At 65.1% G+C, this 57,671-nt stretch carries 42 protein-coding genes and 2 rRNA genes (1 of these 44 only partly in view); 21 read left to right on the top strand and 23 right to left on the bottom strand.

Annotated elements, in window-relative coordinates; all coding sequences use genetic code 11:
• The 9 genes from THSYN_RS08315 to THSYN_RS08355 all read left to right on the top strand — a co-directional run.
• A 23S ribosomal RNA gene (locus tag THSYN_RS08315) occupies positions 1-2,117 on the top strand; it begins 770 nt to the left of the window's first position.
• A 95-nt stretch (positions 2,118-2,212) separates the two neighbouring features.
• Positions 2,213-2,328 (top strand): 5S ribosomal RNA (gene rrf, locus THSYN_RS08320).
• 180 nt (positions 2,329-2,508) lie between these two features.
• A complete protein-coding gene (locus THSYN_RS08325; protein ID WP_100918718.1) occupies positions 2,509-3,447 on the top strand; it encodes an ABC transporter ATP-binding protein in 939 nt (312 codons plus the stop codon).
• Between the two features lie 32 nt (positions 3,448-3,479).
• A complete protein-coding gene (locus THSYN_RS08330) occupies positions 3,480-4,232 on the top strand; it encodes an ABC transporter permease (protein ID WP_236848826.1) in 753 nt (250 codons plus the stop codon).
• A gap of 186 nt (positions 4,233-4,418) precedes the next feature.
• Complete coding sequence (gene mrcB, locus THSYN_RS08335) at positions 4,419-6,857, top strand: penicillin-binding protein 1B (protein WP_100918720.1); 2,439 nt, start codon at positions 4,419-4,421, stop codon at positions 6,855-6,857.
• A gap of 69 nt (positions 6,858-6,926) precedes the next feature.
• Positions 6,927-7,979: a hypothetical protein gene (locus tag THSYN_RS08340; protein WP_236848827.1), complete on the top strand. Its 1,053-nt coding sequence runs from the start codon at positions 6,927-6,929 to the stop codon at positions 7,977-7,979.
• 41 nt (positions 7,980-8,020) lie between these two features.
• A complete protein-coding gene (locus THSYN_RS08345) occupies positions 8,021-9,967 on the top strand; it encodes an ATP-dependent DNA helicase (RefSeq protein WP_100918722.1) in 1,947 nt (648 codons plus the stop codon).
• A complete protein-coding gene (locus THSYN_RS08350) occupies positions 9,964-10,875 on the top strand; it encodes a hypothetical protein (RefSeq protein ID WP_100918723.1) in 912 nt (303 codons plus the stop codon). The genes THSYN_RS08345 and THSYN_RS08350 overlap by 4 nt, the downstream gene beginning before the upstream one ends.
• 162 nt (positions 10,876-11,037) lie before the next feature.
• Positions 11,038-11,985, top strand: coding sequence for a hypothetical protein (locus tag THSYN_RS08355; RefSeq protein ID WP_100918724.1), 948 nt, complete (start codon positions 11,038-11,040; stop codon positions 11,983-11,985).
• Positions 11,986-12,134: 149 nt separating this feature from the next.
• Here the strand turns inward: THSYN_RS08355 and nadB are convergent, their stop codons facing one another.
• Positions 12,135-13,793, bottom strand: a complete 1,659-nt coding sequence (gene nadB, locus THSYN_RS08360; protein ID WP_100918725.1) for an L-aspartate oxidase — start codon at positions 13,791-13,793, stop codon at positions 12,135-12,137.
• A 234-nt stretch (positions 13,794-14,027) separates the two neighbouring features.
• On the opposite strand from nadB, the gene rpoE reads away from it, so the two are divergent.
• The 3 genes from rpoE to THSYN_RS08375 all read left to right on the top strand — a co-directional run bounded on the left by rpoE (position 14,028) and on the right by THSYN_RS08375 (position 16,265).
• Complete coding sequence (gene rpoE, locus THSYN_RS08365) at positions 14,028-14,606, top strand: RNA polymerase sigma factor RpoE (protein ID WP_100918726.1); 579 nt, start codon at positions 14,028-14,030, stop codon at positions 14,604-14,606.
• 92 nt (positions 14,607-14,698) lie between these two features.
• Positions 14,699-15,250, top strand: coding sequence for a sigma-E factor negative regulatory protein (locus tag THSYN_RS08370; RefSeq protein ID WP_157817528.1), 552 nt, complete (start codon positions 14,699-14,701; stop codon positions 15,248-15,250).
• A complete protein-coding gene (locus THSYN_RS08375) occupies positions 15,234-16,265 on the top strand; it encodes a MucB/RseB C-terminal domain-containing protein (RefSeq protein WP_100918728.1) in 1,032 nt (343 codons plus the stop codon). The genes THSYN_RS08370 and THSYN_RS08375 overlap by 17 nt, the downstream gene beginning before the upstream one ends.
• A 41-nt stretch (positions 16,266-16,306) precedes the next feature.
• Here the strand turns inward: THSYN_RS08375 and THSYN_RS08380 are convergent, their stop codons facing one another.
• Entirely contained in the window at positions 16,307-17,035 is a 729-nt protein-coding gene (locus THSYN_RS08380; RefSeq protein WP_216644713.1) for a response regulator transcription factor, read from the bottom strand.
• 497 nt (positions 17,036-17,532) lie between these two features.
• On the opposite strand from THSYN_RS08380, the gene THSYN_RS08385 reads away from it, so the two are divergent.
• Positions 17,533-22,401 carry a beta strand repeat-containing protein gene (locus THSYN_RS08385; protein WP_100918730.1) on the top strand — a complete coding sequence of 1,623 codons (4,869 nt, stop codon included), beginning with the start codon at positions 17,533-17,535 and terminating at the stop codon, positions 22,399-22,401.
• Positions 22,402-22,436: 35 nt separating this feature from the next.
• Here the strand turns inward: THSYN_RS08385 and THSYN_RS08390 are convergent, their stop codons facing one another.
• Entirely contained in the window at positions 22,437-24,152 is a 1,716-nt protein-coding gene (locus THSYN_RS08390) for a hypothetical protein (protein WP_100918731.1), read from the bottom strand.
• A gap of 194 nt (positions 24,153-24,346) precedes the next feature.
• On the opposite strand from THSYN_RS08390, the gene THSYN_RS08395 reads away from it, so the two are divergent.
• The 4 genes from THSYN_RS08395 (at position 24,347) to THSYN_RS08410 (ending at position 31,359) form a co-directional block, all read left to right on the top strand.
• Entirely contained in the window at positions 24,347-28,279 is a 3,933-nt protein-coding gene (locus THSYN_RS08395) for an SdrD B-like domain-containing protein (RefSeq protein WP_100918732.1), read from the top strand.
• Positions 28,280-28,434: 155 nt separating this feature from the next.
• Positions 28,435-29,202, top strand: coding sequence for a PEP-CTERM sorting domain-containing protein (locus THSYN_RS35240; RefSeq protein ID WP_100918733.1), 768 nt, complete (start codon positions 28,435-28,437; stop codon positions 29,200-29,202).
• 8 nt (positions 29,203-29,210) lie between these two features.
• Positions 29,211-29,558: an MYXO-CTERM sorting domain-containing protein gene (locus tag THSYN_RS08405; protein WP_100918734.1), complete on the top strand. Its 348-nt coding sequence runs from the start codon at positions 29,211-29,213 to the stop codon at positions 29,556-29,558.
• Between the two features lie 355 nt (positions 29,559-29,913).
• A complete protein-coding gene (locus THSYN_RS08410; protein ID WP_100918735.1) occupies positions 29,914-31,359 on the top strand; it encodes a DegQ family serine endoprotease in 1,446 nt (481 codons plus the stop codon).
• A 176-nt stretch (positions 31,360-31,535) separates the two neighbouring features.
• Here THSYN_RS08410 and THSYN_RS08415 read toward each other — a convergent pair whose 3' ends face one another.
• Positions 31,536-34,484, bottom strand: coding sequence for a response regulator (locus THSYN_RS08415; RefSeq protein ID WP_100918736.1), 2,949 nt, complete (start codon positions 34,482-34,484; stop codon positions 31,536-31,538).
• A gap of 496 nt (positions 34,485-34,980) precedes the next feature.
• On the opposite strand from THSYN_RS08415, the gene malZ reads away from it, so the two are divergent.
• Positions 34,981-36,855 (top strand): maltodextrin glucosidase, encoded by a 1,875-nt coding sequence (gene malZ, locus THSYN_RS08420; RefSeq protein ID WP_100918737.1) that lies wholly within the window; start codon positions 34,981-34,983, stop codon positions 36,853-36,855.
• Positions 36,856-37,099: 244 nt separating this feature from the next.
• On the opposite strand, the gene THSYN_RS33555 is transcribed toward malZ, so the two are convergent.
• The 16 genes from THSYN_RS33555 to THSYN_RS08495 all read right to left on the bottom strand — a co-directional run bounded on the left by THSYN_RS33555 (position 37,100) and on the right by THSYN_RS08495 (position 53,063).
• On the bottom strand, positions 37,100-37,480 hold the full coding sequence (locus THSYN_RS33555; protein WP_157817529.1) for a hypothetical protein: 381 nt from the start codon (positions 37,478-37,480) through the stop codon (positions 37,100-37,102).
• 199 nt (positions 37,481-37,679) lie between these two features.
• On the bottom strand, positions 37,680-38,159 hold the full coding sequence (locus THSYN_RS35245) for a ParE family toxin-like protein (RefSeq protein ID WP_216644714.1): 480 nt from the start codon (positions 38,157-38,159) through the stop codon (positions 37,680-37,682).
• Entirely contained in the window at positions 38,156-38,356 is a 201-nt protein-coding gene (locus THSYN_RS08430; RefSeq protein WP_100918738.1) for a hypothetical protein, read from the bottom strand. The genes THSYN_RS35245 and THSYN_RS08430 overlap by 4 nt, the downstream gene beginning before the upstream one ends.
• A gap of 117 nt (positions 38,357-38,473) precedes the next feature.
• Complete coding sequence (locus THSYN_RS08435) at positions 38,474-38,671, bottom strand: type II toxin-antitoxin system HicB family antitoxin (protein ID WP_100918739.1); 198 nt, start codon at positions 38,669-38,671, stop codon at positions 38,474-38,476.
• 94 nt (positions 38,672-38,765) lie between these two features.
• Positions 38,766-39,956, bottom strand: a complete 1,191-nt coding sequence (locus THSYN_RS08440) for an IS4 family transposase (protein WP_100918740.1) — start codon at positions 39,954-39,956, stop codon at positions 38,766-38,768.
• A 193-nt stretch (positions 39,957-40,149) separates the two neighbouring features.
• Positions 40,150-40,383 (bottom strand): hypothetical protein, encoded by a 234-nt coding sequence (locus tag THSYN_RS08445; protein WP_100918741.1) that lies wholly within the window; start codon positions 40,381-40,383, stop codon positions 40,150-40,152.
• Positions 40,370-40,696, bottom strand: coding sequence for a PIN domain-containing protein (locus THSYN_RS08450; protein ID WP_216644715.1), 327 nt, complete (start codon positions 40,694-40,696; stop codon positions 40,370-40,372). The genes THSYN_RS08445 and THSYN_RS08450 overlap by 14 nt, the downstream gene beginning before the upstream one ends.
• Positions 40,697-41,045: 349 nt before the next feature.
• Positions 41,046-41,651 (bottom strand): hypothetical protein, encoded by a 606-nt coding sequence (locus THSYN_RS33560; RefSeq protein WP_157817530.1) that lies wholly within the window; start codon positions 41,649-41,651, stop codon positions 41,046-41,048.
• A gap of 1,128 nt (positions 41,652-42,779) precedes the next feature.
• Positions 42,780-43,469 (bottom strand): two-component system response regulator KdpE, encoded by a 690-nt coding sequence (gene kdpE, locus THSYN_RS08460; protein WP_100918742.1) that lies wholly within the window; start codon positions 43,467-43,469, stop codon positions 42,780-42,782.
• A 171-nt stretch (positions 43,470-43,640) separates the two neighbouring features.
• Positions 43,641-46,349: a two-component system sensor histidine kinase KdpD gene (kdpD, locus tag THSYN_RS08465; RefSeq protein ID WP_100918743.1), complete on the bottom strand. Its 2,709-nt coding sequence runs from the start codon at positions 46,347-46,349 to the stop codon at positions 43,641-43,643.
• Positions 46,349-46,924 (bottom strand): potassium-transporting ATPase subunit KdpC, encoded by a 576-nt coding sequence (kdpC, locus tag THSYN_RS08470; RefSeq protein ID WP_100918744.1) that lies wholly within the window; start codon positions 46,922-46,924, stop codon positions 46,349-46,351. The genes kdpD and kdpC overlap by 1 nt, the downstream gene beginning before the upstream one ends.
• Positions 46,925-46,940: 16 nt before the next feature.
• Complete coding sequence (gene kdpB / locus THSYN_RS08475) at positions 46,941-49,037, bottom strand: potassium-transporting ATPase subunit KdpB (RefSeq protein ID WP_100918745.1); 2,097 nt, start codon at positions 49,035-49,037, stop codon at positions 46,941-46,943.
• 386 nt (positions 49,038-49,423) lie between these two features.
• On the bottom strand, positions 49,424-51,229 hold the full coding sequence (gene kdpA / locus THSYN_RS08480) for a potassium-transporting ATPase subunit KdpA (RefSeq protein WP_100918746.1): 1,806 nt from the start codon (positions 51,227-51,229) through the stop codon (positions 49,424-49,426).
• Positions 51,226-51,318, bottom strand: coding sequence for a K(+)-transporting ATPase subunit F (gene kdpF / locus THSYN_RS08485; RefSeq protein WP_100918747.1), 93 nt, complete (start codon positions 51,316-51,318; stop codon positions 51,226-51,228). The genes kdpA and kdpF overlap by 4 nt, the downstream gene beginning before the upstream one ends.
• A 394-nt stretch (positions 51,319-51,712) precedes the next feature.
• Positions 51,713-52,414, bottom strand: a complete 702-nt coding sequence (locus THSYN_RS08490; RefSeq protein ID WP_100918748.1) for a hypothetical protein — start codon at positions 52,412-52,414, stop codon at positions 51,713-51,715.
• Positions 52,415-52,691: 277 nt separating this feature from the next.
• On the bottom strand, positions 52,692-53,063 hold the full coding sequence (locus THSYN_RS08495) for an Mth938-like domain-containing protein (protein ID WP_100918749.1): 372 nt from the start codon (positions 53,061-53,063) through the stop codon (positions 52,692-52,694).
• A gap of 142 nt (positions 53,064-53,205) precedes the next feature.
• Between THSYN_RS08495 and THSYN_RS08500 the strand changes: the two genes are divergently transcribed.
• Positions 53,206-53,595: a hypothetical protein gene (locus THSYN_RS08500; protein ID WP_157817531.1), complete on the top strand. Its 390-nt coding sequence runs from the start codon at positions 53,206-53,208 to the stop codon at positions 53,593-53,595.
• 45 nt (positions 53,596-53,640) lie between these two features.
• Here THSYN_RS08500 and THSYN_RS08505 read toward each other — a convergent pair whose 3' ends face one another.
• Entirely contained in the window at positions 53,641-54,150 is a 510-nt protein-coding gene (locus tag THSYN_RS08505; RefSeq protein WP_100918751.1) for an MEKHLA domain-containing protein, read from the bottom strand.
• A 322-nt stretch (positions 54,151-54,472) separates the two neighbouring features.
• Here THSYN_RS08505 and THSYN_RS08510 point away from each other — a divergent pair, with 322 nt between their 5' ends.
• Both THSYN_RS08510 and THSYN_RS08515 read left to right on the top strand, forming a co-directional pair.
• Positions 54,473-55,213, top strand: a complete 741-nt coding sequence (locus THSYN_RS08510; RefSeq protein ID WP_100918752.1) for a metal-dependent hydrolase — start codon at positions 54,473-54,475, stop codon at positions 55,211-55,213.
• Between the two features lie 202 nt (positions 55,214-55,415).
• Positions 55,416-56,672, top strand: coding sequence for a lytic murein transglycosylase (locus THSYN_RS08515; protein WP_172965250.1), 1,257 nt, complete (start codon positions 55,416-55,418; stop codon positions 56,670-56,672).
• Positions 56,673-56,787: 115 nt separating this feature from the next.
• Here THSYN_RS08515 and THSYN_RS08520 read toward each other — a convergent pair whose 3' ends face one another.
• Together THSYN_RS08520 and THSYN_RS08525 are read right to left on the bottom strand one after the other, a co-directional pair.
• Positions 56,788-56,970, bottom strand: coding sequence for a PIN domain-containing protein (locus THSYN_RS08520; RefSeq protein ID WP_100918754.1), 183 nt, complete (start codon positions 56,968-56,970; stop codon positions 56,788-56,790).
• Positions 56,967-57,203 carry a DUF2281 domain-containing protein gene (locus THSYN_RS08525; RefSeq protein ID WP_100918755.1) on the bottom strand — a complete coding sequence of 79 codons (237 nt, stop codon included), beginning with the start codon at positions 57,201-57,203 and terminating at the stop codon, positions 56,967-56,969. Before THSYN_RS08525 ends, THSYN_RS08520 begins: the two co-directional genes overlap by 4 nt.
• Between the last annotated feature and the right edge of the window lie 468 nt (positions 57,204-57,671).

Consider the following 57,671-nt stretch of genomic DNA (forward strand, 5'->3'; position numbering starts at 1 on the left):
AAAGGCTAATCAAGCTCGGAGATAGCTGGTTCTCCTCGAAAGCTATTTAGGTAGCGCCTCGTGTCTCACTCTTGGGGGTAGAGCACTGTTTCGGCTAGGGGGCCATCCCGGCTTACCAAACCGATGCAAACTCCGAATACCGAGAAGTGCAATCACGGGAGACAGACGGCGGGTGCTAACGTCCGTCGTCAAAAGGGCAACAACCCAGACCGCCAGCTAAGGTCCCTAAATCATGGCTCAGTGGGAAACGATGTGGGAAGGCCCAGACAGCCAGGAGGTTGGCTTAGAAGCAGCCACCCTTTAAAGAAAGCGTAATAGCTCACTGGTCAAGTCGGCCTGCGCGGAAGATGTAACGGGGCTTAAGCCATGTACCGAAGCTGCGGATGCCTGTAAAGGCATGGTAGGGGAGCGTTCCGTAAGCCTGCGAAGGTGGATTGTAAAGTCTGCTGGAGGTATCGGAAGTGCGAATGCTGACATAAGTAACGACAACGGGGGTGAGAAACCCCCGCGCCGAAAGCCCAAGGTTTCCTGCGCAACGTTAATCGGCGCAGGGTGAGTCGGCCCCTAAGGCGAGGCTGAAAAGCGTAGTCGATGGGAAGCAGGTTAATATTCCTGCACCGTGCATGACTGCGATGGGGGGACGGAGAAGGCTAGGTCAGCCGGCTGATGGTTGCCGGTTTAAGCATGTAGGCAGTCACCTTAGGCAAATCCGGGGTGGCAATGCTGAGATGTGATGACGAGCCCCCACGGGGGCGAAGTGATTGATGCCCTGCTTCCAGGAAAAGCCTCTAAGCTTCAGGTCATGTGTGACCGTACCCCAAACCGACACAGGTGGGCAGGGTGAGAATCCCCAGGCGCTTGAGAGAACTCTGGTGAAGGAACTAGGCAAAATAGTACCGTAACTTCGGGAGAAGGTACGCCCCTGGTAGGTGAGGCTCCTTGCGGGCTGAGCTGACGGGGGTTGCAGTGACCAGGCCGCTGCGACTGTTTATTAAAAACACAGCACTCTGCAAACTCGCAAGAGGACGTATAGGGTGTGACGCCTGCCCGGTGCCGGAAGGTTAAGTGATGGGGTCAGCCGCAAGGTGAAGCTCTTGATCGAAGCCCCGGTAAACGGCGGCCGTAACTATAACGGTCCTAAGGTAGCGAAATTCCTTGTCGGGTAAGTTCCGACCTGCACGAATGGCGTAACGATGGCGGCACTGTCTCCACCAGAGACTCAGTGAAATTGAAATCTCGGTCAAGATGCCGAGTACCCGCGGCTAGACGGAAAGACCCCGTGAACCTTTACTATAGCTTTGCACTGGACTTTGAACCTACTTGTGTAGGATAGGTGGGAGGCTGTGAAGCGGCGACGCCAGTTGTCGTGGAGCCATCCTTGAAATACCACCCTGGTATGTTCGGAGTTCTAACCTCGACCCGTGATCCGGGTCAGGGACAGTGCATGGTGGGTAGTTTGACTGGGGCGGTCTCCTCCTAAAGTGTAACGGAGGAGCACGAAGGTACCCTCAGCGCGGTCGGAAATCGCGCGATGAGTGCAAAGGCATAAGGGTGCTTGACTGCGAGACAGACAAGTCGAGCAGGTACGAAAGTAGGTCTTAGTGATCCGGTGGTTCTGTATGGAAGGGCCATCGCTCAACGGATAAAAGGTACTCCGGGGATAACAGGCTGATACCGCCCAAGAGTTCATATCGACGGCGGTGTTTGGCACCTCGATGTCGGCTCATCACATCCTGGGGCTGAAGTCGGTCCCAAGGGTATGGCTGTTCGCCATTTAAAGTGGTACGCGAGCTGGGTTTAGAACGTCGTGAGACAGTTCGGTCCCTATCTGCCGTGGGCGTTGGAGACTTGAGGGAAGCTGCTCCTAGTACGAGAGGACCGGAGTGGACGTACCCCTGGTGTTCCGGTTGTCACGCCAGTGGCATTGCCGGGTAGCTATGTACGGACGGGATAACCGCTGAAAGCATCTAAGCGGGAAGCCCCTCCCAAGATGAGGTCTCCCTGGACCCTTGAGGTCCCTGAAGGTCCGTCGAAGACCACGACGTTGATAGGCGGGGTGTGGAAGCGCGGTAACGCGTGGAGCTAACCCGTACTAATTGACCGTGCGGCTTGACCATATAACACCCAAGTGCTTTGGGTGACAGCGCAACGCGCCATTTACGATCACACGAAATTGGGTCATGCCGCCGGCGGCGGGGTGACTGACGTTTTTCCTGGCGGCCATAGAGCACTGGAACCACCTGATCCCATCCCGAACTCAGAAGTGAAACGGTGTATCGCCGATGATAGTGTGGGGTCTCCCCATGCGAAAGTAGGTCACCGCTAGGGCCTTTTCCTGACAACCCCCGCGCCTCACGGCCCGGGGGTTTTCTTTTGGCGGCGCCGCAGCGCGCGCGGTTGCACGGGTTGCAAGGGCGGCGGTTCACCAATACCTTAGACCAGTCGATCGGGGAATGCTGGTCGCGTTACCTACACTTTTATGTTACATGCCGACCCGCTATCCTCCTCATGACCTCAGCTCTCGACGTTGCTCATCTCGTCAAGACCTATAAGGGCGGGCTACAGGCCCTGAACGGCGTTGACTTGACGGTTGCGGAGGGCGATTTTTTCGCGCTCTTGGGTCCTAATGGCGCGGGCAAGTCGACCTTGATCGGCATCATTGCCTCGCTGGTGAACAAGACGACCGGTACCGTGCGGGTTTTCGATCATGACCTGGACCTTGACCCGGAAGGCGTGAAGGCCTGCATCGGGCTGGTTCCCCAGGAGTTTAACTTCAATCTGTTCCTGCCGGCGGTTGAGGTGGTCGTGAATCAGGCCGGCTATTACGGAATCCCCCGGCACGAGGCGCGGGTGCGGGCCGAGCGCTATCTGCGGGAACTGGACCTTTGGGATCGCCGCGACACCGAGATGCGCCGCCTCTCGGGCGGCATGAAGCGGCGGCTGATGATCGCCCGTGCCCTCGTTCACGAGCCGCGCCTGCTGATCCTGGACGAGCCGACCGCCGGGGTCGATATCGAGATCCGCCGCTCCATGTGGGCCTTCCTGAAGGACTTGAATGCCCAAGGTACGACCATCATTCTCACTACCCATTACCTGGAAGAGGCGGAGAGCCTGTGCCGCACGATCGCCATCATCAATCACGGCGAAATCACTGAACGCTCCACCATCGCGGCCCTGCTCGCGCGCTTGCGCACCGAGACCTTTGTGCTCAACCTGAAGGGGCGGGTGGCGGAATTGCCGCAATTGGGCGGATTCGTGCTCAACCATGTAGATGACTGCACCCTGGAGGTTGAGATGGACCGCGAACACACCATCAATGGTCTGTTCGATGCGCTGTCGCGCAACGGCATTGAGGTCATCAGCCTGCGCAACAAGCAAAATCGCCTGGAGCGGCTGTTTCTGGACATGGTGGGGCGCGCGCGGACGGAGCGGGGGTTACTGCCGTGAGGCGGGATGCGCGGGCCTGGCGGCGCTATTGGGTGACCTTTGAGACCATCGTCTCCAAGGAGATTCTCCGCTTTACGCGGATCTGGGTGCAGACGGTCTTGCCCTCGGTGATCACCACGACCCTCTACTTCGTGATCTTCGGTCAACTCATCGGTGGCCGGATCGGCCCCATGGACGGCTTGGCATACCTCGATTTCATCGTTCCGGGGCTGGTGTTGATGGCAGTGATCACCAATTCCTATTCCAATGTCGTGTCCTCCTTTTACAGCAGCAAGTTTTCCCGCTACGTGGAGGAACTGCTGGTCTCGCCGGCACCGAACTGGGTGATCCTGGCCGGTTACGTGGCCGGTGGTGTGGTGCGCGGTCTCACCGTGGGGGCGGTGGTGATGTTGGTTGCCGCACTGTTTACGCAGGTCCAGGTCTACAGTCCGGCCATTACAGTTCTGGTGCTGCTCATGACCGCGGTCCTGTTCGCCCTGGGCGGTTTCATCAATGCGGTTTTCGCCAACAGCTTCGATGATATCTCGATCATCCCCACCTTTGTCCTGACGCCCCTGACTTACCTGGGCGGTGTCTTCTACTCAATCGACTTGCTGCCGCAGTTTTGGCAGGGTATGTCATTGGCGAATCCGGTCCTGTATATGGTCAATGGTTTCCGCTACGGTCTTCATGGGGTCAGTGACATCCCTCTCGGAGTGGCTTTTGGGATTATCCTCGCGTTCATCCTGTTCTTCGCCCTGTTTGCCCTGGAGTTGCTGCGTCGCGGGGTGGGCGTCAAGTCCTGATGAGGCCAGGCCCGGCCCGGCGAAGTGGCCGGCGCTTGTAACCGTCTACTGCACATGGGACTATAAGCAGATGAAGCCTTCAGGAAATGCGCCGACCCGTTGCGGTCCGCCCGGGAACCCTGTTATGACCGCCGGGCGGCCCACGTGGCGCCGGTGCCGTGATCGGACTGGAACCTATCCGTGACGATGCCCAACACTTATTCTTCCGATCATTCCGGGCGCCATCCGCCCCCGCGTCCGCGCCGCCGCATCAGCGGATTTCTGCTGCGGTGGGCCTTGCTGGTCGGCGTCGCCGTCGGCCTGGCGGGTGCCCTCTACGGTGTCCATCTCGACCGGGTGGTGCGCGCGAAATTCGAGGGCAAACGCTGGGCCTTGCCGGCCCGGGTGTTCGCGCGCCCGCTGGAGATCTACGTCGATCGGCCCTTGACACCCGAGCAGCTGGACGCTGAACTCGCGCGGCTGAATTATCGGCAGGTGACCGACCCGACGGCCGATGGGACCTACAGCCGGGACGGCGGGCGCTTCGTGGTGCACACCCGCAGTTTTCGTTTTTGGGACGGCGAGGAGCCGGGACGCTTGCTGGAACTGGATCTTAAGGATGCCAAGGTGGCGGCCCTGCGTGATGCAGGCGACGGGTCCGCGCCGGCCCTGGTGCGACTCGAGGCTGCGCTGATCGCGAGCATTTACCCGACCCACAACGAGGACCGGGTGTTGGTGAAGCGCAAGGACCTGCCGGACCTGCTGGTAAGAACCCTGCTGGCCGTCGAGGATCGGAGCTTCTTCAGCCACAGCGGGATCGATCCGCGCGGAATCATCCGTGCCGGCTATCACAACCTCCGTGCCGGTAGTGTCGTGGAGGGCGCCAGTACCCTGACCCAGCAACTGGTCAAGAACTTCTATCTGACTGCCGATCGCACGATGACGCGCAAGCTCAACGAGGCCTATATGGCCCTGCTGCTGGAGTGGCGTTACAACAAGGACGACATCCTGGAGGCCTACGCCAACGAAATCTACTTGGGCCAGGACGGTAGCCGCGGCATCCACGGATTTGGCCTTGCGAGCAGCTTCTTCTTTAACCGCGACCTCGACGAGCTGGGCATTGCGGAGGCCGCGCTGCTGGTCGGTCTGGTGCAGGCCCCCTCCAGTCTGGATCCACGGCGGTTTGCGGAGGCGGCGCTGAAGCGGCGCAACCTGGTGATCGACGTGATGGTGCGCGACGGGGTCATCGGCGCCGCCGACGGTGACCTGGCCAAGTCCGCGCCGCTCGGGCTGCGCGACGGGGGCGGGCGGCCGACCGGCGAGTACCCCGACTATATCCAACTGGTGCGCCGCCAACTGCAACGTGACTATCGCGACGAGGACCTGCGCTCCGAGGGTCTGCGCGTCTTCACCACGCTCGACCCGCTGATTCAGTCTGCGGTGGAGGCCGCGCTGCCGAAACGGCTGCGCGAATTGGAGAAGTCACACGGGATGCGCGTCGGCACCCTGGAGACCGCGGCGGTCGTCACCTCGGTCACCAACGGTGAGGTGCTGGCCCTGGCGGGCGGGCGCCAGGCGGGCTACGCGGGGTTCAATCGCGCCCTGGACACCGTACGCTCGATCGGCTCCCTGGTGAAGCCGGCGGTCTATCTGGCGGCCCTGTCCAATCCCAAGCGCTATACGCTGACGACCAACATCCCGGATCAGCCTTACAGTTTGCGGATCGGGGGTGATCTCTGGTCGCCTCAGAACTACGATCACTCGGTCCACGGCTCCGTGCCGCTGTATCAGGCCCTTGCGCATTCCTGGAATTTGGCGACCGTCAATCTGGGGATGAGTATCGGGGTCAAGGAGGTGGCCGAAACACTCTATCGCCTGGGTGCCCAACGGCGGATTGTCGCGGTACCGGCCATGATGTTGGGGTCCGTCTCCCTGTCACCCTTGGAGGTGGCCCAGATCTACCAGACGATTGGCGCGGGCGGTTACCGCGCCCCCCTGCGCGCGATCCGCGAGGTGATGGACGTGAACGGTCGCCCGCTCAACCGCTATCCCCTGGCGGTGGAGGCGGTGGTCGACCCGCGGGCGGCCTATCTGACCGGCTGGGCGATGCAGCAGGTGGTCCGCCAGGGAACCGCCAAGTGGCTCGGCAATCGCCTGCCCAGCGGCCTGACCATGGCCGGCAAGACCGGTACGACCGACGACGGGCGCGACAGTTGGTTTGCCGGTTTCAGCGGCGATAAGGTCGCCGTCGTGTGGATGGGGCGTGATGACTACAAGCCCACGGGGTTTGCCGGCGGTACCGGGGCGCTGCGCGTCTGGGCCGAGTTCATGCTGGCGATCCCGAACGAGCCACTCACGCAGTCGCCCCCGGAGGGCGTCGTGCTGTCGGGTGCCTGCGGCCAATCCGGCATACCCTATATCGTGGGTAGTGGGCCGGCGGGCGGCGGGTGTGCGGACAAGGCGGACACCCGGTCCGCCGCGAAACGCTCGGATGCGCCCAAAGGCCGTGCCGATGAGCCGCCGCAAGCGCCCGCGGCGGCCCGTCCCGCGGCGGTCCCCGCGCCGACCTCCGCTCCCAAGCCGAAGCCGCAGCCGCAGCCGAAGCCGCAGCCACCGACTGAAAATCTCTTCTTGAGCAATTCGTAGCCGATGTTCAACGCCCCTCGAATCCTTGTCTGCATCTGTCTCCCGGTCTGCGGATTGGCGGCCTGCGCGATGGGCCCGCGCGAAGGCCCGCCGGCGCCGGTGGTGACCCTCTCACCGCGGATGGACTCGCCACCGCCGGCGATGCCGACGCCGGCCGAAGTCGCCCCCGTGGCACCCGTGGTGGTCGCAGCGGTGGCCAAGGCGCCGCCGAAGCCCGCGGCATCCAAGAAGCAGGCGACTGCGGTCTATGCCTACCGCGAGCCGGGGTCTGAGCCGGAACCGGAACCGGAACCGGAACCGGAACCGCCGTCGGCAGTGGCCGCTGCCCCCGCACCGCAGGCGCCGGCGGCCCCGGCCGTCGCCCAAGCGTCGCGGCCGGCGGCCGCCGCTCCCGTCGTCAAGGTCCTGGTGCCGACCCAGCCTGCGGTGAAACCGCCGACGGTCGCGGCAGCGACCGCCAAGTCGGTACCCGTCGCCGCCCCCAAATCGCCCACTGCAGTGACCGCACTGAAGCAGACTGCCGCAGCCGCGCCGCCAAAGGTCGCGGTCCCCGCGGTGCAGGCCGCGCCGCCCAAGGCCGCAGCGCTCCCGCGGCCAGTCCCGGCCGCACCGGCAAGGCCAGCCGTCGCGGTTGCCGCCGCACCACCCCCGGCGCCGCGGGCAGTGGCCGCCGCCGCGCCCCCCCCGGCGGCCCGGCCGCCGGTGAACCCTGCCCCGGCACCGATCAAACCGGCGACCCGGGTCGCGGAGGCGCCGCCGGTCGCGCGGGCACCCGCCGCGCCCGCCGAGCCGGCCACCGGTCTGGCGCCGGCCGCCGACAGTCTGGCGCGGCAGGCCGAGCAGCAGCGCTCAAGCGGTGACTATGCGGGTGCCGCAGCGACCCTGGAGCGGTCCTTACGGATTGCGCCGCGCGAGGCCTATCTGTGGAATCGACTGGCGCGGGTGCGGATGGAGCAGGGGCTGTCCGCCCAGGCGGGCCAACTCGCTGCCCGTTCAAACGACTATGCCGGCGGGCAGGCTACGGTCAAGAAGGATAACTGGCGCATCATCGCCGAGGCGAAACGGCGCACCGGCGACGCCGTCGGTGCCGGTGAGGCGGAGCAACGGGCCGGGGGCGACTAAGCCCCTGCGGTTGTACTGCGCCGACTCAGGTTCAGACGCAAGTGACCACCCTCGCCCAGGTCTTCGGTTCCGCTGGGTTGCTGACGCAGCGACTCGCGGGCTTCAGTCACCGCGCCTCCCAGCAGGCCATGGCGCAGGCCATCGCGCGGGCGATCGAGTCGCGTGAAACCTTGGTCTGTGAGGCCGGAACCGGTACCGGCAAGACCTTTGCCTACCTGGTCCCGGCCATCTTGTCCGGACGCAAGGTGTTGATCTCCACCGGGACGCGCAACCTGCAGGATCAGCTCTTTCACCGGGACCTGCCGCAGGTGCGCGACGCGCTGGGGGTCCCAGTGCGCGCCGCGCTGCTCAAGGGGCGCGCAAATTATCTCTGTCGCCATCGTCTTGCCCTGGCGCTGGAGGACCCCGCCCGCCATGATCCGCAACTGCGTGCCCAGTTGCGTCAGGTCCAGGACTGGTCCAAGACCACCAGGCGCGGGGATGTCGCGGAACTGGCGCTGCCTGAGGATGCCCAGGTGTGGCCCGCGGTAACCTCGACCAGTGACAACTGCCTGGGCCAGACCTGTGGGCAGTGGCAGGACTGCCACCTGGCCGCGGCGCGTCGGGAGGCCCAGGCGGCGGACCTGGTAGTGGTGAATCACCACCTGTTCTGCGCCGATCTCGCGCTCAAAGACGAAGGATTCGGGGAGATCCTGCCAGGCGCGGACTGCTTCATCCTGGACGAGGCGCACCAACTCCCGGAGGTCGCCGCCGGCTTTTTCGGCGTGCTGGTCAGCGCTCGTCAAGTGCTCGATCTGGCGCGGGACACGGAGCTTGAGTATCGCCATGAGGCCGGCGACGCACCCGAATTGCCCGAGCGCGCAGCAGGTCTGCGGCGTGCCGCGCAGGATCTCCGGCTGTGCCTGGGTGAGGGCGATCGCCGGGGTCCCTGGCAGGACCTGATCTGCGACCCGGAGCCGGTGCGGGCCCTGGACGCGCTCGTGCGGCGGGTGCAGTCCCTGGCCCAGGGGCTCCAGGCCCTGCAGGGGCGGGGCAAGGGCCTGGATGCCTGCCTGGGCCGCGCGCACGAACTGGCGACGCGCCTGGCGTTGCTCACCGCTCCCGTCGCCGCTGACCAAGTCCGCTGGTTCGAGGTCCAGGGTCGCGGCCTGCGCCTGCATCAGACACCGCTGGAGGTGGCCGCGGTCTTTCGCCAACAGTTCGAGCGGCAGCGTTGCGCCTGGGTGTTCACCTCGGCGACGCTCGCGGTCGGCGACAGTTTCGCGCACTTCGCCAGTCAACTCGGTATCGAGGGCGCGACGACCGCCCGCTGGGACAGCCCCTTCGACTATGCCCGCCAGGCCCTCTGGTTCGTGCCGCGGGGGTTGCCGGAGCCCGCCGACCCAGGCTACAACGCCGCGGTGCTCGACTTGGCGTGTGAACTGGTCGGTTACAGCCAGGGGCGCGCCTTCCTGCTCTTCACCAGTCATCGGGCGCTGCGCGAGGTGGCGGACGGCTTGGCGGGGCGCATCCCCTTCCCGATCCTGGTGCAGGGCAGCGCCCCCCGGGGCGAACTCCTGCGCCGGTTCCGTGACCTGGGCAATGCGGTCCTGCTCGGCACCGCGAGTTTTTGGGAAGGGGTGGATGTTCCCGGTGAGGCCCTGTCGTGTGTCATCATCGACCGCTTGCCCTTCGCCTCGCCGGGCGATCCGGTCCTGGCGGCGCGCATCGAGGCGTTGCGGCGCCGGGGCGGCAATCCCTTTGCTGAATTTCAGTTGCCGCAGGCGGTGATCGCGCTCAAACAGGGGGCAGGGCGCCTGATCCGGGGAGGCAGCGACCGTGGGGTTCTGGTGGTCTGCGACCCCCGGCTGCTGCGGCGCTCCTATGGACATACCTTCCTGGCCAGTCTGCCGCCGATGGCGCGCACCCGGGAGCGCGAACGGGTGCGCGCCTTTTTCGGGGTGGCGTCGGCGCCGCCGCCGGGCCCGACGGCGGCTGCCGACCAATGAACGCCAGCCGTCATCCGGCCGTCGGCAGCGAGCGGAGGTCCCGCGAGTTCGCCTCTCCGGCCTTCGAGGCATGGCTGGGGCGGCTCTGCACCCAGGGACTTTGTCCGATCCTGGTCGGGCTGATACTCAAGCTGGAGCGGCTGGCGCGGGTCCCGCTGGGCGGGCCGCGGCGGGTCGAGATTCTGCGTGCCGTGATGACCATGATCCGTGACATTGCCGATGATCTGCCGACGCCAGCGGCGGCGCGCCGGGGCGCGCAGGGGCCGGCCGCAGCACCCCTGCCGCTCGTGCAGCGCCTGTGGGCTCTTACCTTCAAGAACCTCAAGCGGGCACTGCACGATCTGGATCGCGGCGGCGGGGGCCTCGGGGACCACGATCAGGAGCGTGCCTGGGTGGTCGGGGAGATGTACCTCTGCCTGGGTCGCCAGATCGAGCTGGGTGCCCGCTGGGGCCAGACCTGGCCCCGGCACACCTGGCAGGAACTTCACGATCTGTTTTCTTATTCCACCAATCGGATGGATATGGGCCGCGGCGGTGCGGACGAGGCGGTGAGTCGGGGGCCGACCGGGTCGCAGAGCGTGGCCGCCGCCGCCGAGGATCCGCAGACCATGTACAAGCGGCTCCTCATGATCGGTCTCTGTGCCGAACAGGGCGCTCACGCCTTGCTCGTCCCGACCGCGGAAGGGTCGTTCTCGACCTGGGTGCAGGTAGCTGAACTCCACGATCCGGTAGGCTACTGCGGAGTGCTGGGTACCTACCTCGTGGAGGCCTCAAGTGATGCACCGGCGCGCCTGGTCCCGGGGGCCTTGGGGCCGGTCAGCCGGGCCAAGGTGCTGCGCCTGCCTCCCGGGTTCCTGGCCGCGCTCGCTGCCGCCCGGGCGGGGCCTCATCCCCGCGGTGCCGGCTGAATCCGGGCGGGGTGCTCAACCCGTCGAACGCGATGACGTTTTCTTGGTCGAGCGGCCACCGCTCGGGGGTCGGGATGTCCAAAGTGCTCAATAGTACGCAGGTTTAGTCGGCCCGTTTCGGCTAGCATTTGGCCTATCAGAATAATGAAGGCCAGACGCGTTATGGACGGCAGCATCGGGTATTTGCCCGCGTTGGGCGTCGCCGCGCGCGCCGACTCCCCGTCGGCGGCGTCGGCTGCGTGCAATCTCACCTGGCAGTGCTTTCACGCGGACCTTGCGGTCGTGCGCGATTGGCTCGGCTCCTTGCGTGCGGCGGGTGTGCGTCAGGCAGGCCCGGCCCTGCTCCTGGCGCTCGCGGGTCTGCGCCGGGCGACACTGTCACCCTTCCGACGCCTGTCGATTCTGCGCCTGCTGAAAGGGCCGGTGCTCAAGACCTGCGCGGGACTGCCCAAGTCCTGGTCAGGGCCGGGGCAGCCCCCGGACGCCGGCGCCGACGGTGCCTGCCCGCGTGGGGTGAAGCTGGAACAGCGGCTGTACCGGCTGATGTTCCAGAATCTTCATCAGGCACTCATCCAACTCGATCGCGGCCCCCCGGCCCAGGAGGAACGCCAGGTGCGGCGGCGCGACTGGGCCCTGCACAACCTGTTCCGATTCTGCGCCCGGCAGCTGCGTTATGCGGCGCTGTGGGGTTGTCCGGTGCCGGTCGATACATGGCGGGATCTGCACGATCTCTATGTCTATCTGATGGTTCGGCGGGTCACCGGGCCCGCGCCCGGACGGCCCCGGCGGCGCGCGCCGCCGGCTGTCGATGCCACGTTCGAGTACAAACAGTTGCTCCTGTTCGGTCTGGCCGAGCAGCGTGCCGGGCGTGCCGTGCGCAGCAGCGCGGTACTGGCGGGGCTGGGTCGCTGGGCCGGGGCAACGCTGCTGGAGGACCCCCACGGGGGACTGCACGGGGAAACGGGACTCTATGTCGTCGACATCGGGCAGGACCAGCCGCCGCGGCGGCACCCCAATCCCCTGGACGCGGGGTTGCGGGGTTGGGTACTGCTGCCGCCTGCTGAGTTTTTTGAGCAATTGGAGCAGGCGAAACTAGGAATGGTTCACTGATACGAGTCCATTAGGTAATGCTTGTCGCACCGTTGTCGTTGTCGTAATCGAGGTTGTCGTAGCGCCCCGGATTCTCTCGCACGCCAAATTGTATCGCTTCTCCGATTACGACAACGACAACGACAACGACCGCGACAGTGAACCGTTCCTTATGTGCGGTTCGCCCCCGCGTTCCTGCTGCGGCCGCTCCCGCGGGGACGATAACCGTCCGGGATGAGGATGGTGGGGGAGCGCTGACTGCGGTCTTTGTCGGGAAAGTCGGTGGTGTAATGCAGGCCCCGGCTCTCGCGGCGGCGCAAGGCCGAGGTGATGATGAGATCGGCCACATCGAGGAGGTTGCGCAACTCGATCAGGTCATTGCTGACCCGGAAGTTGCTGTAGTATTCGATCACCTCCTGGCGCAGCAGGTCCGCCCGCCGCTTGGCCCGCTGGAGGCGCTTGTTGGTGCGCACGATCCCCACGTAGTCCCACATGAAGCGGCGCAATTCCTCCCAGTTGTGGGTGACGACCACCTCCTCGTCGGGCTCGGTCACGCGACTCTCGTCCCACGGCGGGGCCGCCGGCGGCGCGGGGCGCTTGTTCATCTGGTGTTCGATGTCCTGCGCCGCCGACTCTGAATAGACCAGGCACTCCAGGAGCGAGTTGCTGGCCATCCGGTTGGCCCCGTGCAAACCGGTGTAGGCGGTCTCACCGCTGGCATAGAGCCCGGGCAGATCGGTGCGGGCCTGGTGATCCACCATGACGCCGCCACAGGTATAGTGCGAGGCCGGGACCACCGGGATGGGCTCGCGCGTGATATCGATGCCGAGTTCCAGGCAGCGGGCGTAGATGGTCGGGAAGTGACCGATGACGAAATCCGCCGGGCGATGGGAGATGTCCAAGTAGACGCAGGCGCTGCCCAGGCGTTTCATCTCGTGGTCGATGGCGCGTGCCACGATGTCGCGCGGGGCCAGTTCCGCCCGCGCGTCGAAGCGCGGCATGAAGCGTTCTCCATCCGGCAGGAGCAGTTGCGCCCCTTCGCCGCGCAGGGCCTCGGAGATCAGGTAGGAACGCGCTTGCGGGTGATAGAGACAGGTCGGGTGGAACTGCATGAACTCCATGTTCGCCACCCGGCAGCCGGCCCGCCAGGCCATCGCGATGCCGTCCCCCGTCGACACGTCCGGGTTGCTGGTATAGAGATAGACCTTGTTGGCCCCGCCGGTGGCAAGCACCACGAAGCGTGCCAGGAAGGTCTCCACCAGGCCGGTGGCGAGGTCCAGGATATAGGCGCCTTCGCAACGCGGGGTGTCGGCCCGGCCCAGGTGTCTGGAGGTGATCAGGTCCACTGCGATGTGCTGTTCAAAGAGGCCCACCCCAGGGCGCTCGCGCACCCGCGACTCCAGGGTCTGGGCGACCGCCGCGCCGGTGGCGTCGGCCGCATGGACGACGCGCCGGTGGCTGTGACCGCCCTCGCGCGTGAGGTGATAGCCGCCGGCCGAGCTGTACTCCTCGCCGCGGGTGAAGGCTACCCCCTGGTCGAGCAACCAGCGGATGTTGTGAGGGCCGCGCTCCACCACCTGCCGCACCACCCGCGGGTCGCACAGGCCGGCCCCGGCCCGCAGGGTATCCTCGACGTGGGAGGCGAGCGAGTCCTGGGCGTCGAATACCGCGGAGATTCCGCCCTGGGCGTAGCGGGTGCTGCCCTCGTCCAGGGCCCGTTTGGAGACCAGGGCCACGGAGAGGTCCGGGCGCAGTCGCAAGGCCAGACTGAGGCCCGCGGCGCCGCTGCCCAGAATCAGTACATCATGACGGTGGACGGTCTCGTTCATAGCTGGGCTCGTTGGCGGATCGGCCGAAGGCACGGACATGGGTGGGCGGACCAGGGGCGGTCCGACGGTCCCCTACACTCACTCATTTCATGGCCTGGATCAAGGCTTCGCGCTTTTTTTTGGGCGCGCGCGGCCGCATTTTGGGAGGATCAGCGAACTTACCCAGCGAGGAACTGTCCATGCCATCGCAGCCAGGGCTGGCCCCGGGGCAGACCAGCGTGCCGGTCGGCGCCCGTGTCTGAACGCGGCGTCGATCAGGCCCTGGTGCTGCGTGCCCAGGCCGGAGACAAGCGGGCCTTTGATCTGCTGGTGCTGAAATACCAGCAGAAGGTGGCCAACTTGATCGGCCGCTATGTCCGTGACCAGAGCGAGGTCCTGGACGTGACCCAGGAGGCCTTCATCAAGGCTTATCGCGCGCTCGCGGGTTTTCGCGGTGAGAGTGCCTTCTATACCTGGCTCTACCGGATCGCCGTCAACACGGTAAAGAACCATCTGGTTGCCCAGGGCCGACGCCCGCCGACGGACGACGTGGATGCGCAGACGGCCGAGCAGTTGGAAGGGGGCGGCCGTCTGCGTGAGAGCGCCACCCCCGAGCGGCAGTTGCTGACGGACGAGATCGCGCGCACCGTGCAGCAGGCGCTCGAGGCCCTGCCCGAGGACCTGCGCACCGCCATCGTCCTGCGCGAGCTCGAGGGGATGAGCTACGAGGAGATCGCTGCAACCATGGAATGCCCGATCGGCACCGTGAGGTCCCGGATCTTTCGTGCCCGGGAGGCCATCGACAAGCGGCTGCGTCCACTCCTGGAATCCTGAAACGCAAACCGGGGGTGCCGCCCCGGGACGGCAACCCGAGTCTGACCTGTGTCCTGGCGTGAACCGATGGCATGAACCGATGGCATGAACCCATGAATGTTGCGCAAGAAACCCGGTTGTCCACCCTGATCGATGGCGAGTTGCCCAGCGACCACATTGCCTCGTTCTACGCGGCCCTCGGGCCTGACCCCGGGTTGCGCGCGACCTGGGAGCGTTACCACCTGATCGGACAGGTCCTGCGCGGGGAGCAGGTGAGCCGCGAGGTGCGCGGCGTCGCCGCCGCGGTGCGGGCGCGCACGGACGCCGTGCCGAACGGCCCGCCGCGGCAGGTCGCCGTGGAGCGCCCGCGTGCGTGGCGCACCCTGTTTGCCGGCGCGGCGCTGGCCGCGACCGCCGCCGTCCTCACCCTGTTCGTGGTGCCCGGTCGGTACCGGGAGGCGCCGTCCCCGCGTGCGGCCGCTGACACCGTGGCCGGGGGGGTATCGCGGCACTCACCCGCGGTCCGCCGTTGGGACACGGACCGTAGTGACCTGGAGAGCACCCTGGATCGGTTTCTCGTGAACCATCAGGAGGCCGCGCCCGCTTCCGGTGTGCGGGGAATGCTCCCCTACGCGACGCTTATCGGCTATGCAGCGCCTCGCTAGGGACCGATCACCATGGCGTAGCCGCCGGTGGCCCTGGGTCCTGATCCTGGGTTGGGTCCTGTCCCTGGGGATTGCCGTCGGCACGCGCGGCGCCCGCGCGGACGATGAACCGACCGTCCAGGCCGCCCGGTTGCTGGAGCGGATGACCAGGGCCCTGCGGACCCTGGACTACCAGGGCACCCTGGTCTATCTGATCGACAACCGGCTCGAGACCCTGTACCTGACGCATCGCATCGCGCAGGGCCGCGTCCAGGAACGCTTGGTGTCCCTGAGCGGTCCGGTACGGACCCTGGACCGCGAGCGCGACCGGGTGACCTGTCTGCTGCCGGATGCCCAGCCGCTCTCGGTCGCGCGCCACGCTGCACCCTCCCGGTCGGCGACGGGGCCAATCGACCCCGTTGCCCTGGCCGGCCGCTATCACATTGAGGTCCGGGGCGCGGCGCGGGTGGCCGGGCGCGACGCCTCGGTGTTGATGATCCGCCCCCGCGACCAACTGCGCTACGGTTATCAATTCTATCTGGACCGGGCCACCGGCCTGCCGCTGAAGTCCGATCTGATCAATGCTCAGGGCGAGGCGATCGAGCAACTGCTGTTCACCTCCATCGACCTCGGCAGCGAGACCCCCTCAGCAGCGCCAGCGGCGGCCGCACAAGGGTCCGCGGCACGGTCCGCGGGTGCGCCTGAAACCTTGCCCCAATCCCCACCGGCCCCGACCCGATGGCGCTTCGACGGGCGCCCCCCGGGATTTGAACTCGCCGCGCACGACCTGATGGAGGATGGACAGGGGGCGGCCGTCGAGCACTTCGTCTTTTCGGACCAACTCTCCTCCTATTCGCTCTTCATCGAGCCCGGCGCCGCCGACGGCCTGCGCGGCGGCACCCGCATCGGGGCCGTGCACGCCGCCGGGGGCCTGGTGAACGGCCATCAGGTGACCGCGGTGGGGGAGGTCCCGGCCGCCACCGTGGCCGCCGCGGTGGCGGGGCTTGGGTGGGCGGCGGACGGCGCACCGCCATAAAGCCGGCGCGGCGTTGCGCGTTCCGCCGCGGACCGGGTTTCTCAGGCGCGTGCCGCGGCCTCCGGGCGCAGCCGGTAGCCGATCCCCGGTAAGGTCTCCAGGGCGGGCGCATCCGCACAATCCACGGCCAGTTTCCGGCGCAGCCGATGCATCAGCACGGTCAGGGTGCCGGGGTGCGGGTCCCCGCGGGTCGGCAGCAGGTCCTCCAGCCGTGACCGCGCGACCACCGCGCCCCGGGCCTCGGCCAGCGCCCGCAGCAGTTCGAACTCGCCGCGACTCAAGCACACCTCCGTCCCCAGCGGGCTCCACAGGTGGCGGCCGGACAGATCCAACTGCCAACCGCCGAAACACAAGACCGGCGTCGGCGCCCCGCCGGGCCGCTCGGCCGGGTGCTCCACCAGGCGGGCCAGACGCAGCAGCAACTCCCGCGGGCTGAAGGGCTTGGTCAGCACCTCATCGGCGCCCAGTTCCAGCGCGCCCAGGCGGCTTTCGGCATCGCAGCGCCCGCTGAGCACGACCACGCGCGCCCGCCATTGCGTGCGATAACGGCGCAGCAGCACCAGTCCGTCCTCGTCCGGCAATCCCAGGTCCAGCAGGATCAGGTCGCAGCTATCCGCCTGGCGCAGCAACTCGGCCGCGGACCCGGCGGTACGCACCTGGTAGCCGTGGTCGAGCAGGATATGTTCCAGCAGGTTGCGGAAGGTCGGGTCGTCATCGACCAGCAGGGTGCGTGCGCCGGTGTTCGGCATGGGCCTGGTTCTCGTTGTCATCTGCGTCTCGCATTCGTTGTACACGTTTCGCTGTACGGCCTGTTCGAGCAGGCCCCTCTCCCGGCGTTCGTCAGTGCGCTGTGCGCGCGATCCGCGGTGACCGGCCGCCGCAGTCCCGGGAGACGGCGGGGTGCCCCCGAACGCGCGGCCGCCCTGTTCCGTCTCGACCGCCGGAGCGCCCGGACCGGCACCGCCGGGGAGCGCGGCAAGCATCCATTCAGGTCCTGTTAAGCATACGTTAAGCCTGCGTCTATTTCCCGCCGAGTCACGAATGTTATTATCTGAGGTGGCGGTCGCACCTGGGTTGTGCCAGTGGTCCACCCTAGGTCTGTCCTACGACTTCGGCTTCACCGCTCAGGTGCGTCGATGAAACGTTTCACAGCACTCTTCCGGTCCGGCCCGATCACAGGGGCACATCCGCACGCGGGTCCTGGCCAAGGGCTGAAGCGGTTGCCCGCCGACTCACCGGGATCGACTCACCAGCACAGGGGGCAGCAATGACCAAAGCGAACAAGAGAAATTGGCTGGCGCGCCTGCCGTCGGTGGCAGACCTCGGCGGCGGTGGGGCTTTCCACTGGCCTCCGATGCGGTATTTCTCAATCTTCCTGCTCTTGCTGACGACTACCATCGGCTGGACCTCGGAGGCCCTGGCGACTGCCACCATCAACAAGCAGTTCACGCCCGCGACCATCGACCCGGGCAATATCAGCCGCTTTCGTATTACGGTCGTCAACGCCTCCCTGGTTCCGCTGACCGCCGCCGCGGTGACGGATAACCTGCCGGCGAACATCAAGATCTCCAGCCCGACGAACGCAACCGATACCTGCGGCTTCACCAGTGTCACCGCCACCCCGGGCGCCTCCCAGATCATCCTGAACGGCGGTACCATACCCGCCGGCACGGGTACGGTGGATGGCCTGTGCTACTACGAGCTGGACGTGGTCTCCACCGTCGCCGGCAACTGGATCAATACCATCCCCAAGAACGGGCCGAGCAACGGTTTCACCCCGGGCGGGACGACCAGCGGCTTTCAGGCCACTGAGAATACGGTGGTCATTACCAACACCACTGACGCGGTTGCCACGCTCTCGGTGCGCGGTCTGAGCCCGCCGACCGGGTCCAAGACCTTCGCGCCCTCGCCGGGGCTGGTTGGGGAGCCGGTCACGCTGACCATCGTGTTGACGAATCCGGCCTCCAACGGCACCACGATGCCGCTGACCACTTTCACCGATACACTCCCTGTTGGCATGGTGGTGGCACCGGCGCCCACGTCAAGTGTCGTTTGTACCGGGACGGGGGCTGTGAATGGGGCCTTCTCGCCCAACGCCGGGGATACGTCCCTGATCCTGACCGGCGGCACCATCGGTGGCGCGAGCGGCAGCGGCGGAACCTGCACCCTGTCGGTGAAGGTGGTGGTCAATTCGATTGGCACCAACACCACGCAGACCTTCACCAACTCGCTGGCCGCCGGGGCCATCGGCAATACCCGCGGTCTGACCAGTCCGGTGTTCTCCAGGAACGAAGTCATCAACTCCCCGATCGGGTTGGCCAAGAGCTTTCTCACCACCACGGTCGGGGTGGGCCAGAACAGCGTCATGCGCATTGACATTACCAATGCCAGCACTGCCAATACGCTTACGGTTACTAGTCTCACCGACTCGCTGCCGACCGGCTTAACGGTCGGCAACCTGACGACAAACCCTCCGACGATCGACTGTGTTACCAGCGGCGGCGGCACCAACGGCACCTTCAGCCCGGCCCTGACTCAGGGGGACGCGTCCATTACCATCGTCAACGCCGTGGTCGGCAAGACAGGGGGTACCAGGCGCTGCCGCATCCAGGTCCCGGTGCAAGCCGCTGCGTCCGGCAGTTACGTCAATACCATTGCGGCCAACGCAGTCATTAACCCGGGCAGTCTGGCCAGTCCCGCGGCGACCGCGACGCTGACGGTCAACGGCGCCCTGACCGTCGCCAAGAGCAGCAGCCCGACATCGGTGGCGGCCGGACAGCCGACCACCTTCACCGTCACCATCAACAACTGGTCGGCGACGCCGGTGTCCGGGGTCAATTTCACCGACACCTTGCCGCTGTCGGACACCGGTGGATTCCAGATGGTCCTGGCCAACCCGGTCAACCGGACCGCGAGCGTGGGCTGTAGCGGCGGGACCTGGACTGAAACCCCCGGCGCCTCGTCCCTCACCTGGACGGGAGGGACCATCGCCGGAGGCAACCCCGGAGTCTGCACCATCACCTTCCGCGCCATCCCGCCAATCGATACCACAATCGGAAGGACCTTCAACAACTCGATTCCTGTCAATTCTATTTGCAGCGGATCGATCTGCAATACCAATGCCGTTAGTTCGGGGAACGTGACCGTCATCGCGGGGGCCTCAGTCACCAAGGCGTTTAGCCCCACGTCCGTGGCCCAGGGCCAGACCTCGCAATTGACGGTGACCCTGACCAATGCGACGGCGACGCCCATCACCAATGCCGGGCTGACCGACAACCTGCCGACATCGCCCGGCAATGTCGTCGTTGCGGCGGTCCCGGGTACTAGCACGACCTGCGCCAGCGGTACCGTGACGGCGAGCGCCGGCAGCCAAAGTGTCAGCATTGCTGGTGCCACCATTCCCGCCAGCGGCAGTTGCAACTTCAAGGTCAACGTGACCGGCAGTACGGTCGGCACTCACACCAATACCATTCCGATCGGGGCACTGACCAGTACCGAGGGCGTGTCCAATCCGGCTGTGGCCACGGCGAATCTGGGCATTACCACCGGGCTCACCGGTACCAAGTCGTTCTCCCCGACCTCGGTCGCCGTTAATGGGGTCTCGCGGGTCACGGTCACCGTGACCAACTTTTCATCGGGGCCATTGACCGGCGTGTCCATCACGGACCCCTTGGGCGCGAACTTGCAGGTCGCTTCCCCGGCCAATGCCACCACCACCTGCGCGGGTACGCCGGTCCTGACCGCCACCCCCGGCACGAACAGCGCATCCCTTACCGGTGCGGACATCGGCATCGGCGGTAACTGTCGGTTCCTGTTCGATGTCAAGGCGATCAATAATCCGACGAATTGGCCCAACACGATCCCGGTGGGCAATGTTACCAGCGCAGAGGGACCGGCCAACACGGCTGTCATTAGCGCCACCCTGGGCAAGACCGCCACCAGCATCGCGATAAATAAGTCATTTGACCCGGTGATCGTCACCGGCGGTCAGCCCTCCGTGTTGCGGATCGATATTACCAACCCGATCGGCTCCCCCTCCGGCGCGGATAACGTGAGCTTCACCGATACCTTCCCGACCGGTATCGAGGTCTATGCGGTGCCAAACCCGAGCACTACCTGCACCAATGGCTTGGTCACCGCGGTACCGGGCGCCGGTTCCATCAGCCTGTCCGGTGCCACGCTCGCGGCCAATTCGACCTGCTCGGTCTTTGTGACCACGACCTCGGTGAAGTTCCTGAACCTGATCAACACCATTCCCGTGGCTGCGGTCAGCACGACCCAGGGCTACACCAATAGCCTGGCGACCACCGCGACACTGTCCACCCTCCAGGGATTGGGCGCAGCCAAAAGCTTCACGCCCACCAGTATCTCGGCGGGGCAGACGGCGACCCTGAAGATCCGCCTGTTCAGCACTCGCGACCCGAGCCAGCCGAACACGACCTTGACTGGCGTGAGCTTTACCGACAGCCTGCCGGCCGGACTGACCGTGGCGCCGACCCCCAATGCCTCTACCGACTGCGGCGGCGGGACTGTGACCGCGGCCGCTAATGCCACCCAGGTGACTCTGGCCGGCGCGACCATCCAACCCAATACCAACTGCCTGGTGCAGGTCGACGTGACGGCGTCGGCGCTTGGCGCCTATACCAATACCATCCCCAAGGACACAGTCACCTCCAACGAGGGCTTCAAGAGTCCGAACGATGCGGTTGCGACCTTGAACGTCCTGAACCCGCCGGTCATCACCAAGGCATTCAGCCCGGCACCGGTCAAGGCGGGTCAGGTCTCCACACTGACGGTCACCATTACCAATGCGAACGCCCAGACCCTGAACGGGGTGGCCCTGACCGACAACCTGCCGTCGGGCCTGTCGGTCGCCAGCGCACCCAATGCCTCGACGACCTGTTCTGGCGGCGCTGTGGCAGCCCTGGTGGCGGGTAGCAGCATTGCGCTGACCAACGCGACGGTGCCGGCCAGCGGGGCTTGCACATTCCAGGCGGATGTGGCGAGTAACGTGCCGGGTGACTACCTGAACACCATTCCGGCCAACGCGCTGGTGACGACGCAAGGGGTCACAAACACAGCACCCGCGACAAATACCCTGACCGTGCTGCAGCCACCCACGGTCGCGAAGTCCTTCAGCCCCACGACCATCGACGTGGGCGCGACCTCCCTCTTGACCCTGACCCTGGGCAACAGCAATGCCAGCGCCATTACCCTGGCCTCGGTCCTGACCGACACCCTGCCCGGCACGCTCAAGGTGGCCAGCCCCAACGGCCTGTCCGGGACCTGTACCCTGGCCAGCGTCACGGCGGCGCCCGGTGGCAACACCATCCAATACGCCAACGGGGCCAGCATCCCGTCCGGCGGCTGCACCATTGCGGTGTTGGTTACCGGCGCCCAGGCCGGCAGCTATCCGAACGTGATCCCCGCCAGCGCGCTCGACACCAGTGCGGGGGCCAACCAGTCTCCGGCAACGGCGACGCTGGACCTCCAGGCGGTGGCAATCGGCAACCGGGTCTGGTTCGACGATGGCGCCGGCGGTGGGACCGCCAACGATGGTATCCAGAACGGCAGCGAGGCGGGAGTCTCCGGCGTCACGGTCCTGCTCTTCGACAACAGTGACACCCAGGTCCGCAGCACCACCACCGACGCCAACGGCTACTACTTCTTCGACAACCTGGCCCCGGGCAGTTATTACGTCAAGATCCCGGCCAGCGCGTTCGGCGCAGGCCAGCCGCTGCAAGGCTATCTCAGCAGCACGGGTGCCGACAGCGGTACGGTCACGGACCTCAATGATAACGGCATCGACAACGCCGCGCCGACCACCAACGGCATTCGCAGCAATACCTTTGCCCTGGCGGTGGGGACCATGCCCACGGGTGAGGACCAGACCGGCTATACGGGCACGCTCTTGGACAACAGTGTCAACGCCACCAACGACTTCGGCTTCGTTGCCGCTAACACCCTGGTCGCCATCGGCAACCGCGTGTGGATCGACAACGGTGCGGGCACTGGCGGGGTGGCGAACGACGGCATCCAGAACGGCGCCGAGGCGGGTGTCTCCGGCGTCAATGTCGTGCTCTTCGACAGTAGCAACGCCCAGGTCGGCACTACCACCACCGATGCCGGTGGCTAGGGTGTTCAATATCTCACCTATATCGCAAATTAAATTCATGCAGTTTTCGTGTTTGACACAAAATCAATGAGAGCACGCCGACGCCGGGCCAGCATCGACGCACCGAGGTGCGTTGTCGCCCACTGCTCGACATCAATAGTACGCACCGATTCCATCGCCTCCTGAATCAACGGAGTCGCCAGGTCGGCGATGAAGGCAGGAATCGCAAGCACCAGCTTACCGATCTCCTTGAGCGGCCCCCTGGTGGTGAAGCATTTGTATTTCCCGAAGACCGATTCGATGATATCGGAGGAGGCCAGCCAGACACTATCAGTCGGGATCTTGGCGGATTCCAATGCGACCTTCGCGAGAGTCTGTTGGGTAAAGGCCGCCGCCCGTGGGGTGAGCGTTGACGGCGGTGGCAGCGTGGCCTGGAGTGATTCTTGGGAGCCCTGCTGAAGACCCGTGGATTTGAGATGCGACTGAATCAGCTTGGATTGCGCCATCATTTGCGCGTAATCCACCAGGTCATCCCGGTAGGACAGTAGCCAGGCAAAGCCGTCAAGGAAGCGGCTGTACCCGGCGTCCGCTTGCTGCCAGAACACATCGTCGAGCGTATCACTCTCGAGGTCTGAGTGTGTCTGCAGTGCCTGGCAAAAAGCCGCCCGGTCGGGATAGCGAATGCCGACGATGGCCCGCAATGGGTGCGCCCGGGCGGCGCCGAACCGCGCGCACAGGTGCTCCCATGCCGGCCACTTCAGGATGTATTGCGCGCGGATCGCGCTGAAGTCGCCGCGATCATGGTAGGCGAGGACGCGTTGTGCCCACCGCACATGGACATCCAGATTCATAAAACGCGCCTTGATGCGCTGCCGAGGCGGCAGCAAGAAGGCGAGATCGGTCTGCTGCAAGGACGACCACGCGCGGCGACAGTGCGCCAGCAAGGACTCCCAGCGCGCATCTCGGCCCATCTCGGCCTTGAGCCGCGTCGCAATAAGATGCGATATATCATAAGTATAGACGCAGGCAGTGGCGTGCTCCTGAAACAAGGCGATGCCCTTGTGCAGGTCGCTGCCGTGGTCGGCAACGATCTGGACTGGTGGACCGGTGCGTTGCGCAACGCGCCTGAGCACTTGTGCGACCCACGCTCCCGTGCTGTGTGTTGTGATCTCCACGGCCAGCACCTGCATGGCGCCGTGACACGGGCTGTAACCGCTCTGGGCCAGTGCACTCACCGGAATACCCAGGATGACGAGGCACTTGGACGCCCCCAAGGCGATCGTATGGTCGGCGACGTAGATCCAATCCGTGCGCCATTGCGGTTGGCGATTGAGAATCGCGAGACCGCAGCGATAGACCCAGTTGAGCACGGTGGTGTGGGCTGGCGCCGCCACCGGGAGTGACGCGCCGAACAGATTCAATACCCGCGCCACCCCGCGGCTGCCGAGCCCCGCGTGCAGATACAGCCGCATGGTTAACTGCATGACCATGACCGAATAGTGATGGCCGACCGGCGGGGACAGCGCAAGGTGTGGTGGCTCATCCGCTGGTTCGTCATCCGCCGGCGCCGCGGCCTCTTCGGCTCCCGTTCGCGCACGCTCCGCCTTTAGCGCACGCGCCTTCCACTGCGCGCGGCTGTGCTCCAGATCCCGAATCTTGACCTCCGCGGCCCGCAGGCGCTGCTGCCGCTCCAACGCTTTCGCCTTCCAGGCATCACGTGATCGCTGGAACAGGTTGGCCAGACGGCTCGCTGGGCTCTTGAATGCATTCATCACGTCGTGCGTGCTCCGGCAAGGCGGTCAGATCACCGCGCCAGTAGACTGATCAAGCGTTCGTCGTTTGTCAACGGCTTGGCATGAGAAAGTGTCGCACGCGTCATCGTACTCCCCCAAGCACAGAACCGACCGCCGGGCCTTCCAGGCAACACGCTTCTTGCATCGACTTTTCGGCGCCTTTTTAGGTCAGATTGAACACCCTAGCCGGTGGCTACTACTATTTCGACATCCTGAAACCGGGGAGCTACTACGTCCGCATCCCGGCCACCGAGTTCGCCACGGGTAGGCCGCTGGCGGGTTATCTCAGCTCCACCGGCGCGGACAGCGGTACGGTCATCGACCTCAACGACAACGGCATCGATAACGCCGCACCGCTGACCAACGGCATCCAGTCCAACACCTTCATGCTTGCCGTGGGTACCATGCCCACGGGTGAGGACCAGACCGCCTACACCGGCGGCCTGCCGGATGCCAACGTCAACGCCACCGACGACTTCGGCTTCGTTGCCGCCAACACCCTGGTCGCCATCGGCAACCGCGTGTGGATCGACAACGGTGCGGGCACTGGCGGGGTGGCGAACGACGGCATCCAGAACGGTACCGAGGCGGGTGTGTCCGGCGTCACTGTCCTGCTGTTCGACAGTAGCAACGCCCAGGTCGGAACTACCACCACCGATACGGATGGCTTCTACTTCTTCGATAACCTGCAACCTGGGAGCTACTACGTCCAGATCCCGGCCACCGAGTTCGGCAGTGGTAAGCCGTTGGAGGGCCTCTTGAGCTCCACCGGGGCAGATGCCACGACCACGACGGACCTCAATGACAACGGCATCGACAACGTCGCGCCGGCCGTCAATGGCATTCGCAGCAACAGCTTCACCCTGGCGGTGGGCTCCATGCCCACGGGTGAAGATCAGACCGGCTACACCGGCGGACTGCCGGACGCCAACGTCAATGCCACCAATGACTTCGGGTTCATGGATCCAAAGGCCAACCTGGTGGCGATCGGCAACCGGGTCTGGCTCGACGATGGGCTAGGCGGCGGCCTGATCAACAATGGCCGGATCGATGGCACCGAAGCGGGTATCGCCAACGTGGCGGTGGAGATCTACGATGACAGTAACAACCTGATCGCGGCCACCCACACCGATGTCAATGGGCGCTACTACTTCGATAACCTGGTCCCGGGCAGCTACTACGTCCTGATCCCCGTCAGCGAGTTCGGTACCGGCCGGCCCCTGGTGGGGCTGTCCAGCTCCACGGATGTGGCGGCGAAGGACGCTGTCACCGATGACATTACCGATGAGAACGGCATCGACGACGCCGCGCCGGCCACCAATGGCATCCGCTCCAACCTCTTTACCCTCAGCGTGGGTGGCGAGCCGACGGATGACGACCAGACCGGCTATACGGGTGTGCTGCCGAACAGCAACGTCAATGCCACCGACGACTTTGGCTTCTACAACGTGCTGGCGACCAAGGTGGCCATCGGCAATCGGGTCTGGCTCGACGATGGACGCAGTAGCGGAGTGGCTAACAACGGCGCCCGGGATGGCGGGGAAGTTGGCATCGACGACGCGACGGTAGAGCTTTACAACGGGGGCGGTACCCTGATCACCAGCACCACCACCAGCGGCGGCGGCTATTACTGGTTCGATAACCTGAGTCCCGGGCAATACTACGTCTTGCTGCCGGCCGGTCAGTTCCAGACCGGCGGGGTGCTGGCAGGGCTCTTCTCCAGCACGGGTGCGGGTACCGACGAGATCACGGACGAGGGGCTGGATGAGAATGGGCGCGATGTCGCCAATCCGGCCAGCACCGGGATCCGCTCCACCACCTTCAACCTGCAACCTGGGACAGAGGTAACGGGAGAGCTTCAGACCGGCTACCCGGGGGGCCTGCCGGATGACAGCGTCAACGGCACCGCCGATTTCGGCCTGGTGAACGGCGCCGCGGTGCTGGTGGCCATCGGCAACCGGGTCTGGCTGGACGATGGTAGCGGTGGCGGCCTGGCCGATGACGGCGTGATCAACGGCACCGAGGCGGGGATCGATGGGGTGGATGTGCAACTCTACGACAGTGCGAACCAGCTCATCGCGACCACAGTGACGAGCGGCGGCGGCTACTACTTCTTCGACATCCTGGCGGGGGGCGCTTACTACGCCGCGATCCCGGCGAGCGAGTTCGGGTCGGGTCAGCCGCTGGCCGGGTTGCTCAGCTCCACCAACGCCGGCAACGATGAGATCAACGACAGCGATGTCGATGAAAACGGGATCGACGACCCGACACCGGCCACCAACGGCATCGTCTCCAATACCTTTACCCTGAGCGCCGGCAACGAGCGAACGGGTGAGGACCAGACCGGCTACCTGGGCGTGCTGCCGGACGCCAACGTCAATGCCACGGATGACTTCGGGTTCTACAACCCGCTGACCACCAATGTGGCGATCGGCAATCGGGTGTGGCTGGACAACGGCGCCTCCGGCGGTATCGCCAACGACCACATCCAGAACGGCGGGGAGGCCGGCATCCCCAATGTGACGGTGGGACTCTATACCAGCGTCGGCGGCTTTGTCAGGAACACCCAGACCGACGCCAACGGCAACTACTGGTTCGACAACCTGGCGCCCGGCCAGTACTACGTCCGGCTGGCCCCGGCGGAGTTCCTGCCCGGTGGCGACTTGGTCGGTCTGGTCTCCAGCACCGGTGCCGGCAGCGATGAGTCCACTGACCAGGATGTCGATGAGAACGGTATCGACGAGGTCAACCCGGCGGTGAATGGGATCCGCTCCAACACCTTCAACCTGCAGGCCGGGAGCGAGCGTGTGGGCGAGGACCAGAGCGGTTACGGTGGTAGCCTGCCCGACAACAGTGTCAACGGCACCAACGACTTCGGGCTTATCGCGCCGGCGCAGACCCTGGTCGCTATCGGCAACCGCGTGTGGCTCGACAATGGTGCCGGGGGCGGGGTGGCCAATGACGGTATCTTCAACGGTGGCGAGGCCGGGATCGCCGGGGTTGCGGTGCAGCTCTACGATCCGGCCAACACCCTGGCGGCAAGCACCGTCACGGACGCCAATGGCCTCTACTGGTTCGACAACCTGGCGCCGGGCAATTACTACGTGACGATCCTGGCCAGCGAGTTCGGGTCAGGCAAGCCCTTGGATGGCTTGCTCAGCAGCACCGATGCCGGCACCGACCAGGGCATCGATGACGATGTGGACGAGAACGGCATCGATACTCCGAACCCGGCCTCCAGCGGCATCCGTTCCGGCAACTTCACTCTGAGCGTCGGCGGGGCGCCGGTGGGCGAGGCGCAGGATGGCTACGCGGGGGTGCTGCCCGATGCCAGCGTCAACGCCACCGATGACTTTGGCTTCATCGTTCCGGCCAGCACCCTGGTCGCCATCGGGAACCTGGTCTTCCACGATACCAACGGCAATGGACGCTACGAGCCCGGACTCGGTGAGACGCCGATCAACGCCGTCACCGTCGATCTGTTCTTCGAGGGCGACGACCCGGCGACGGTGGCCCCGTATCGCACCACGACCACGGCCGGCGGCGGATTCTACCTGTTCGACAACCTCCCCGAGGGGCGCTACTTCGTGTTGATCCCGAAGGAGGAATTCGCGACCGGCGGCGATCTGGTCGGGCTTGCGTCTTCCCCCGGTGCGGGTGGTGACAACGCCCTGGACGACAATGTCGATGAGAACGGAATCGACGGCGGCACGCCCGCCAGCCAGGGCGTGCGCAGCGGCATCATCGACCTGGCGGTCGGCCACGAGCCCACTGGCGAGCAGGGGGCCGGCAGCTACACCGGCAGCTTGCCGGATGCCAACGTCAACCTCACGGTCGACTTCGGCTATGTCCCGGCGGCGGCCACCTGCACCACCATCTGCGATGTCTACCCGCGCCGCGGTGTCACGGCACAGCTTCCGAATGGCGTTAATTCATTGAGTGGTGATGCGGTCGTGGACATCAACGATATCGCCTGGATCAGCAGTCATCAGAAGATCAAGGTGACGCCGACCGGGGCGGCTCATAGCGGCGATTGCGTGAAGGATGGCAAGCTCACGGTGAACGACGTTAGCTCGTGTCAGTTGTATATCACGCCGCGACCCTGAAACTGCACGATGACGTGATTTTCCCCCCACTGGGGGGAGGATCAGGAGGGGATGAGGATGAGCCGTTGCCGATCAGGGTTCCCTTTCCTGCGCTTGGTACCGTCCGCTCCGTGCTTGACCCGATGAGCGCCTAATTTTCGGAGACCATCAAACGAATGAATAGATCGCCGTTTTTTTTCCTGGTCGGGACCGCTGGGCTCGCGCTCAGCCTGATCTATACGGCTCCGGTCGGGGCCGTTCCCACCTTCACCGTTACCCCGTCGTTCACGGGTCCGCTGCTGGCCGGTGCGACCTTTACCGTTGACGTGACGCTTTCGGGCCTTGGTAGCGAAGTAGGGGTTAATGACTTTGTCAGTGCCTACGACTTGTTGTTGGGCTATGACAGCTCGTTCCTGAGCGCGAACAGCGTTACGTTCGGAGCCGCCCTTGGGACTGGTGCGTTAGATCCACCCGACGATACCGACGGCGAGTATTTCGTCACGGGTCAGCAGACGGATTATGTCGTGCCCGCGAGCTACAACGGGCCGCACGGCGCGGATCTGGCGGTCGATTTCGGTCAGTCGTCCGTGCTGTGCGGTTTCGTTGGCGATACCTGTCCACTCGCTCCGTCTGGGTCAACGACCTATCTCATGGCCCTTCAGCCGAGCGGCGTCGTGCTTGCGACCTTCAGCTTTACGGTGAACGACCCGCAGCAGCGCGGTATCACTTGGCTGACCTTGATAGACAACACCATGATCCCCGATTCCGACGAGCAGTTTTTCGACGTCAAGGGCAACGACAGAGAGTCACCCACCGGTATCGCCATCGGGCTAGCCAACGGTCAGGTTGAAGTGCCGGAGCCGGGCACTCTGGCGTTACTGCTGGGGGCTGGTCTGTTTGGGGGTGGCCGTAAGGCATTGCGGCGCCGCCGGGCCTCGGCCTAGAGCGAGGTATGTCGCTGCGCAGCCGGGTCGCCGGGTTCGCTGTGCGGCCAGCCCGCGGCACGAATCTGGCGAAGTTTGTAGAATGGGCAGAGCGCAGCGATGCCCATCTGCCGCCGCGATCCTTGATGGCATCGTTGATGGGCATCGCTCTCGCTCTGCCCATCCTACGGATCTCAACCGTGCCGGGATCGAACGATGGTTTGCTGGATTGGAAGAATGACATCGACGGGTCCCCGGTCACGATGTACCGGAACAAGACCACCCTGGATATTTCTGTTCCCGGCCCCGCGACCCTTCCGCTGCTCGGTCTGGGTCTGCTCGCCCTGCGGCGTGCCCGTCGGTTGGTTAAGCGCTGACGTTAGAAATCGTTACGGACGGGGTGAATGCCCCGTCCGGCCCGTGGTTCTCACGGACCGGGCGTCGTTGTCGTTGTCGTAATCGTGGTCGGATTATTCGATTACGACAACGACAACGACAGCTTACCCGGGATCTTGGTCACCACATCAGTTCTGATCGCACCCCCGCCCGCCTTCGCACTGGCGTTGTTCTGCCTGCCCCGCTAAAGTGTTGCGCTGTCCGGGGGCCCCGGCCGGCAGCCGGGCTTCGCGCCGCGGCCGACTGACCCGCGGCCCCCACTTTCCCGGTCGCTCCGCCAAGGCCCGCATCCGCCGCGGGCCGATGGCGCGCCGGCGACTGCCACACGGAGTCTTCATGCGTCTTTCCCTGCGTTTACGGCCGGTCTGCGGCGCCCTCCTGGCGGGGCTGCTGACCCAGGCCCAGGCCACCACCCACGCCCTGCCGGAGTTTACCGCCCTGGTGGCCGAGAACGGTCCCAAGGTCGTCAATATCAGCAGCAAACAGCGCCCGCTCCCGGCCAAGCGCTTCCCCGGCGTGCCGACGCCGGACTTGCCGGACGACAGCCCGCTCCAGGACTTCTTTCGTCACTTCTTCGGCGATCAGGGCGACCCCGGGGACGCGCCGGGGGACGCCGAGCAGGGCCGCTCGCTGGGCTCCGGGTTCATCGTCTCCGCCGACGGCTATGTCCTGACCAACGCCCATGTGGTCGAGGGTGCCGACGAGATCGTGGTGCGCACCAGCGACCGCCGCGAGTTCGTCGCGACCCTCGTCGGGTCCGACAAGCGCAGCGATGTGGCCCTGTTGAAGCTCGACGCCGCCGGCCTGCCGACGGTGAAGATCGGTTCCGCCAAGGATCTTCAGGTCGGCGAATGGGTGCTCGCCATCGGCTCGCCGTTCGGTTTCGAGCACTCCGCCACGGCGGGCATCGTGAGCGCCAAGGGCCGTAACCTCCCCAGTGAGAACTATGTCCCCTTCATCCAGACCGATGTCGCCATCAACCCGGGCAATTCGGGCGGTCCCCTGTTCAACCTGGACGGGGAGGTGATCGGCGTCAACAGCCAGATCTACAGTCGCACCGGCGGCTTCATGGGCCTCTCCTTCGCCATCCCGATTGATGTGGCGATGGACGTGCTCGAGCAGCTCAAGACCAAGGGGCGGGTCAGCCGCGGCTGGCTCGGGGTGCTGATCCAGGACGTCACCCGCGAACTGGCCCCGACCTTCGGCCTGCCGCAGCCGGGCGGGGCCCTGGTGGCGCAGGTGCTGCCCGACAGCCCGGCCGCCGCCGTCGGTCTCCTGCCGGGCGACGTGATCCTGCGTTACAACGACAAGGAGGTCGCCACCTCCAGTGCCCTGCCGCCCCTGGTCGGGACCACCCCGGTCGGCGAGTCGGCCCGCCTGGAGGTCCTGCGCAAGGGCAAGCCGGTCAGGCTCCAGATCAAGATCGCCGAACTCCCCGACGAGGACCAGTCTGACGACGGCAGCGACGACAAGGGCGCCGGGGCGCCGGAGGGCAAGCCCAACCGGCTCGGGATGGTGGCCAGCGACCTGCGCGCCGACCAGCGCGAGCAACTCGACCTCGAGCGCGGCGGCGTCCTGGTGGAGCGGGTGAAGGAGGGGCCGGCGGCCCAGGCGGGCCTCACGGCGGGTGACGTCATCCTGATGCTGGACGGTCAGGACGTCGCCGACCTGGCCGGGTTCAACCGCATCCTCGAGGCCCTGGAACCCGGGCGCTCGGTCGCCGTGCTGGTCGAACGCGGTGACGGGCGGATGTTCTACGCCGTGCGGATTCCGAAGCCCTGAACTGAAAAAGAGTATTTGGCCGCAAATGAACGCAAATGAACGCAAATAAGCGCCAATAAGCGGCTGGTTAGCATGGTCGCGGGCGTCACCCGGACGATGAACATGCAGTAAAGGCCAGGTCTCTGATTATTTGCGTCAATTTGCGTTCATTTGCGGCCAAACTGCTCTTTCTTGGTTCACTGCGCCCGCGGCAGCCAGCGCTCAAAGGCCGCGCTGAGGTCCGTGAGCCGGAACGGCTTGGAGATGTAGTCGTCCATGCCGGCGGCGAGGCAGGATTCCCGGTCGCTCTCCATGGCATTGGCGGTGAGGGCGACGATGGTGGGCCGGTGCGCCCCGTCCAGGGCGCGGATGCGCCGCGTGGCGGCGAAGCCGTCCAGGAGCGGCATCTGGCAGTCCATCAGGATCAGGTCGTAGTCGATGGTGCGACAGCGTGCTACGGCCTCTTCGCCGTTCTCCGCCGTGTCGACCTCGACCCCGAGCTTGCGCACCATGCTCGAGGCCACCTTGCGGTTGATGGCGTTGTCCTCGGCGAGCAGGACCCGTCCGCGGTAGCGGGCGGGCGCCGGCGTCGGGGGGCGCGCGGGGGCGGTCGCGGTCGGTGCCGGGATAGCGGTCGGGGTGGGGTCGGCGGGCCGCTCGGGCGCGGCCTCCCGTGACCGCGCCAAGACGCGCGACAGGCACTGGCGCAGGGTCTCGATCAGCACCGGCTTGATCAGATAGGCGCTGAACCCGGCACGGCGGAAGTGCTCGGTGTCCCCACGCTGCCCGGAGGAGGTCAGGAGCACCAAGGGCAACCGGGCGAAGGCCGGCTCCGCCAGGACCTGGCGGGCCAACTGCTCCCCGTCCAGGTCCGGCATCAGGTGGTCCAGCAGGAGGAGTTCAAAGGGGTCCCCGGCCGCGGCGGCGGCCCGCAGGGCGGCGAGTGCCAGGGTGGCGTCCCCGACGACCTGGGAGCGGGCGCCGAAACTGCGCAACTGCTCCTGAAAGACGCGCTGATTGACCGGGTTGTCCTCGACGATGAGCGCGTGCACCCCGGTCAGGTCGATCGTCGCCGGCGCCGCGGCCGGGGCCGCGGCGAGCGGTAGCGGGAGGGTGAACCAGAAGCTGGAGCCCTGGCCCGGCTCGCTGCTGACGCCGATCTCCCCACCCATCAGTTCGACCAGGCGGCGGCTGATGGCGAGCCCCAGGCCGGTGCCGCCGAAGCGCCGGGTGGTGGAGGGGTCGGCCTGGACGAAGGACTCGAACAGGCGTGTCTGGGCCTCGGGGGTGATACCGATCCCGGTGTCCTCCACTCGCAGATGGATGCGGGCGACGCCGCCGGTCTCCGAGAGTCGGCGCACACTGACCAGGATGTGCCCCCGCTCGGTGAATTTTACCGCGTTACCGGCCAGGTTGAGGAGGATCTGACGGACGCGCCCGGCGTCGCCGACCACATAGCGGGGGCAGTCCGGCCGGTAGTCCAGGATCAGTTCCAGTCCCTTCTCCTCGGCCCGGGTCGAGAGCAACTGGGCCACCTCGTGGGCGGCGGCGCCGAGGTCGAACGGCAGCGGCTCCAACTCCAGGCGGCCGGCCTCGATCTTGGAGAAGTCCAGGATATCGTTGATGATGGTGAGCAGGGCCTGGCCGGACTTGCGGATCGTCTCCACGAATTCGCGCTGTTCCGCACCGAGCGGCAGATCGGCCAGCAACTCCGCCATCCCGAGCACGCCGTTCATGGGGGTGCGGATCTCGTGGCTCATGCTGGCCAGGAATTCGCTCTTGGCCTGCGAGGCGGCCTGCGCCGCATCGCGGGCGACGCGCAGCTCGGCGGCGGACTGGCGGCGGGCCAGCCCGTTACTGAGCACGTCGGCGACCCGCCCGAGGAACGCCAACTCCCGTTCGGCGCGCTGGTGTCCCGGGGCCAGGTAGAGGGCCAGGACCCCGAGCACCCGCCCACCCTGCACGAGCGGCACATTGTAGTGCCCATGATCGCGCGCGTCGGAGAGACAGCGGGCGTGGTCCGGGCTCAAACCGTCGCTGTGGATCGCCTCGCGGGCGGCCGCGGCCCGGCCGCACAGGCAGGTCCCGAAGGGGATAGCGGCACAGGCGGCGATGCGCTCCGGGCTCAGGTTGCGGGCGGCGACGAGCCGCAGTCGGGGCGGGTCCTGGCCGTCATCGGCCAGCAGCACGCCGCCGCGCGGCTGGAGCCTGAGCCAGGGGACCGCCTCGAGCAGGGTGGCCAGGCTCGCGTCGAGGAAGGGCGCGGCGGCGGAGTCCTCCAGGGCCAGGCGCAGCAGGTTGCCCAGGGTCTGCTCCTCGGCGACGGCGCGCTGGCGCTGGGCGGACTCCTGCTCCAGGTGGTGCTCCTGGGCGATCAGCCGGGTCTCGTCGCTGCGCTGGTGCTCGATCGTGGTCCACAGCTCCTCATAGAGCCCGCACAGGGTGTGTTGGATGCGCCCGAGATAGAACCAGAAGAACCCGAGCAGCAGGGCCGCCAGCCCCAGGGCCAGGGCGGTGAGGGCGGTGATGGTCGCCGCCGCCCCCGCGTGCGCCAGGGTGATATCGTCAAGGAGCAGGATCAGCCCCACCCGCCGACCGGCGGCATCGCTCAAGGGCAGCGACTGCACCGCCAGGCGGCGCTCCGCCGCGGTCAACTCCTTGGGGTCGGCGAGGGGTGTCGCAGCAGTGGTGGCGGTGACGGCACCGAGGGCGGCGGCCAGGGTGTCCGGCGGTGGGTCCAACGTACCGCCCGCCAGGACCACCCCGGGGAACTGGTCCCAATCCCCCCCGCGCCCCGCCGCCCGCCGCCCCTCCTGCCAGCGTGCGCGCTCCAGCAGGCCCTTGTCGATGAACACGAACAGGTCGATCCCCAGGACGGCCTTGACCCGGGGTGCCAGGCGATCGATATCCTCCCCCAACGCCAGGTCGTCGAGCCGCTCGCCATCGACGAGTGCCACGTCCTGGCCCAGGGCCGACTGGAACAGGGCCGCGACCTGCCGGCCGGTCTCGCGTGTCGCCCGCTGCAGGTCCGCCTGAGCGTGCCGGTGAAACCCCAGCACGGCGGCGAGCAGCACGAGCCCCAAGGCCAGGGCGAGCGGCCAGAGGATGCGGGTGCGGAGGTGCTGTGCGTGGTCCGGGGCGATCATGGGTAGTGACGGTTCGCGTATTTTTCTGCTCCCCCGAGGTGCGAGGGTCGGGTAGCGGCGCGCCGGGTGACTTGAGGTCCGCAACCGCGACGGCCGCCGATAACCGTCCGGCGATTCTACCAGCGCAAGGACCCTAACAGCGGGTCAACCGGGTCAAAAGCGCAGTTGTCCGTCGCAAACGCACAGAAACGCGCAAAAACAAACGCCTCTGATCTCCTCGGCCCATGGCATCCGGGGTCATGGGGCCTGCGACCCGTCGGCCGACGCTGGTAAGACCGGCCGGGCAGGCGCACCCTGGTAGCTTGACCCGCGGGTGTCGGCCGGACTTTCACGGTATTCTTGTCTCTGTCTCCTTGGGACGCGGATGTTTGAGCCCGGAAAAAGCAGTTCAGTAACGACTCAAGGACAAGCTAAGGTTGATCGATAATGGGGCCGGCGCTGCCAGTGACCGGCTTCACGCTTGACTGCCACCTACCCACCTAATCCAGGGGGACCCATGACCGCACCCGCCATGATCCATCACCAGATCGCACCCTTCTTCGTGTCGCGCGACGGGCGCTGCCGGGTCCAGTTGTGGCTGGCCGCCGCGCTTCCCGGCGACCTTCCCACCGGGGTCTTCTTGCGGCTGGAGCCGGACAATGAAGAGCGTCTGATCCCCATGGAACTGATTGCGGAGGCCGGGCGCTTCCGGGTCTATGCCGCGGACCTGATCCCCAACCCGGCCGGACCACTCACCGTCTACGCCTTCAAGGTCCTGTGGACGGACCGGCAGTGGTGGCTGGATGCGGCGGGCGCGAGCCCCCGGATGCCGCTGCGCGAGCGCTTCTTCCGGGCCAACCTGGTGGACGCCACGCCGGACTGGGTGCCGGATCAGGTCTTCTACCAGATCTTTCCGGAGCGTTTTCGCAACGGCGACCCGGCGGTCAGCCCCCAGTCCGGCGCCTACGCGCCGCGCGACGACGGGCCGATCCGGGCCAAGGACTGGGGTGAGCCCATCGACCCGCAGCGGCCGAATAGCGAATTCTACGGCGGCGACCTGATCGGCGTGCGCCAGTCGCTCGATTATCTCCAGGACCTGGGCGTCACCGCCCTCTACCTGAACCCGATCTTCACCTCACCCAGCGTACATAAATACGACATCGAAGACTTCGAGCACGTCGACCCCTACCTGGGCGGCGATCACGCCCTGGCGGACCTGCGGGTGGCCGCCACCGGACGGGGCATCCGTCTGGTGCTGGACGCGGTGTTCAATCACACCTCCGACACCCACCCCTGGTTCAACCGCTGGGGGACCCATGCCGCGCCCGGGGCCTACCAGGACGTCGCCGCGCCCTACCGCGGCGCCTATGTCTTCAGCGATTCCGCCGACCCCGAGAGCTACCAGTGTTGGCAGGGGTCCAAGGTCCTGCCGGTGCTCGATTTCGGCCATCCGGCGGTGCGCGACTACTTCCTCGACGGGGTCGACTCGATCGTGCGCCGCTGGCTGCGCCCGCCCTATTCGGTGGACGGCTGGCGCATCGACGTGGCCCACATGATGGGGGAGGGCACCGGTGCCCGCAACAACGCCCGGGTGCTCCGGTTGCTGCGCCGGGCCGCCCGGGAGGAGAGCCCGCGCGCCTACATCCTGGGCGAGCACTTCGGCGAGGCGACCCGCTGGCTCCAGGGCGACCAGGAAGACGGCGCCATGAACTATTACGGATTTTCCTTCCCGGTGCGCGCCTTCCTCGCCGGCCAGGACGTGAATTATCACCCCATCGCCCTGGACGCCGCCGAACTCGATGCCTGGCTCACCGACGCCCGCTCCCGCATCCCCTATGCCAACCAACTTTGCCAATTGAACCTGCTGGGCTCCCACGACACCGCCCGCTGCCTCACGGTGCTCGGCGAGGACCGCTTCCTGATGCGCCTGGCGCTCCTGCTGCTCTTCACCTACCCCGGGGTCCCCTGTATCTATTACGGCGACGAGATCGGCATGACCGGCCGCAACGACCCCTACAACCGCGCCTGCTTCGACTGGGACGAGGACCACTGGGACCGGCCCCTGCGCGCCTGGGTCCAGACCCTGGCCGGCCTGCGCCGGGAGCACCAGGCCCTGCGCCGGGGCGCCTACCAGACCCTGCTCGCCGCCGGCGACATCTTCGCCTTCGCCCGCTGCCTGGACTCCGAGGTCGTCATGCTGATCGTCAACCGCGGCACCGCCCCCTGCGCCGGCGTGCGCGTCCCCCTGGCCGGACTGCCCGGCCACGCGATGAACCTGGGTGTCCTTTTGGGCGAGTGCCCCTGGGGCCTGGGCGGGGATACCCTGACCCTGGACCTGGGGCCTAAAGAGGGCCTGCTGCTGCGCGGTGAACTCGGGGAGGCCGCAACCTGACCTGGGCCCGTGGGAGCGGCGTCGCGCCGCGAAAGGCCCTCGCTCGCCTGTCACCGCTCCGGCCACCTCGGGGGTGACATCCGTCGCGGCCTGGGGGCCGCTCCTACGGCGTAGGAGCGGCCCCCAGGCCGCGACGGGCTGCCGCCAGCGCCTGTGGCCGGAGTTATGATCAAGGCCACCGGAGTCCCTACGCCGGAGGCTTTGATTCACGGCCGCGTCAATTAAGTAACTGTCATCGAAACCGTCACCGAAAATCCGATTTCATCCGTGGACCCTGTTTCCTGCGGCGCAAGAAATATGCGACGACAGCAGAAGAAACAATCGGCGCTGCGGCCATCCCAAGAAAGTAAACAAGAAAACGATATAAGCTATCCATGTGCCATTTGCTGTTCATGAGATATGCCGCGACCACGACTGTTACGATGCTTGTGCCTGCCAGAGTGACTGCCAATATGCCCCGAATGTATCCCCCAGCAGGCTGATCAAGGATAAACGGTATTCCAAGCGCGATGGCAGAAAAGAGCGGTATATAAAAGGCTAAAGCAGCCTCGCCATGCGCGCATACCGGCGTGGAGAAACATAGCAGGACGAAAAACGATATGGTAATGGATTTGCGTTTCTCCATCTCCCGTCCTCTCAACGGCTGGGTAAGACTGCATTGTTGGCACCCTATCCGCCAGGCATTACTCGTCCTATTGAATCGCGTAGGGCTATCGGCTCAAACAACGACGATGGATAAAGATAATCTTCGCCGGATTCGTCAATAATCCGGACCATGCCATTGCCCGCATCTTCTTCTACAAGCTCATAAAGACGACCTAACGTTATACCTCGTTAGAAAACTCTCCTAGGTCCTTCTTATCGAGGCAGACGACAAATTTCATAACCATTGGAATCAGTAAGTTACGGACCAGGCTGAGAACGCGGCGACAGGAAAACAACGGCATCGCCAGTCGTTCCATGCACTTTCCGCCCGGGTTTGCCGCGTTCCCGCGCTTGTCGGGACTCGTCGGGCGCTCCGCAACATACCGATTCAAATAGAGTGTCTGCTTAAATTGGTCATACTCGGCATGACTGCCAATCCAAAACCACTGCACACCGTCGGGGACGGGTACGCCAAGAGCCCGAAATCGTGTTCCCACACGAACGCTTCGATACTGCCCGTTCTTGACTTGTTTGAAGCGCAAGGACGGATGCGACGGGTCATGACGCAAGAGTTCGTAGTTCGCTCTTGCCAACTGCTGAATGGACTCTGGAAGATCGCCGAAACGTCCCCAGAACTTGGTTGATGCGTAGTGCTTCAAATTTCCCTAGCCGACCCGGAGCGGTACTCGGCGAGCGCTTCGGCCGCTAAGGCGTCCAACTTACCAGCTTGAGCATCTGCCTCTATTTGGCGGTCCCAGGCATCGGCGTCCCACTCTTGAAACCAGCGGCGGAATTCGTAAAGCTCTGTTTCAGATAACGTCTGAACCTGAGCTTCGATTCTTTCCAGTACTGTCATTTCTGTCGCCTCTAATGTCACTCGTGCTATTGGCTTTAGTCAGGCATTTCTGCCGTTTCTTGTCGCCTTGCTTGACGCCGTCTTCTTCAAAGTAGGGTGCGAAATGCTTTGACATATCTACGCCGCTATATCCACTTCACGAACTTCCTGACCCCGGCTCATTTCTTTAACCGCAGCCAGATACTCCTGAATAGCGTCCTGAATGTTCTCGATGGCTTCTGCATCGGTATCTCCCTCAGACCAACACCCGGGAAGGCCAGGAACCGAAACGCTAATACCCTCTTCTGTGCGATGTAGAATAACCGTATATTTCATTCTGACCACTCCGACTGTTGACGTTGCGCCAATTTATTTCCAAGGCCGAAACCGTGGTCTGTCCCTGAGGTATCCCCACGAATTTCGCCTCCGTTTATTCACCCAACAATAGCGCCTGATGGAATTGGGCCACCTGCTCTTCCGGCGCTAGGAACTCGGATAGAGCGATCTCCACTTTCGTGATGTTCAGAATGAGCGAGGCAAGAAACGACAGGGAATAGACGCGGCGCTTGGAACTGCTCGCATGCATACCGCGCTGGAGGTTCAATCGCTCCGCCGTCGCACCGATCATAAAGAGTAGGAAAGCCGCCAGTGCGGCAATCATAACGAGAATGGAAAGGCGCTTGAGGTCGTGTGAACGGTTGGCCTCGTAGCCCTGACCAAAGTACAGGTTCTTCATGTCGCGGAAGCCTTCTTCTATCTGCATGCGCTGGCGATAGATGCGCACGATCGCCTTCGCTGCCAAATGCCCCAAACGGCGCGTCGCCATGAGCAGCCACGGCTCACGCTGACTGCGGGCGGCCTTGCGACTTTTGCGCGAGCGTGCGATGCGCCCGGATGCTGTCTTATCATGACGACCGCACTTGGGCAGACGGACCAAGACCATGACGACGGGCAATGGGTTGCTTCTCACCCAGTCGCCGATGCCGAGCCGAACGGGTTTTGTTGTTGCTTTCGTAAACAACGACTTGCCACTAATCCAATCGGCGTTCAGGCGCACATAGTCGCGCCCCCGCAGGCGTCCGACCCAGCGCCAGCCAAGGGCCTCGACGGCACGGAAAAAAGGCACCTTAAAGCCGGCATCGGCGATGATGATGGGTGCGGCACCAGGCGGCAACAAGCCCGCCACGGTGTGGAGAAAACGCTCTTGGACCTTGGGGTTGCCGAGGTCGCAGGTGGGATGAATTTCCTCGTAGAGGGTCAAGGCGTGACCGCCGACCGCGATCGACGCGCGCAACAGTTGAAAGGATTGATCGACCTTGATAGGCGACCAGTCGATGAGAATCAGCGGTTCGGGAATCCGGGCCAGGGTCACCCGGCACAGGGCGCCGTAGATCGCCGTGCGCTCACGATACAGGTGAGGATTGCCGATCACGCGGTCGGCACGCTTGATCTTGTGTTTCAAGGACGTCGGGCCTGGCAGGCGCCGTCCCACCGAGGTGATGGATAAACCCGTGCCGGCAACGCAGGCGGCCACCATGTCGAAGAGCGATACCAAGCGTTTTAAGTGGATACATGACAGCCACTGACCGAGCCAAGAGTGCAACAATATCGACGCGTGCATGAGGGGCCTCCTGTGGGCTTTGCCTTCCTAACAGTGTGGCAACAAACCCTCATGCACGCACACCGAAACTGAAAATGAATTCTAGGCCGCTGTTTTTATGGCTGTTTTCGTGGGGATACCTCAGGGTCTGTCCCCGGTTCCCGCCCCCGGTTCCCGCCGGTTCCCGCTGATGGCATCAAGCCCAACGCCAGGATCAGCCGCCGCGAGCCGCTGCGGTGAGTTTGGCATTACCAAATCCGCTCGGCGGCTCGCGGTCGGCGGGATGCACTTGTTGGGGCTTAGAGTAGTTCGGTGATGCTCCAATCTCGGCCATTGCCTTCTTCGCGGCTGTGTGGGAGCGTTCAAAGTAGTCGTGTATGTCCTTTGCTGATCCAGAGAGCATCGCTTGAATACGGTACTTTTCGCTTAGTGCTTCATCGAGTTTCATTTATTTCCTCAACCAAGTTAAGAGGGGTAACAATCTCAGGCGTCGAAAGCCCAAGTCGACCATTAATCACCTTGATATGCTTCCATTTTCTGGCGTTTGCAAGGTGATTGCAATTCCAGGTCAGAAGGTAATCGATTCCGTAGTAGGAGGCGTATGCCAAATGGATGGCGTCTCCAACCAACGATTTCGGCATCACAAAGTTCTCGATGTAAACCGCAACGACGCGCTCCAAATCCAGTGAGCGCTCCAACACTCGAAGCGGCTCGATGAATTTTAGAATCTCAATTTTCTTCGGATAGTTTCCAAAACTCAATTCTTCAATGATGGCGTCAGATATCCAAAGCTGTTAAGAAAAGACTCCTCCCGCCACCATCGCTGGGTCTCTTCTATCCAATTCTTGAACGATTCCCGTTCGTCGAAATAGAAACTCGGAATCGTGGTGTCCAGATAAACTGTCTCTGTAATCACGTTACCTTTCCAAAAGCTGGCCGACTCCGGTGTGGACGCTGTCCGATATGCTGCGCTATCAGTCGGAAATGGCGGAAATGGGGTCAGGTCTTGACTTGTGGCGGAAATGGGGTCAGGCGGAAATGGGGTCAGGTCTTGACTTGTGCCGGGAGGAATAAGTCAAGACCTGACCCCATCCGTTTCCCTGTGTGGGCTCAGCGACCGCATACCCGCTCGATGGTTGCTCCGATTTTCCCATACGCACACTTCTTCGGTTTCAGATTGAGAAGTGCGTTGAGCGATATCGTTTTTTGATTTCCACACTCGCGATCAAGGGCTTCGGTCGGCATTACGTAGAAGTCCCATTGATCGAGGTTAAGGGGGTCTAGGGTCTTCTTGTCCTTGTGGTGCAGCACGCAGAAAACGTAGGCGTCAGACCAACGGCCTTCCACTTCGGACCTGCCGCCATCGTCCGTGTTCCAATAATAGGAGCGTCTGATGTTGAACGAAATCGATGAGTGCTTTTCCTGCTCCCAGGATTGAACATATGCTGCGGATTTGACCTCGATCTTGAGTCCCTTTGGTGTTCTGAGATCGCACCCGTCCCATTCGACACGGCACCCATCAGTGGTCCCGATATCTGATGCAACCAGGAACTCCGCGAAATGTCCCCGTAGGTTGTTTCCAGCCAGATTGGAGGCAGACCACCGCCAGAACGACAAAACGGTATGGGGCAGAGGCTCATCTTTATAGTGCAGCGGCTCTGCGCCAGTGAGCTGCTTCAAGACAAGAGCCGCCAGCGGATTCTCTCGAACGGTCACCGATCAATCTCCATTAAGTCCCTCAAAGCCATCTTTAAGGCCCAACTGCTTTCTTAGACCGATGTCTGCCTAAGCACCCGAAATCTGTTACTAGACAGGTGTCTGCGTTCGACGTCCTAGACCGACATCTACGTTGGACGCACCAGCCAGATCTACGTCCTTCGTGCCCATAACGCCCCGCTCCCGACACCTTCACGGCACTGCTGAAGTGATATCACGAATTCGGACCGGGCTGCGGAGATCGGGATTAATGATCGACGACGCCCCGTTCCAAGCGCTCTAGCCAACCACACCCCAAGCACAGTTGCATCTGAAGATAGACTATGGCTGCCCATCTGTCAAGCCCCGACGAGAAAAGAAAACCCGCTCCTTCCCTGGCAGTTCCGCCAGCCCGATGGTGCGATCCGGATGGGCATTCCAGGAAGCTGTGCGATTGCGCATTGCCGCGGTAGCTTCAGGCCGCGGCTGACACTCAGGATAACCATCATGCCCGCGAACCGTATTGTTGCACTCTTGACCGACGAGCAGCGCGACCAGTTTATGGCAGCCTTGGCGGGCATGACGGGGGCACTGCCCGTCCTCCTCAATCTCAGCGCGAAAGGGCGCATCGCAACTCGCCAAGCGCCATGGAGTCCAAGGCTTCAGCCTTGGTCCTGCACCTCCAAGGCTGAAGCCTTGGACTCCGGTCCGGGGCGGCCGGAACGATGATCAAGGTCCGCCGGGCCTTGCGTCCCTCTTGGTAACGAGTCAAGAACAAGTTAACCTAAAATCCACAGATGAACACAGATTCTCTTTGAATTGCCATGCACTTATCGCTATTGTCACAATCACCGGCAAGGTGAGTCCCGGGCCAAGCTTAAGCCAATGAAATATCTGTGTTCATCTGTGTTCATCTGTGGATAACTCCTCTTTCTGTTATTAAGCACAATCGTTGTCGTTGTCGTTATCGTAATGGGAGAAGCGATGCACTTTAGGGTACGAAAAGAATCCGGGGCGCTACGATAACCTCGACAACGACAACGACAACGACAACGACAACGACAACGACAACGACAACGACAACGAAAATGGCGCAATCCAGGTCCCCCGCCAGCGGATTGCTTGCAGGTCGCCGACGCCGCGACCGGATCAGGCAATAAACCGGTAACCGACGCCGATTTCCGTAATGAGGTGTTGGGGCTGCGACGGATCATCCTCGATCTTCTTGCGCAGCGCGGCCATATAGACGCGCACATAATGGTTGTCGCCGGCATGGGAGGGGCCCCACAGGTCCTTCAGCAGTTGCCGATGGGTCAGGACGCGATCGGGGTGGCTGATGAGGTAGGCGAGGAGGCGGTATTCGATGGGCGTCAGATGCAGGGCCGCGCCCGCCCGCTCGACGGTTCGTTTGGCGAGATCCACACGCACCTTGCCGAATTCGACGACGCAGGCGCCGTCGGCGGTGCGGGAGCGGCGGCGCAATTGGGCCCGGACGCGGGCCAGTAACTCTGCCGCGCCGAACGGCTTGGTCAGATAGTCGTCGGCGCCGACATCCAGGGCGCCGACCTTGTCGGCCTCGCTCGCGCGGGCCGAGAGCACGATCACGGGGCAATCGGACCAGGTGCGCAGGTCGCGAATGAAGTCCAGCCCGTCGCCGTCCGGCAACCCAAGATCCAGGACGACCAGATCCGGCTGGCGCGTACCGGCCTCGATCAGACCCCGCTTGACGCAGTCGGCCTCATAAGCCTGCCACCCCTGCGCCTCCAACGCCATGACGATGAAGCGCCTGATCTTGGGCTCATCCTCGATCACGATGACCCGGGGCGTCGGTTCGTTCATTCTAAAATCCACAGATGAACACAGATGAACACAGATATTCTTTGAGTTGTCATGCGCTTATCGCTGATGTCAGAATCACCGGCAAGGTAAGCCCCAGGTCAAGCGTAAGTCAATGAATAATCTGTGTTCATCTGTGGACAACTATTCTTTTCAGGCTCATCGCTGGGTCTCTTAGGGTTGGGCATCCTCGTCCGCAGTATCGACCACCGGAGGATTACCGCGAGGCAGGCAAAAGACAAAACGCGCCCCGCTCCCGCGGCGGTTCTCCGCTTGAATAGTCCCGCCGTGCGCCGCGCAGATGGCGCGGCAGATCGCGAGCCCCAGGCCGACACCAGGGGTCGCGCTTTCACTGCGGCCGCGTTCAAACTTCTTGAACATCTCCTCTTCCTTCCCCGGCGGTAAACCTGGACCATGGTCCTCGACCCAGATCCTCACCACATCGCCCGCGCCGGGCGCGGCGCCGATCCCGATGGGGCTCCCGGCCGGGGTGTACTTGGCGGCGTTTTCCAGCAGGTTGACCAGCACGCGCTCCATCAGTACCGCGTCGAATTCCAGCAGCGGCAGGTCCGGCGGCAGATCGATGCTCACCGCTCGCCCGGCGATGGTCGAGGCCACGGCCTTCAGGGCACTGCCGACGACCTCCTCCAGCGGCTGCCATTGCTGGTTGAGCCGCACCGCCCCGGATTGCAGGCGCGCCATATCGAGCAGATTGTTGACCAGGGAGTTCATCCGCAGGGCCTCCTCGCGCAGCGATGCGGCAATCTCCGACTGGCGCCCGGTCGGCGGGGGTACCGTCATGGCAATCGAATCGGCCAGGCCCACCAGTGTCGCCAGCGGGGTGCGCAGGTCATGGGAGATGGCGGACAGGAGTGAACTGCGCAGGCGTTCCGACTCCATCTGTACGGTGGTGATCCGCGCGATGTCGACATAGTGGATGCGCTCCAGCGAGATCGCAATGAGTCGGGCGAAGGTATCGAGCAGGCGCCCCTGTTCGGGGAGCATCAACCGGCTCGGGTTGCGCAGTTCCAGCGCCAGCACCCCGCGGGTGCGCATCGGCGCGGTCAAGGGCACATAGCGGATGGGGCTGCCCGGCAGCGTGTCCGTGCCGGCACCGGCGTCGGCGGCATGATCCAGGGCCCACTGGCCGATGCCGATATCCAATGCGAGACCGCCGGTTGGTGTGGCAACCGGGTCGCCGAGCCGGTGGTGCTCGTCGGCCAGCAGGATGGCCGACTTGGCGCCGAATTCGGTTTCAGCAAAGCGTTGACTGATCTCGGCAATCTGTTCGGGCATCAGGGCCCCCGACAGGTCGCGCGACAGCTCGTAGAGGGCGCGCACCCGCTGCTCGCGTAGACTGGCGACGCGGGCCTGATACTTGGCCCCGGTGGTGAGGGTGGCGGTGACCAGAGCGACGACCAGCATGACGACGAAGGTCAGCAGATATTGCACATCACTGACCGAGAACGAAAGGCGCGGCTGCACATGGAAGAAGTCGAAGGCCGCGACCGTCAGGAAGGCGGCCATGACCGAGGGCCCGAAGCCGTAGCGGACCGCCACCACCACGACCGCCAGCAGGAACAGCATGGCGATATTGGTGAGCTCGAAGACCGAGTGCAGGGGGGCCGCGAGCGCCGCCGCGAGGGCGCAGATGACTGCGCTCATCGCATAGGACTGCCAGGGCGCCCGCAGGCGCGCGAACCAGGACTCGTCGGTGCGCTCGTCGCTCGGTTTGCGCTCCTGCGGTTCGCCGCGCGCGACCTGGATGACCTCCAGATCGGGTGCCTGCTTGCCGATGCGGTCGGCGAATGAGCGGTACCAGGGTCGCCAGGCCCGCACATGATCGCGTCCCACGATCACCCGGAAGAGGTTATGGTCGCGCGCATAAGCGATGACGGTCGCCACCGGATCGCTGCCGGAGAGGGTGGCCGTCTCCGCCCCCATGTCTTGCGCCAGTTTGATGCTCTTTAAGATGCGTTGGCGCTGGCGGCGTGACAGGCGCTGCAGGGCCGGGGTATCGATCGAGAGGGCATGCCAGGGTACGTCCAGACGCGCGGCCAGGCGGGCCGCGCTGCGGATGATGCGCTCGGCCCCCTCGCCGGGGCCGATGCAGACCAGGAGCGATTCGCGGGTCTGCCAGACCGGCGAGACCGATTGGTCGCGCCGGTACTGGAGCATCTGGCGGTCGACGCGATCGGCGGTGCGGCGCAGGGCGAGTTCGCGCAGTGCGATCAGGTTGCCCTTGCGGAAGAAGTTCTGGATCGCGCGCTCGGCCTGGTGGGGCAGATAGACCTTGCCCTCTTTGAGCCGCTGCAACAGTTCTTCCGGCGACAGGTCAACCAGCACCACCTCATCGGCGGCATCGAAGACCTGATCGGGTACGGTCTCCCAGACCCGCACACCGGTGATGCCGCCGACGACATCGTTGAGGCCTTCTAAGTGCTGGACGTTGATCGTCGACCAGCAATCGATACCGGCCCCCAGCAATTCATCGACGTCGTGCCAGCGTTTGGGATGACGCGACCCCGGCGCATTGGAATGGGCCAGTTCGTCGATCAGGATCAGGGACGGGCGGCGCGCCAGGGCGCCGTCGAGGTCGAACTCCTGCAAGACCCGGCCGCGGTAAGGGACCGACTTGAGGGGGAGCCGCTCCAGTCCTTCCAGCAGGGTCTCGGTCTCTTTTCGGCCGTGGGTCTCCACGACGCCGATGACGATGTCCGCGTGTTGCCCGGCCTGTGCCCGCGCGGCCGACAGCATGGCGTAGGTCTTGCCGACCCCGGCCGAGGCGCCAAAGAAGATCTTCAACCGGCCGCGGGCGGCCTTGGCCTCGTCGGCCTTGAGACGATCCAGCAGCGCGTCGGGGTCGGGGCGTTGATCGGCCATCAGGGATGCAAGTCATCAAGGGCCAGGTTGAGCCTCAGCACATTGACCCGCGGTTCGCCGAAGACCCCCCATTGTCGGCCTTCGGTGAAGCGTGCCACCAGGGCCTCGACCGCTACGGGCTCAAGCGAGCGCGCTCGCGCCACCCGCTTTACCTGGTACTGAACGGCGGCCGGGCTCAGGTGCGGGTCCAGACCGCTGCCGGAGGCAGTGACCAGGTCCAGCGGGATCGGCCGGGTGTTGCCCGGATCGGCCGTCTTGAGTGCCGCGATGCGCCCCTTGACCGCATCGATCAGCGCCGGATTGAGCGGCCCCAGATTCGATCCGCCGGAGGCGGCGGCGTTGTTGGGATAGGGCGCGGTGGCGGAGGGCCGACCCCAGAAATACCCGGGTGCGGTGAAATGCTGTCCGATGAGGACGGAGCCCAGCGGCCGGTCGTCCTTGACGATCAGGCTGCCCCGCGCCGCCGTGGGAAAGGCCAACCTGGCGATGCCGGTCACGGCCAAGGGATAGACGACGCCGGTGACGAGGGTCAGCACAACGAAGAGCGAAAGCGCGGGACGCAGCAGGGCGGTCATGAGGGTGCTCCTGGTTTCAGGCGAGGCCAACGGCGGCAAGGGTGAGATCGATCAGCTTGATCCCGATAAAGGGCGCGACCAGGCCGCCCAGACCGTAGACCGCGAGGTTGCGGCGCAGCAAGACGGCGGCGCCCAGCGGTTGGTACTTCACGCCGGTGAGCGCCAGCGGGATCAGGAACATGATGATCAGGGCATTGAAGATCACCGCCGCCAGGATCGCCGAGGCGGGACTGGCGAGCCCCATGACGTTGAGCGCCGCCAACTGCGGGTAGGTGGTCACGAAGGCCGCGGGGATGATGGCGAAATATTTCGCGACATCGTTGGCGATGCTGAAGGTCGTCAAAGAGCCGCGGGTCATCAGCATCTGCTTTCCGGTCTCGACCACCTCGATCAACTTGGTCGGGTTGGAGTCGAGATCGACCATGTTGCCGGCCTCCTTGGCCGCCTGGGTGCCGGTATTCATCGCCACCGCCACGTCCGCCTGGGCCAGCGCCGGGGCGTCGTTGGTCCCGTCGCCGGTCATGGCAACCAGCCGGCCTTCCGCCTGGTGCTGGCGGATCAGGGCCAGCTTGGCCTCCGGCGTGGCCTCGGCAAGGAAGTCATCGACGCCGGCCTCGGCGGCGATGGCGGCGGCCGTCAGGCGGTTGTCGCCGGTGATCATGATGGTGCGGATGCCCATCCGGCGCAGTTCGGCGAAGCGTTCCTTGATGCCGCCCTTGACGATGTCCTTGAGCTCTACGACGCCCAGCACGCGGGTGTCCTCCGCCACCACCAGGGGGGTGCTGCCGCGGCGGGCGACCTCCTCGACGCTGCGCAGCACCGCGGCCGGGAACTGGCCGCCGAGCGCCTCCACCTGGGTGCGGATCGCATCGAAGGCGCCCTTGCGGATCCGGCGCCCCTGGACGTCGACCCCGCTCATGCGGGTATGGGCCGAGAAATGGACGAACTGCGCACCCAAAGACTGGATGTCGTGCTCGCGCAGCCCGAATCGCTGCTTGGCCAGCACCATGATGCTGCGACCTTCCGGCGTCTCGTCGGCGAGCGAGGCGAGTTGGGCGGCGCTGGCCAGGTCCTGTTCCTGAACGCCGGCGGCGGGCAGGAAGGCCGCGGCCTGGCGGTTGCCCAGGGTGATGGTCCCGGTCTTGTCCAACAGCAGCACGTCCACGTCGCCGGCCGCCTCCACGGCGCGGCCGGAGGTGGCGATGACATTGGCCTGCATCATGCGGCTCATGCCGGCGACGCCGATCGCCGAGAGCAGGCCGGCGATCGTCGTCGGGATCAGACAGACCAACAGTGCGATCAGTACCGCGATACTGATCGGCGCACCGGCGCCCGCCGCCGCGACGCTGAACAGCGAGAAGGGCAGCAGGGTGACGGTCACCACGAGGAAGACGATGGTCAGGGCGACCAGCAGGATGGTCAGGGCGATCTCGTTGGGCGTCTTCTGGCGTTTTGCGCCCTCCACCATCGCGATCATCCGGTCGACGAAGGTCTCGCCCGGGTTGACCGTCACGCGCGCGACGATCCAGTCCGACAGCACGCGCGTGCCGCCGGTGACCGCCGAGAAATCCCCGCCCGACTCGCGAATCACCGGCGCCGACTCACCGGTGATGGCCGATTCGTCGACCGAGGCCACGCCTTCGATCACCTCGCCATCGACCGGTATCACGTCACCGGCCTCGATCAGCACGATATCGTCACGGCGCAGGTCCTCGGCCTCCACCCGATGCCAGCGCAGCGCGGTGCGCGGCGTGTCGATGACAAAATCACGTTCGAGCCGCTTCGCCCAGGTCTCCTTCTTAATGCCGCGGAGCGCCGCCGCCTGCGCCTTGCTGCGGCCCTCGGCGAGCGCCTCGGCGAAGTTGGCGAACAACACGGTGAACCAGAGCCAGAGGGCGATGGCGAGAATGAACCGGGGGGAGTTCTCACCCGGCCCGGTCCCCGGTCCGATCAGGGCTTGAACCCACAGCAGCGTGGTCAGGATGCTGCCGATATACACCACGAACATCACCGGGTTGCGCCATTGCACGGCGGGGTTCAGCTTCCGGAATGAATCGACGCCGGCCGGCAGCACGAGCGCCGGGTCGAACATGGCCAGTTGTTTGTGTGTCATGTGACTCTCTCGGAGATCTTCGATAATCGTTGTCGTTGTCGTTGTCGTTGTCGTAATCGTAATCGGAAAAGCGATGCACCTGCGGGCGCAAGAGATCATTGATCATAACTCCAGCCAAGCTGCACCGGCGAAAGCCCGCTCGGACGCTGGGAGCGCCGCACCCCAGTGCGGCGCGGCCTCGCAAGCGATCGCAGCGCTGCGTTCTGCGGATAGGCCGCGCCGCATTGGGATGCGGCGCTCCCGGTGGCCGGAGTTATGATCAAGGCCGTGCGAGAGAATCCGGGGGCGTTACGATAACCTCGATTACGACAACGACAACGACAACGACAACGACAACGACAACGAACATGCCGCGACCGGCAGTCCCTCGTGGAATTGTTACCGTATCAGTGAACCGTTCCTTCAGAAACAGACCAGAGCATCAGGTGTTCGACCACCGGCCCAAGCGCAAGCGCCGGGACATAGTTCAAGGCCCCGACCAGCACGACGGTGCCGATCAGCAGCACCACGAACAGCAGATCGTGGGTCGGCATGGTGCCGGCGCTGGGGGCAATGCGCTTTTTGGCCGCCAGGTGACCGGCCAGTGCCAGCACCGGCACGATGACGCCGAACCGGCCGAACCACATGGCGACGCCGAGCAGGCCGTTGTAGAAGGGCGTGTTGGCCGACAGGCCGGCAAAGGCGCTGCCATTGTTGTTGGCGGCGGAGGTGAAGGCATAGAGGACCTCCGAGAAGCCGTGGGGCCCCGGGTTGGCGATGCCGGCCACGCCGGCCAGCACCAGCACGGCGATTGCGGTGCCGGTCAGCACGAGCAGCGGCGTCACCAGGATGGCGATGGACACCATCTTCATCTCGTACGCCTCGATCTTCTTGCCCAGATACTCCGGCGTGCGCCCGATCATGAGCCCGGCGATGAACACCGCCATGACGGCGAATACCAACATGCCGTAGAGCCCCGTGCCGACGCCGCCGAACACCACCTCACCGAGCATCATGTTCGCCAGCGGCACCAGGCCGCCCAGGGGCATGAAGGAGTCGTGCATGGAGTTGACGGCGCCGCAGGAGGCAAGGGTCGTGATGGCGGCGAACAGCGCGGATTCGGCCGTGCCGAAGCGCGTCTCCTTACCTTCCAGATTCCCCGCGGACAGGTCGACACCGAGCTCGGCCAGCAATGGGTTGCCCTGCTGCTCGAAGTGCATCGCCGCCACGGCCATGACCAAGAACATCAGCGTCATCGCGGCCAGCAGCGCCCAGCCCTGACGGGTATCCCCGACCATGCGGCCGAAGGTCAGGCACAGCGCGGCCGGGATCAGAAAGATCAGGAACATCTGGATGAAGTTGGTCAACGGCGTCGGGTTCTCATAGGGATGGGCCGAGTTGGCGTTGAAAAAGCCGCCGCCGTTGGTGCCGAGCATCTTGATGGCTTCCTGGGAGGCGACCGGGCCCATGGCCAGGGTCTGGGTCGGTGTCGTCGCCGATTGCGTGAGCACGGCGTCCTGGGCGTCGGTGAGCGGCTGACCGGTCGCATCGAGCCTGGGCCTGTCGTCGTGCCTGGCCTCCAGCGTCGTGACAGTCTGGTAGGCGTCGAGGTTCTGAATGACGCCCTGGCTGACCAGGACCACGGCAAAGACCAAGGCGATCGGCAACAGGACATAGAGCGTGACCCGCGTCAGATCGACCCAGGCGTTGCCGATGGTGGCGGCCGAATGGCGCGCGAAACCGCGGATCAGGGTGATCGCGACCGCGATGCCCGTGGCGGCCGACAAAAAGTTCTGCACCGTCAGGCCGAGCAGTTGGGTCAGATAACCCATCGTCGACTCACCGGCATAACCCTGCCAGTTGGTATTGGTGGCAAAGCTGATGGCCGTGTTGAACGATGAGTCCGGACTGACGTTGGCCAGTCCCTGGGGATTCCCCGGCAGCCAGACCTGCAGCCGTTGCAGGGCATAGACGGCCAGCGCCCCCAGCAGATTGAACAGCAGGATCGCCAGGGCGTAGCTCAGCCAGCCCATTTCCTCGTCCCGGCGCACCCCGCACAGACGATAGAGCGCCGACTCGATACCGCCGCGGACCCCCAGGGACAGGAGCGGGCGGCCCTCCATCACGTTCGCGATGTAGCTGCCGAGCGGCTTGGCCGCGAGCAGCAGCACCGTCAGATAAAGCCCGAGGACCAGCCAGGCATGAGGGGTCATGAAAAGCCCTCCGGATTGAGCAGTGCCGCGATCAGGTAGACGAGCAGCCCGACCGCGACGACGGCGCTGACCATGAGCAGCCCGTTCATGTGGCACCGCCAAGCCGGGCACAGCCGCGGGCGAGGCCCACGCCGAGGGCGAAAAACAACACGATGGCGGCGAGATAGAAGAGATCCACGGTTTGCCTCCGCAACGGGTTCCGACCAGTTTCATGCTAGGCAAACGGCTGCCAAGATGCTGTAAAAATCGGGCGGGGCAAGATAAAAATCGCGACAAGACGGGGGTCGCGAGCTGATTCCGAAGGGGCGCACCGCGGCGGGACAGCGCTTCAGATCAGGCGGTCCAAGCGCCTGGAGTCCAAGGCTTCAGCCTTGGAGCGCGCCAAGGCTGAAGCCTTGGACTCCAGGCAGACGCAACGCGGTCGGCGAGTGCGCCGTGACTTGATGGCAGTGCCCCCATCGGGGCGCCGGGAGCCTCTTCTGCTCAGGGCGGCGGGGCTGCCTCATCCGCGGGGGACTGGGCCCCCGCCAGGGGCAGTTCCAGGCGGGAGAAGTCGGCGCGGTTGACATACTGGATGACGATCTTGCCCTTGGTGTTGCGGGCGATGTCGAAGCCGCGATCGGGATAGAGCCAGTGGATGATGCCGTTGGACGGGTCCAGGCGGCGCTCGCTGGGGGGGCCGAAGCGCTTCTCGATGGTCTCGTTATCGAGGCGCGCCTGGGGCAGGTAGGTGATGCTGCGGATGGGGCGCGCGAGCAGGGTCTCCACGTCCGTCGGGTCGAGCTTGATCTTTTTGTCGCCGCTTTCCATCTTGCTGATGCGCAGCCCGCGTTCGTACATGGGCTTGAGCGTCGCCTGGTCGACGTCCAGCGTGATGATGAAATCGGCCCTCAGGCTCTGGAGATAGACCTGCTCGAAGTAGACCTCGACGGCCAGGGGTTCGCGCGCCCCCGGGGTCTCGAACAAGTTGATGGTGCCGTCCTCGCCGAAAAACCGGCGCAGCTCGGCAAGCCTGGTCTCGCCCAGGGTGAAGCCGAAGACCTGGGTGTCCCCGGCGCGGTTGGTGGTCACGCGCCAGGGCAGGCGCACCTTCTCGTCCTGGATGGTCGGCGGCATCAGGAGCAGGGCGCCGACGAAGCCGAGCAGGCCGGCGACGAGGATGGTGAGGATATATTTACGGTCCATGAACGGGACGGCTCCGATGGGATGGTGACCGGGGCGCCGGGCAGGCCGGCGGCCGGGCGGGATCAGCATTGAACAAGGGGGAAACTCAACATGATTAACAGGATTTTGCCGGATCAACAGGAAAAACAGGGTACGACGTTCATCAATATAATATCCTGTAAATTCTGAAAAATCCTGTCAATCCTGTCCATTTTTCAAGCTCGCGGTGATGCTCCAATGGTATCTGGATCGACGGCTTCCGGTACTCAGTGCTTTGGGCCTGGTTCCGGCCGGGGACTCACAGGGGCAGCAGCCCCGCGACGACCCGGCGGCCCTCGGCCAGCAGGATGTTGTAGGTGCGGCAGGCGGCCCCGGTGTCCATGACCTCGATGCCGATCCGCTGCGCCGTCAGGACGCGGTAGAGCGACGGGGCGGGGAAGACCTGGACCGCGCCGGTGCCGAGCACGATCAGTTCCGGGTCGAGGTCGAGCAGGGCCTGGAGGTGCTCGGGTCCCAGCCCGGCCGCGTCGCGCGGCCCCCAGTCGGTGATGATCCGCCCGGGTGTCAGGATCAGGGCGCCGCCATAGGTCCGCCCGCCGATGCGGATCCCGGCCGGACCGTAGGCCTGGACCAGGTTCCTGCCGCTGTCGTCTGGTTCGGTGAATCGCATGGTGGAACCATACCGGATTGCCCCCCGGTGGGACAAGGTGCGGTTGACGCTCGCCGACCCGGGCGGGCATCATCAGGTCCGGCGTCGCGCGCTCGCGCCGCGCCGGGGCGTCGGTTCAACGGGTGGGATCAGTGGGGTACGCATGACTAGGACTTTCGCCAGGTGGCCCGGCAGGGCGCGGTTGCCCGCGTCGCTCGCGGCCCTGTTCGCCGGCTTGTTGGCGGGCTGTGCCGGCGGCCTCGTCGGCCCCTTGCTGCCGGTGACCAACCCGGCGACGGCCGCCACGGTGACCGTCTTCCGCGACTTCTCGCTGCCGGGGTTCTTCGTCCCCATGGATCTGCGGATCGATGACCATTGGGTCTTCCGGTTGTGGCTCAACCAGCAATACAGCTTCAAGCTCGACCCTGGCGAGTACCTGTTCGACTACACCATCGGTTTCAACGAGTGCCGTCGGCTGGCCTATATCAAGGCGGGCCAAAACTATTACTTCCGGCTGCGGCCCAATTGTGTCCGGTTCGAGGGCCCGCCCTGATCCGCCGCTGCGCGATCAGCCGCGATCCTTGTCTTCATTGATTGCTCAATCGGTGACGGACGGCGGATCGGCGTCCAGCAAGCGCCACTCGGCGAACCTGGCCGCCTGACCCCGATACCGGCCGGCGCTGTCCATGAGGTTCCAGACGCAGGCGCCGGCGATCAAAAAGCGCCGGCCGCTCGCAGCCACCCGCACCCCCGCATAGTCGTCGATATACCCCCGGGCGGCGACCTCCCGCAGCAGCCGCTCGCGCTCGGCCTGGACGGCCGGGTGCGCCGTGCAGCGGGAGGGCAGGGTGGTCAGTTGACCCCAGTCGAGTTCGAAGAGCCGCAGTGCGGTGCGGTTGCCGTAGGTCAGGATGGGGTCCGCCCCGGTGTCATGCGAGAGCAGCGCAAAGGGCGCCTCGAACAGCGCCCGGGCGGCGGCGCGGTCGTCCAAGGCGGGGTCGATCAGGTCCCGCCCGGTCAAGGCGCGGTAACTGCGCCGCAGTAGACCGATGTGGTCAGGCAGGAAGCCGTTGGACTCGTCGGGTTCAGGGAAGGACGGGCGCGTCATCGGTGGGTGAAATCCCGTGGTGGCGGACTCATGCAAGGAGCCTGGGAGGGTTGAGGAACAATTCACTAAAGTCCATCAGGGAAAACTTGTCGCGTCGTTGTCGTTGTCGTTGTCGTTGTCGTTGTCGTAATCGAGGTTATCGTAGCACCCCGGATTCTCTCGCAAGCCAAATTGCATCGCTTCTCCGATTACGACAACGACAACGACAACGGCTGCTTACTTAGCTTAGCGTGAAACCGGTGCGCCGCGGACATCCCCGCTCGCGCACCGGCGCGTGCGTGCCCCTCAGACCCCGAACCCCGAACCCCGAACCCCGAACCCCATGGCCAATTTCCAGACCCATCTCAACGTCGGCATCTTCGTCAGCGGCGGCGCCGTCCTGGCCCTCAAGGGGTTCGATCTGGTGCCGCCGGGTCAGGCCCTGGTGCTCCTGGGCCTGGGGGTGACGGGCGCCGTGCTGCCGGATATCGACGCGGACATTTCCGCCCCGGGGCGGACCTTCTTCGGCGTCCTGGGGGCGGCCCTGGCCTTCGGCTGGACCCTGCCCCTGGTGGGGCATTATCGCCCCCTGGACCTGGCGGTGGTCTGGTTCGGGCTCTTTCTCGGCGTGCGCTTCCTGTTGTTCGAGACCTTCGCCCGCTTCACCGTCCATCGCGGCATCTGGCACTCCTGGCTGGCCGTCGCCTTCGCCACCTTGGCGACGGTGACGATCAGCCACCGGCTCCTGGACCAAGCCCCGCGCGCCGCCTGGGTCGCCGGCCTGATGGTGGGCCTGGGTTATCTCACCCACCTGTGCCTGGACGAGATCTACAGCGTGGACCTCTTCAACGCCCGGGTGAAGCGCTCCTTCGGCACCGCGCTCAAGCCCTTCAGCCTGGCCGACCCGGCAAGCAGCCTGGCGATGGCCGCGGCGGTCGGCGTCCTGGCCTGGTTGGCCCCGCCGCTGGACTTCGCCCAACTGCCGACCCGGGCCGAGTGGGTGGCCTGGATGCATCAGGGACTGGCCCAACTGGGCGCCTGGTCCGACCTCGGGGTGGCGACGGTGCGGACTTGGCTCCAATGAACGGATGGACCCCTCGTGACACCGCTTTGCGGAGTCACGCATGTGTAAGGCGCTCTGCGCCGCGAACCTGGCCTTGATGATAACCACACCAGTCAGATTGTTACTGCTGCAAGGAGATCTCTTGCTGTCGATCCGATTGAGTTCAGCCGCGGGCCGTCGTTCGTCGCCGTGCGTCCGGGCCCCGGCGCTATTGCTGGCCGCCGTGTGCGCGTCGCCCTTGGCGGCGCCGCTGGACCCGGGCAAATCCGGAGCCCAGGCGCCGACGGCGTCCCCGGCGTTACCGACCCCGGCGGCGGCCTTCGAGACCTGGCGCGAGGCATTCAGCGCCCAGGCCCTGGCACTCGGCCTGGCGCCGTCCACCCTGGACGCGGCCTTTGAGGGGGTCAGTCCGCTGCCCCGGGTCCTGGCCCTCGACCGGCGTCAGGCCGAATACACCCGCACCTTCTTCGACTATCTGACTGCCGCGGTATCGCCAGCGCGCATCACCCGCGGTCGGGAATTGCTCCAGCGGCACGCCCGATTGCTCGCCGACATCGGGTGCCGTCACGGCGTCCCGCCCGAACTGCTGGTCGCACTCTGGGCGATGGAGACCGACTATGGCACCCAAACCGGCGGCTTCCCCGTCATTGCCGCGCTCGCCACCCTGGCCTGGGACGGCCGGCGGCGCGACTTCTTCACCACCGAACTGATCGAGGCCCTGCACATCGTCGACAGCGGCCAGGCCGCACCCGCCGACCTGACCGGCTCCTGGGCCGGGGCCATGGGACAGCCCCAGTTCATGCCCTCCACCTATCGCCGCTATGCCCGCGACGGCGACGGGGACGGCCGCGCGGACATCTGGCACAGCGTCGCCGATGCCCTGGAGTCCGCGGCCCACTATCTGAGCGCCGCCGGTTGGAACCCGGAACAAGGCTGGGGCCGCGAGGTCCTGCTGCCGCCGGATTTCCCGCTCGCCCAGGCCCGCCTGGGCCTCACCAAGGACATCGATGAGTGGGACCTACTGGACGTCCTGGGTGCCGCCGGGGAGCCGCTGGCCGGCGGCGAGACCCCGGGTTCCATCGTGCTGCCCGCCGGTGCCCAGGGGCCGGCCTTCCTGGTCCTCCCGAACTTCCAGGTCATCTATGCCTGGAACCGTTCCCTGTATTACGCACTCACGGTCGGCTACCTGTCCGACCGGCTGCGCGGCGCCGGCCCCCTGAGCGGTCGGCCGCCGCCGGGGGACCAGGCCCTGCCGCGTGCCCGTGTCATCGTCATGCAGCAGGGGCTCAAGGCCCTGGGATTCGAGCTTGGCGAACCGGACGGGATGATCGGCGTCAGGACCCGTGACGCACTCCAGGACTACCAGCAGGCGCGCGGCCTGCCGGCCGATGCCTATCCGACGGTCGAACTGATCGCCCGGATCGAGCGGGAGGCCGGCCAGGCGGACCAGGAGCGCGCCGGGCGCGCCGCGGGGCCTTGATGGAATTCCCCGAGCACCTTCGGCGCCCCATCCGGCTGAAGCCTCGACCTCCGGTTTGGGCGTGATCGCCCCGTCGTTGCCGGGATGGGGCGCAGCGCAATCCAGGTCTCCGCGCTTATGAGGACTGCCAGTTCTCGACGCGCAACGCGGGCACCCGGCCGAATTCAGAGACGTTACGGGTGACCGCACAGAGTCCGGCGGCGCGGGCGATGGCGGCGATCTGCGCGTCGTAAGGGCCGATCGGCTGCCCTTTCATGAAGGCGATCCAGGCGTTGGTATCCAGCAGGTAGCCGCTCACTCCAGCGACTCACGGGGGACATCCCGGCCCAGGTCGGCCGCGTCGACATCGTCGGGGAAATCGGCGCCCAGGCTGCCGGCAAACCGCTCGATGAAGCCCTGGGTGGTCAAACGCGGGGTGGCTGGCGCCAGGCCGTAACGCGCCTCCAGAAAGCCGATGAAATCGAAGGTCTCCCGTTGCAGGTCGGCCGGCAGGGCGCTGACATGGATGTAAATGGTTTCCGCCAGGTTCATGGTTTGGCTCCGACTTGTCTTGGTGCGCAGGGGTGCGGTCGGCGGTACACGCGAGCGCGGCGAGCGGCTCCAGATCCAGGCGGTCGCTACGCGACAGCGACCGACCCATCGCTTGACCTTGGCCGTGTCACGCGCCGAGTTGCAGGGCAGGCTCTCGGTTGCCGGCGACGCCGATCAGGCGGCTGGCGCCAGTCTATCCGCAGCGCCTGACCGCCAGCCAGCCCCGCGCAGCGATCGACGGACCTGTCCTCGCCAGGGCGGCGTCCGTCCTTGCATCTCGGCGGGCCTTGGTCATCATTGCGGCCGCTCGGCATCGTCGGGTGGACAAGCGCAGCGCAGTCCACCAGCGGCGGCGCGGGATTCGGTGGACTGCGCTATCGCTTGTCCACCCTACCGCGGGATGACGATGGAGGCCCGATGACTCGCCCCGGCCCGCGGTGCCAAGACACCTTCAACTGTGCCGATTTG

Origin of the sequence: Candidatus Thiodictyon syntrophicum (assembly GCF_002813775.1) — a bacterium.
In the GTDB taxonomy this organism is placed as follows: domain Bacteria; phylum Pseudomonadota; class Gammaproteobacteria; order Chromatiales; family Chromatiaceae; genus Thiodictyon; species Thiodictyon syntrophicum.

Bases quoted from the DNA above. Each gene is read 5' to 3' on its own strand.
- THSYN_RS08325 (WP_100918718.1), top strand. From the start codon at position 2,509: ATGACCTCAGCTCTCGACGTTGCTCATCTCGTCAAGACCTATAAGGGC.
- mrcB (WP_100918720.1), top strand. From the start codon at position 4,419: ATGCCCAACACTTATTCTTCCGATCATTCCGGGCGCCATCCGCCCCCG.
- THSYN_RS08340 (WP_236848827.1), top strand. From the start codon at position 6,927: ATGGGCCCGCGCGAAGGCCCGCCGGCGCCGGTGGTGACCCTCTCACCG.
- THSYN_RS08350 (WP_100918723.1), top strand. From the start codon at position 9,964: ATGAACGCCAGCCGTCATCCGGCCGTCGGCAGCGAGCGGAGGTCCCGC.
- THSYN_RS08355 (WP_100918724.1), top strand. From the start codon at position 11,038: ATGGACGGCAGCATCGGGTATTTGCCCGCGTTGGGCGTCGCCGCGCGC.
- nadB (WP_100918725.1), bottom strand. From the start codon at position 13,793: ATGAACGAGACCGTCCACCGTCATGATGTACTGATTCTGGGCAGCGGC.
- THSYN_RS08370 (WP_157817528.1), top strand. From the start codon at position 14,699: ATGAATGTTGCGCAAGAAACCCGGTTGTCCACCCTGATCGATGGCGAG.
- THSYN_RS08375 (WP_100918728.1), top strand. From the start codon at position 15,234: ATGCAGCGCCTCGCTAGGGACCGATCACCATGGCGTAGCCGCCGGTGG.
- THSYN_RS08380 (WP_216644713.1), bottom strand. From the start codon at position 17,035: ATGACAACGAGAACCAGGCCCATGCCGAACACCGGCGCACGCACCCTG.
- THSYN_RS08385 (WP_100918730.1), top strand. From the start codon at position 17,533: ATGACCAAAGCGAACAAGAGAAATTGGCTGGCGCGCCTGCCGTCGGTG.
- THSYN_RS08390 (WP_100918731.1), bottom strand. From the start codon at position 24,152: ATGAATGCATTCAAGAGCCCAGCGAGCCGTCTGGCCAACCTGTTCCAG.
- THSYN_RS35240 (WP_100918733.1), top strand. From the start codon at position 28,435: ATGAATAGATCGCCGTTTTTTTTCCTGGTCGGGACCGCTGGGCTCGCG.
- THSYN_RS08405 (WP_100918734.1), top strand. From the start codon at position 29,211: ATGTCGCTGCGCAGCCGGGTCGCCGGGTTCGCTGTGCGGCCAGCCCGC.
- THSYN_RS08410 (WP_100918735.1), top strand. From the start codon at position 29,914: ATGCGTCTTTCCCTGCGTTTACGGCCGGTCTGCGGCGCCCTCCTGGCG.
- THSYN_RS08415 (WP_100918736.1), bottom strand. From the start codon at position 34,484: ATGATCGCCCCGGACCACGCACAGCACCTCCGCACCCGCATCCTCTGG.
- malZ (WP_100918737.1), top strand. From the start codon at position 34,981: ATGACCGCACCCGCCATGATCCATCACCAGATCGCACCCTTCTTCGTG.
- THSYN_RS33555 (WP_157817529.1), bottom strand. From the start codon at position 37,480: ATGGAGAAACGCAAATCCATTACCATATCGTTTTTCGTCCTGCTATGT.
- THSYN_RS08430 (WP_100918738.1), bottom strand. From the start codon at position 38,356: ATGACAGTACTGGAAAGAATCGAAGCTCAGGTTCAGACGTTATCTGAA.
- THSYN_RS08435 (WP_100918739.1), bottom strand. From the start codon at position 38,671: ATGAAATATACGGTTATTCTACATCGCACAGAAGAGGGTATTAGCGTT.
- THSYN_RS08440 (WP_100918740.1), bottom strand. From the start codon at position 39,956: ATGCACGCGTCGATATTGTTGCACTCTTGGCTCGGTCAGTGGCTGTCA.
- THSYN_RS08445 (WP_100918741.1), bottom strand. From the start codon at position 40,383: ATGAAACTCGATGAAGCACTAAGCGAAAAGTACCGTATTCAAGCGATG.
- kdpE (WP_100918742.1), bottom strand. From the start codon at position 43,469: ATGAACGAACCGACGCCCCGGGTCATCGTGATCGAGGATGAGCCCAAG.
- kdpD (WP_100918743.1), bottom strand. From the start codon at position 46,349: ATGGCCGATCAACGCCCCGACCCCGACGCGCTGCTGGATCGTCTCAAG.
- kdpC (WP_100918744.1), bottom strand. From the start codon at position 46,924: ATGACCGCCCTGCTGCGTCCCGCGCTTTCGCTCTTCGTTGTGCTGACC.
- kdpB (WP_100918745.1), bottom strand. From the start codon at position 49,037: ATGACACACAAACAACTGGCCATGTTCGACCCGGCGCTCGTGCTGCCG.
- kdpA (WP_100918746.1), bottom strand. From the start codon at position 51,229: ATGACCCCTCATGCCTGGCTGGTCCTCGGGCTTTATCTGACGGTGCTG.
- kdpF (WP_100918747.1), bottom strand. From the start codon at position 51,318: ATGAACGGGCTGCTCATGGTCAGCGCCGTCGTCGCGGTCGGGCTGCTC.
- THSYN_RS08490 (WP_100918748.1), bottom strand. From the start codon at position 52,414: ATGGACCGTAAATATATCCTCACCATCCTCGTCGCCGGCCTGCTCGGC.
- THSYN_RS08495 (WP_100918749.1), bottom strand. From the start codon at position 53,063: ATGCGATTCACCGAACCAGACGACAGCGGCAGGAACCTGGTCCAGGCC.
- THSYN_RS08500 (WP_157817531.1), top strand. From the start codon at position 53,206: ATGACTAGGACTTTCGCCAGGTGGCCCGGCAGGGCGCGGTTGCCCGCG.
- THSYN_RS08505 (WP_100918751.1), bottom strand. From the start codon at position 54,150: ATGACGCGCCCGTCCTTCCCTGAACCCGACGAGTCCAACGGCTTCCTG.
- THSYN_RS08510 (WP_100918752.1), top strand. From the start codon at position 54,473: ATGGCCAATTTCCAGACCCATCTCAACGTCGGCATCTTCGTCAGCGGC.
- THSYN_RS08525 (WP_100918755.1), bottom strand. From the start codon at position 57,203: ATGAACCTGGCGGAAACCATTTACATCCATGTCAGCGCCCTGCCGGCC.